The 54,594-nt window shown below is 70.9% G+C and carries 56 protein-coding genes and 1 pseudogene (2 of these 57 only partly in view); 26 read left to right on the forward strand and 31 right to left on the reverse strand.

All coding sequences use genetic code 11. The features are described from left to right. The 3 genes from ACFZDC_RS26205 to ACFZDC_RS26215 form a co-directional block, all read left to right on the forward strand. A protein-coding gene (locus ACFZDC_RS26205) for a 2-oxoglutarate and iron-dependent oxygenase domain-containing protein (protein ID WP_391327601.1) crosses the window boundary here: on the forward strand, window positions 1-170 show its final stretch. It extends 808 nt beyond the left edge of the window; 170 of the gene's 978 nt are visible here — the last part of the coding sequence; the start codon falls outside the window, past its left edge; it ends in the stop codon at window positions 168-170. Between the two features lie 81 nt (window positions 171-251). Next, window positions 252-746 carry a hypothetical protein gene (locus tag ACFZDC_RS26210; RefSeq protein ID WP_391327603.1) on the forward strand — a complete coding sequence of 165 codons (495 nt, stop codon included), beginning with the start codon at window positions 252-254 and terminating at the stop codon, window positions 744-746. Beyond that, window positions 686-916: a hypothetical protein gene (locus tag ACFZDC_RS26215; protein ID WP_391327605.1), complete on the forward strand. Its 231-nt coding sequence runs from the start codon at window positions 686-688 to the stop codon at window positions 914-916. Before ACFZDC_RS26210 ends, ACFZDC_RS26215 begins: the two co-directional genes overlap by 61 nt. Here ACFZDC_RS26215 and ACFZDC_RS26220 read toward each other — a convergent pair. The 8 genes from ACFZDC_RS26220 to hemL all read right to left on the reverse strand — a co-directional run bounded on the left by ACFZDC_RS26220 (window position 913) and on the right by hemL (window position 9,195). After that, window positions 913-1,413, reverse strand: a complete 501-nt coding sequence (locus tag ACFZDC_RS26220) for a hypothetical protein (RefSeq protein WP_391327606.1) — start codon at window positions 1,411-1,413, stop codon at window positions 913-915. The two genes, ACFZDC_RS26215 and ACFZDC_RS26220, sit on opposite strands and share 4 nt — an antisense overlap. Window positions 1,414-1,438: 25 nt before the next feature. Next, on the reverse strand, window positions 1,439-2,536 hold the full coding sequence (gene ccsB, locus ACFZDC_RS26225) for a c-type cytochrome biogenesis protein CcsB (RefSeq protein ID WP_391327608.1): 1,098 nt from the start codon (window positions 2,534-2,536) through the stop codon (window positions 1,439-1,441). Further along, window positions 2,533-4,251: a cytochrome c biogenesis protein ResB gene (locus ACFZDC_RS26230; protein WP_391327610.1), complete on the reverse strand. Its 1,719-nt coding sequence runs from the start codon at window positions 4,249-4,251 to the stop codon at window positions 2,533-2,535. The genes ccsB and ACFZDC_RS26230 overlap by 4 nt, the downstream gene beginning before the upstream one ends. A 3-nt stretch (window positions 4,252-4,254) precedes the next feature. Next, on the reverse strand, window positions 4,255-5,022 hold the full coding sequence (locus ACFZDC_RS26235) for a cytochrome c biogenesis protein CcdA (RefSeq protein WP_391327611.1): 768 nt from the start codon (window positions 5,020-5,022) through the stop codon (window positions 4,255-4,257). Between the two features lies 1 nt (window position 5,023). Next, window positions 5,024-5,614 carry a redoxin family protein gene (locus ACFZDC_RS26240; protein WP_391327613.1) on the reverse strand — a complete coding sequence of 197 codons (591 nt, stop codon included), beginning with the start codon at window positions 5,612-5,614 and terminating at the stop codon, window positions 5,024-5,026. A gap of 103 nt (window positions 5,615-5,717) precedes the next feature. Then, window positions 5,718-7,022, reverse strand: coding sequence for a hypothetical protein (locus tag ACFZDC_RS26245; RefSeq protein ID WP_391327615.1), 1,305 nt, complete (start codon window positions 7,020-7,022; stop codon window positions 5,718-5,720). A 146-nt stretch (window positions 7,023-7,168) separates the two neighbouring features. Beyond that, window positions 7,169-7,879 (reverse strand): histidine phosphatase family protein, encoded by a 711-nt coding sequence (locus tag ACFZDC_RS26250; protein ID WP_391327617.1) that lies wholly within the window; start codon window positions 7,877-7,879, stop codon window positions 7,169-7,171. Beyond that, on the reverse strand, window positions 7,876-9,195 hold the full coding sequence (gene hemL / locus ACFZDC_RS26255; RefSeq protein WP_391327742.1) for a glutamate-1-semialdehyde 2,1-aminomutase: 1,320 nt from the start codon (window positions 9,193-9,195) through the stop codon (window positions 7,876-7,878). The genes ACFZDC_RS26250 and hemL overlap by 4 nt, the downstream gene beginning before the upstream one ends. A gap of 298 nt (window positions 9,196-9,493) precedes the next feature. Between hemL and ACFZDC_RS26260 the strand changes: the two genes are divergently transcribed. The 5 genes from ACFZDC_RS26260 (at window position 9,494) to ACFZDC_RS26280 (ending at window position 14,624) form a co-directional block, all read left to right on the forward strand. Next, window positions 9,494-10,195 carry a hypothetical protein gene (locus ACFZDC_RS26260; RefSeq protein ID WP_391327619.1) on the forward strand — a complete coding sequence of 234 codons (702 nt, stop codon included), beginning with the start codon at window positions 9,494-9,496 and terminating at the stop codon, window positions 10,193-10,195. 422 nt (window positions 10,196-10,617) lie between these two features. After that, window positions 10,618-12,207 (forward strand): histidine kinase, encoded by a 1,590-nt coding sequence (locus tag ACFZDC_RS26265; protein ID WP_391327620.1) that lies wholly within the window; start codon window positions 10,618-10,620, stop codon window positions 12,205-12,207. Next, window positions 12,198-12,881: a LuxR C-terminal-related transcriptional regulator gene (locus ACFZDC_RS26270; RefSeq protein ID WP_391327622.1), complete on the forward strand. Its 684-nt coding sequence runs from the start codon at window positions 12,198-12,200 to the stop codon at window positions 12,879-12,881. Before ACFZDC_RS26265 ends, ACFZDC_RS26270 begins: the two co-directional genes overlap by 10 nt. 88 nt (window positions 12,882-12,969) lie before the next feature. Next, window positions 12,970-14,172 carry an alpha/beta hydrolase family protein gene (locus tag ACFZDC_RS26275; protein WP_391327623.1) on the forward strand — a complete coding sequence of 401 codons (1,203 nt, stop codon included), beginning with the start codon at window positions 12,970-12,972 and terminating at the stop codon, window positions 14,170-14,172. A gap of 179 nt (window positions 14,173-14,351) precedes the next feature. Beyond that, entirely contained in the window at window positions 14,352-14,624 is a 273-nt protein-coding gene (locus ACFZDC_RS26280) for an SHOCT domain-containing protein (protein WP_391327626.1), read from the forward strand. A gap of 52 nt (window positions 14,625-14,676) precedes the next feature. Here ACFZDC_RS26280 and ACFZDC_RS26285 read toward each other — a convergent pair whose 3' ends face one another. Genes ACFZDC_RS26285 through ACFZDC_RS26295 form a run of 3 tightly spaced genes read right to left on the reverse strand, consistent with a single transcriptional unit; the run spans window position 14,677 to window position 16,996 of the window. Beyond that, window positions 14,677-15,531, reverse strand: a complete 855-nt coding sequence (locus tag ACFZDC_RS26285) for a phosphatase PAP2 family protein (protein WP_391327628.1) — start codon at window positions 15,529-15,531, stop codon at window positions 14,677-14,679. Further along, window positions 15,528-16,346 carry a VTC domain-containing protein gene (locus tag ACFZDC_RS26290; RefSeq protein WP_391327630.1) on the reverse strand — a complete coding sequence of 273 codons (819 nt, stop codon included), beginning with the start codon at window positions 16,344-16,346 and terminating at the stop codon, window positions 15,528-15,530. The genes ACFZDC_RS26285 and ACFZDC_RS26290 overlap by 4 nt, the downstream gene beginning before the upstream one ends. Then, window positions 16,343-16,996 carry a DUF4956 domain-containing protein gene (locus tag ACFZDC_RS26295; protein ID WP_391327632.1) on the reverse strand — a complete coding sequence of 218 codons (654 nt, stop codon included), beginning with the start codon at window positions 16,994-16,996 and terminating at the stop codon, window positions 16,343-16,345. The genes ACFZDC_RS26290 and ACFZDC_RS26295 overlap by 4 nt, the downstream gene beginning before the upstream one ends. A gap of 152 nt (window positions 16,997-17,148) precedes the next feature. Between ACFZDC_RS26295 and ACFZDC_RS26300 the strand changes: the two genes are divergently transcribed. The 4 genes from ACFZDC_RS26300 (at window position 17,149) to ACFZDC_RS26315 (ending at window position 21,969) form a co-directional block, all read left to right on the forward strand. After that, window positions 17,149-17,820: a response regulator gene (locus tag ACFZDC_RS26300; RefSeq protein WP_391327634.1), complete on the forward strand. Its 672-nt coding sequence runs from the start codon at window positions 17,149-17,151 to the stop codon at window positions 17,818-17,820. Next, window positions 17,817-19,190 carry an ATP-binding protein gene (locus tag ACFZDC_RS26305; protein ID WP_391327636.1) on the forward strand — a complete coding sequence of 458 codons (1,374 nt, stop codon included), beginning with the start codon at window positions 17,817-17,819 and terminating at the stop codon, window positions 19,188-19,190. Before ACFZDC_RS26300 ends, ACFZDC_RS26305 begins: the two co-directional genes overlap by 4 nt. Before the next feature lie 146 nt (window positions 19,191-19,336). Further along, the gene (locus ACFZDC_RS26310; RefSeq protein WP_391327638.1) at window positions 19,337-19,762 is read left to right on the forward strand and encodes a copper-binding protein; all 426 of its coding nucleotides are present in this window, start codon (window positions 19,337-19,339) and stop codon (window positions 19,760-19,762) included. Between the two features lie 368 nt (window positions 19,763-20,130). Continuing rightward, the gene (locus ACFZDC_RS26315; RefSeq protein WP_391327640.1) at window positions 20,131-21,969 is read left to right on the forward strand and encodes a glycoside hydrolase family 15 protein; all 1,839 of its coding nucleotides are present in this window, start codon (window positions 20,131-20,133) and stop codon (window positions 21,967-21,969) included. Between the two features lie 45 nt (window positions 21,970-22,014). Here ACFZDC_RS26315 and ACFZDC_RS26320 read toward each other — a convergent pair whose 3' ends face one another. The 6 genes and pseudogenes from ACFZDC_RS26320 to ACFZDC_RS26345 form a co-directional block, all read right to left on the reverse strand. Continuing rightward, window positions 22,015-22,347 (reverse strand): hypothetical protein, encoded by a 333-nt coding sequence (locus ACFZDC_RS26320; protein WP_391327642.1) that lies wholly within the window; start codon window positions 22,345-22,347, stop codon window positions 22,015-22,017. 60 nt (window positions 22,348-22,407) lie between these two features. Next, window positions 22,408-23,019 carry a cytochrome d ubiquinol oxidase subunit II gene (locus ACFZDC_RS26325; RefSeq protein ID WP_391327644.1) on the reverse strand — a complete coding sequence of 204 codons (612 nt, stop codon included), beginning with the start codon at window positions 23,017-23,019 and terminating at the stop codon, window positions 22,408-22,410. A 38-nt stretch (window positions 23,020-23,057) separates the two neighbouring features. Then, window positions 23,058-23,366: pseudogene (locus tag ACFZDC_RS26330) on the reverse strand (cytochrome ubiquinol oxidase subunit I); the annotation flags it as partial. Between the two features lie 37 nt (window positions 23,367-23,403). Further along, window positions 23,404-24,243 carry a glucose 1-dehydrogenase gene (locus ACFZDC_RS26335; RefSeq protein ID WP_391327646.1) on the reverse strand — a complete coding sequence of 280 codons (840 nt, stop codon included), beginning with the start codon at window positions 24,241-24,243 and terminating at the stop codon, window positions 23,404-23,406. 156 nt (window positions 24,244-24,399) lie between these two features. Then, on the reverse strand, window positions 24,400-25,980 hold the full coding sequence (locus ACFZDC_RS26340) for a GMC oxidoreductase (protein ID WP_391327648.1): 1,581 nt from the start codon (window positions 25,978-25,980) through the stop codon (window positions 24,400-24,402). 118 nt (window positions 25,981-26,098) lie between these two features. After that, window positions 26,099-27,070: a cyclase family protein gene (locus tag ACFZDC_RS26345; protein WP_391327649.1), complete on the reverse strand. Its 972-nt coding sequence runs from the start codon at window positions 27,068-27,070 to the stop codon at window positions 26,099-26,101. A gap of 757 nt (window positions 27,071-27,827) precedes the next feature. Between ACFZDC_RS26345 and ACFZDC_RS26350 the strand changes: the two genes are divergently transcribed. After that, a complete protein-coding gene (locus tag ACFZDC_RS26350) occupies window positions 27,828-28,382 on the forward strand; it encodes a hypothetical protein (protein WP_391327651.1) in 555 nt (184 codons plus the stop codon). Window positions 28,383-28,515: 133 nt separating this feature from the next. Continuing rightward, the gene (locus ACFZDC_RS26355) at window positions 28,516-29,007 is read left to right on the forward strand and encodes a hypothetical protein (RefSeq protein WP_391327653.1); all 492 of its coding nucleotides are present in this window, start codon (window positions 28,516-28,518) and stop codon (window positions 29,005-29,007) included. Window positions 29,008-29,060: 53 nt separating this feature from the next. Here ACFZDC_RS26355 and ACFZDC_RS26360 read toward each other — a convergent pair whose 3' ends face one another. From ACFZDC_RS26360 to ACFZDC_RS26375, 4 genes are all read right to left on the reverse strand, one after another. Further along, the gene (locus tag ACFZDC_RS26360) at window positions 29,061-29,729 is read right to left on the reverse strand and encodes a response regulator (protein ID WP_391327655.1); all 669 of its coding nucleotides are present in this window, start codon (window positions 29,727-29,729) and stop codon (window positions 29,061-29,063) included. Further along, a complete protein-coding gene (locus ACFZDC_RS26365) occupies window positions 29,726-30,973 on the reverse strand; it encodes a histidine kinase (protein ID WP_391327744.1) in 1,248 nt (415 codons plus the stop codon). The genes ACFZDC_RS26360 and ACFZDC_RS26365 overlap by 4 nt, the downstream gene beginning before the upstream one ends. Window positions 30,974-31,056: 83 nt before the next feature. Continuing rightward, window positions 31,057-31,896 (reverse strand): ABC transporter permease, encoded by an 840-nt coding sequence (locus ACFZDC_RS26370; protein WP_391327656.1) that lies wholly within the window; start codon window positions 31,894-31,896, stop codon window positions 31,057-31,059. Further along, the gene (locus tag ACFZDC_RS26375) at window positions 31,893-32,840 is read right to left on the reverse strand and encodes an ATP-binding cassette domain-containing protein (RefSeq protein ID WP_391327658.1); all 948 of its coding nucleotides are present in this window, start codon (window positions 32,838-32,840) and stop codon (window positions 31,893-31,895) included. The genes ACFZDC_RS26370 and ACFZDC_RS26375 overlap by 4 nt, the downstream gene beginning before the upstream one ends. Before the next feature lie 422 nt (window positions 32,841-33,262). Here ACFZDC_RS26375 and ACFZDC_RS26380 point away from each other — a divergent pair, with 422 nt between their 5' ends. Both ACFZDC_RS26380 and ACFZDC_RS26385 read left to right on the forward strand, forming a co-directional pair. Then, complete coding sequence (locus tag ACFZDC_RS26380; RefSeq protein WP_391327660.1) at window positions 33,263-33,544, forward strand: hypothetical protein; 282 nt, start codon at window positions 33,263-33,265, stop codon at window positions 33,542-33,544. A 98-nt stretch (window positions 33,545-33,642) separates the two neighbouring features. Then, a complete protein-coding gene (locus ACFZDC_RS26385) occupies window positions 33,643-35,445 on the forward strand; it encodes a phosphatidylglycerol lysyltransferase domain-containing protein (protein WP_391327662.1) in 1,803 nt (600 codons plus the stop codon). Between the two features lie 383 nt (window positions 35,446-35,828). Here ACFZDC_RS26385 and ACFZDC_RS26390 read toward each other — a convergent pair whose 3' ends face one another. From ACFZDC_RS26390 to ACFZDC_RS26410, 5 genes are all read right to left on the reverse strand, one after another. Beyond that, complete coding sequence (locus ACFZDC_RS26390) at window positions 35,829-37,280, reverse strand: ATP-binding protein (RefSeq protein WP_391327663.1); 1,452 nt, start codon at window positions 37,278-37,280, stop codon at window positions 35,829-35,831. Further along, window positions 37,280-37,999, reverse strand: a complete 720-nt coding sequence (locus ACFZDC_RS26395; RefSeq protein ID WP_391327746.1) for a response regulator — start codon at window positions 37,997-37,999, stop codon at window positions 37,280-37,282. Before ACFZDC_RS26395 ends, ACFZDC_RS26390 begins: the two co-directional genes overlap by 1 nt. 271 nt (window positions 38,000-38,270) lie before the next feature. After that, window positions 38,271-38,843: a CE1759 family FMN reductase gene (locus ACFZDC_RS26400; protein WP_391327665.1), complete on the reverse strand. Its 573-nt coding sequence runs from the start codon at window positions 38,841-38,843 to the stop codon at window positions 38,271-38,273. Continuing rightward, window positions 38,840-39,931 (reverse strand): CE1758 family FMN-dependent luciferase-like monooxygenase, encoded by a 1,092-nt coding sequence (locus ACFZDC_RS26405; RefSeq protein WP_391327666.1) that lies wholly within the window; start codon window positions 39,929-39,931, stop codon window positions 38,840-38,842. The genes ACFZDC_RS26400 and ACFZDC_RS26405 overlap by 4 nt, the downstream gene beginning before the upstream one ends. A gap of 97 nt (window positions 39,932-40,028) precedes the next feature. Beyond that, complete coding sequence (locus ACFZDC_RS26410; RefSeq protein ID WP_391327668.1) at window positions 40,029-40,919, reverse strand: zinc-binding dehydrogenase; 891 nt, start codon at window positions 40,917-40,919, stop codon at window positions 40,029-40,031. Window positions 40,920-41,051: 132 nt separating this feature from the next. On the opposite strand from ACFZDC_RS26410, the gene ACFZDC_RS26415 reads away from it, so the two are divergent. After that, entirely contained in the window at window positions 41,052-41,456 is a 405-nt protein-coding gene (locus ACFZDC_RS26415) for a winged helix-turn-helix transcriptional regulator (protein ID WP_391327670.1), read from the forward strand. Here the strand turns inward: ACFZDC_RS26415 and ACFZDC_RS26420 are convergent. Beyond that, a complete protein-coding gene (locus tag ACFZDC_RS26420) occupies window positions 41,453-41,929 on the reverse strand; it encodes a MarR family transcriptional regulator (RefSeq protein ID WP_391327672.1) in 477 nt (158 codons plus the stop codon). The genes ACFZDC_RS26415 and ACFZDC_RS26420 overlap by 4 nt on opposite strands. Window positions 41,930-41,983: 54 nt before the next feature. After that, on the reverse strand, window positions 41,984-42,454 hold the full coding sequence (locus ACFZDC_RS26425; protein ID WP_391327674.1) for a hypothetical protein: 471 nt from the start codon (window positions 42,452-42,454) through the stop codon (window positions 41,984-41,986). Between the two features lie 111 nt (window positions 42,455-42,565). Here ACFZDC_RS26425 and ACFZDC_RS26430 point away from each other — a divergent pair, with 111 nt between their 5' ends. Genes ACFZDC_RS26430 through ACFZDC_RS26440 form a run of 3 tightly spaced genes read left to right on the forward strand, consistent with a single transcriptional unit; the run spans window position 42,566 to window position 43,885 of the window. Next, window positions 42,566-42,904 carry a YnfA family protein gene (locus ACFZDC_RS26430; RefSeq protein ID WP_391327676.1) on the forward strand — a complete coding sequence of 113 codons (339 nt, stop codon included), beginning with the start codon at window positions 42,566-42,568 and terminating at the stop codon, window positions 42,902-42,904. A gap of 58 nt (window positions 42,905-42,962) precedes the next feature. Beyond that, window positions 42,963-43,739, forward strand: coding sequence for an SDR family NAD(P)-dependent oxidoreductase (locus tag ACFZDC_RS26435; protein ID WP_391327678.1), 777 nt, complete (start codon window positions 42,963-42,965; stop codon window positions 43,737-43,739). After that, window positions 43,739-43,885, forward strand: a complete 147-nt coding sequence (locus ACFZDC_RS26440; protein ID WP_391327680.1) for a hypothetical protein — start codon at window positions 43,739-43,741, stop codon at window positions 43,883-43,885. The genes ACFZDC_RS26435 and ACFZDC_RS26440 overlap by 1 nt, the downstream gene beginning before the upstream one ends. Before the next feature lie 15 nt (window positions 43,886-43,900). Here ACFZDC_RS26440 and ACFZDC_RS26445 read toward each other — a convergent pair whose 3' ends face one another. Continuing rightward, complete coding sequence (locus ACFZDC_RS26445; RefSeq protein WP_391327682.1) at window positions 43,901-45,094, reverse strand: RtcB family protein; 1,194 nt, start codon at window positions 45,092-45,094, stop codon at window positions 43,901-43,903. Between the two features lie 214 nt (window positions 45,095-45,308). On the opposite strand from ACFZDC_RS26445, the gene ACFZDC_RS26450 reads away from it, so the two are divergent. From ACFZDC_RS26450 to ACFZDC_RS26460, 3 genes are all read left to right on the forward strand, one after another. Beyond that, on the forward strand, window positions 45,309-46,184 hold the full coding sequence (locus ACFZDC_RS26450) for a DUF3558 domain-containing protein (RefSeq protein WP_391327684.1): 876 nt from the start codon (window positions 45,309-45,311) through the stop codon (window positions 46,182-46,184). A 114-nt stretch (window positions 46,185-46,298) separates the two neighbouring features. Beyond that, on the forward strand, window positions 46,299-47,255 hold the full coding sequence (locus ACFZDC_RS26455) for a DUF3558 family protein (RefSeq protein WP_391327686.1): 957 nt from the start codon (window positions 46,299-46,301) through the stop codon (window positions 47,253-47,255). Between the two features lie 99 nt (window positions 47,256-47,354). Continuing rightward, the gene (locus tag ACFZDC_RS26460; RefSeq protein ID WP_391327688.1) at window positions 47,355-48,581 is read left to right on the forward strand and encodes a DUF2637 domain-containing protein; all 1,227 of its coding nucleotides are present in this window, start codon (window positions 47,355-47,357) and stop codon (window positions 48,579-48,581) included. A gap of 65 nt (window positions 48,582-48,646) precedes the next feature. On the opposite strand, the gene lysS is transcribed toward ACFZDC_RS26460, so the two are convergent. Continuing rightward, window positions 48,647-50,389 carry a lysine--tRNA ligase gene (lysS, locus tag ACFZDC_RS26465; RefSeq protein WP_391327690.1) on the reverse strand — a complete coding sequence of 581 codons (1,743 nt, stop codon included), beginning with the start codon at window positions 50,387-50,389 and terminating at the stop codon, window positions 48,647-48,649. A 127-nt stretch (window positions 50,390-50,516) separates the two neighbouring features. On the opposite strand from lysS, the gene argS reads away from it, so the two are divergent. Beyond that, window positions 50,517-52,280 carry an arginine--tRNA ligase gene (argS, locus tag ACFZDC_RS26470; RefSeq protein WP_391327692.1) on the forward strand — a complete coding sequence of 588 codons (1,764 nt, stop codon included), beginning with the start codon at window positions 50,517-50,519 and terminating at the stop codon, window positions 52,278-52,280. A gap of 73 nt (window positions 52,281-52,353) precedes the next feature. Here argS and ACFZDC_RS26475 read toward each other — a convergent pair whose 3' ends face one another. Then, entirely contained in the window at window positions 52,354-52,737 is a 384-nt protein-coding gene (locus ACFZDC_RS26475) for a peptidase inhibitor family I36 protein (RefSeq protein WP_391327694.1), read from the reverse strand. A gap of 312 nt (window positions 52,738-53,049) precedes the next feature. Between ACFZDC_RS26475 and ACFZDC_RS26480 the strand changes: the two genes are divergently transcribed. Together ACFZDC_RS26480 and ACFZDC_RS26485 are read left to right on the forward strand one after the other, a co-directional pair. After that, the gene (locus ACFZDC_RS26480; RefSeq protein ID WP_391327696.1) at window positions 53,050-53,859 is read left to right on the forward strand and encodes a peptidoglycan-binding protein; all 810 of its coding nucleotides are present in this window, start codon (window positions 53,050-53,052) and stop codon (window positions 53,857-53,859) included. Further along, on the forward strand, window positions 53,856-54,594 hold the 5' portion of the coding sequence (locus ACFZDC_RS26485; protein WP_391327698.1) for a helix-turn-helix domain-containing protein. The gene runs 95 nt beyond the window's last position; 739 of the gene's 834 nt are visible here — the first part of the coding sequence; it begins with the start codon at window positions 53,856-53,858; its stop codon lies off the right edge, out of view. Before ACFZDC_RS26480 ends, ACFZDC_RS26485 begins: the two co-directional genes overlap by 4 nt.

A 54,594-nucleotide genomic window follows, 5' to 3' on the forward strand; every position in this document is an offset into this window, starting at 1 on the left:
CGCCCGCCGACGCGCCCACCGAGGAGCTGATGTCCCTCGTGTACTTCGGCGAGTGCACCCCGGGCACGCTGGTGGAGTCCGTGCCGCCACCGGTGGGCCGGGTGGCGTACCCGCCGGTCGACTCGCACGTCTATCTGCGCGAGAAGCTGAACTCGATCACCGTCGGCTGAATCCCGTCCCGTCCGGGCCATCGGGCGGGAGAACGGCGGCCTGAAAAAGGGGAGTTACGTCACGGTGGCGCTGATGCTGCCGTGCACCTCAACCTCCGGACCAGCCCGAACGACATCCAGCACCAGCTGCAGGGCGCGTACCTGGCGCAGTACCGGGCCAACCACGACTCCCACGGGGAGGCGCCCGCGATCCGGCTGGTGCTCGCCAACCCCGGCGCGACCGGGGACCACTTTCAGCAGACCGTGGACCGGCTGACGCGGACGGCGAGGAGCGCGGACCGGCTGCGGGCCGTCGCGGGCATCGGGCAGAGAACCGACAACAGCAAGAAGGCCGTCCGGGAGCTGACCCGACGCGCGATCCCGGTGGTCGGCTCCTCCATCACCGCCGACGACCTGGCCAACGGGCAGGGCGGCAAGCACCCGTATCCGGGCCTCGCCCGGGTGTCGCCGACCAACACCGACGAGGCCCGCGCGCTGGCCTCCTTCACCAAGGTGAGCGCGGGCAGGCGCTGCTGGTGTACGACAAGCCCGGTGATCCGTACACGCGGACGCTGCGGGAGTCGTTCGCCGCGCTGATCAAGGGCTTGCCGTACGAGCCGCAGCCGTTCACGCCGCCCGCCGACCGCAGCCGGGAGGGCAAGGCCGTACCGATCGTGGAGCTGACCCCCGAGGGCGGCTCGCGGTTCGTGCGGATCGCCTGGCCGGAGGGGAAACCGCCGGCGGAGGAAGGCCTGCCGCCGTCCTAGGTGAACTGTCCGGGAAGGGGCTCCGACGGCTCCTGCCCGGGAAGGTCCTGCGCGGGCTCCTGCCCGGCCTGCGCGGACTCCTGCCCGGAAAGGTCCTGCGCGGGCTCCAGGACCGCGATCAGCTGTTCGAATCGGGCGCGCCAGCCGGACTCGGATTCCTCCTCGCCCTGGAACTCGTGGGTGAAGCGCAGCAGGCACCCCTTGTCCCCGTCCCGCTCCAGATGGAACCGGATCCGGCCGCCGCCCTCCACGGTGTACTCGGCGACGCGGTCTACGTCCCACGCCGTGATCCGCCCCGTGCCCAGGTCACGCAGTGTGACCAGGCCGTCGAGGCGGGGCTCCAGGACGTCCACGGCGGTGAACCATCCCCCGAGCCCTTCGGGGGTGGCCACCGCCGCCCAGACGTCCTCCATATGCCGGGGGATCCGCACCAGAAGGTGGAGTATGTGCGTGTTCCCGTGCGTCTGGCTGGTGCCTTGTTCGATGGAACCGCTCATGACACCAGTGTCACCGACCAGGCATTCACACGCCCGCGTAGGAGTGCTTGCCGCTCACGAAGATGTTGACGCCGTAGTAGTTGAACAGCCAGCAGCCGAAGGCGATCATCGCCAGGTAGGCGGCCTTGCGGCCCTTCCAGCCGGCCGTGGCGCGGGCGTGCAGGTAGCAGGCGTAGGCGACCCAGGTGATGAAGGACCAGGTCTCCTTGGGGTCCCAGTTCCAGTAGCGGCCCCAGGCGTCGCCGGCCCAGATGGCGCCCGCGATGATCGTGAACGTCCACAGCGGGAAGACGGCCGCGTTGACGCGGTAGGCGAACTTGTCCAGGGAGGCGGAGGCGGGCAGCCGCTCCAGCACCGAGGTCGCGAAGCTGCCGGGCTTGCCGCCGGTCTGCAGCTTGTTCTCGTACGAGTCCTTGAACAGGTAAAGGATCGTGGCGACCGCGCCGACGTAGAAGACCGCTCCGCAGAAGATCGCGGTGGAGACGTGGATGTACAGCCAGTACGAGTGCAGGGCGGGCACCAGCTGGTCGCTGGCGGTGTACAGGACGGTGACCGCGAGGCCGAGGTCCAGCAGGACCGTGGTGACCAGGAACAGCCCGAGCCAGCGCACGTTCTTCTTCAGCGCCAGCAGCCCGAGGTACACGCCGACGGCGACCGTGGAGAAGGTGATGTTGAACTCGTACATGTTGCCCCACGGCGCCCGCTCCACGGAGGCCGCGCGGGCGACGACCCCGACCAGCTCCACCAGGAACGCGAGCACGGTGAGGGAGATGGCGATCCGCCCGTAGAGGTCGCCCTGCTCGTCCCCGCCGTGGGCACCGGGTCCGTCCGGCACGTCCCGGGCACCGGACGCGGAGCGCACGACGACCTTGGGCCGCTCCAGTACGGCGGTGCCGCCGGCCTGCTGCACGGTGACGGCAGGCCCCGCCTTCCGCGTGCTCTCGGCGGTCAGCGCGGCGGCCGTGCGGGCCACCTTGCTGCGGCTGCCGAGGAGCCATTCGGCGATGTACGCGAAGAAGGCCAGGGTGTAGACGGCCATCGAGGAGTAGATCAGCGTGTTGCTGATGCTCGCCAGGTGCTCGTTGGTCGCGGCGGCGAGATCGGTTGCGGCGGCGAGAGTCACTTCTCAGCCCCTTCGGCAGGTACGGCTTGGCGGTCGGGGGATGCTTCCTTGGACGCTGAAGAGTCGTCGGGGTCGGGTGCCCCCGGCGCCTGGTCGTAGAGGATTCCGGCGAGGTCGCCCAGCTCCTCGGGCAGCTTGGCGGACTCGCTGCGGCCGAGGCCGGCCATCTCGACCACCGTGACGCCGTCGTCGCCGCGCACCGCCCGTACCCACACGCGGCGGCGCTGGATGAACAGGGAGGCGGCCAGACCGAAGATCGCGGCGAGGGCACCCCCGAGCGCCCAGCCGCTGCCCGGCTGCTGGACGATCTCGAAGCCGGCCCACTCCTTGACGTCCTTGTCGAAGGTGATGGACCCGGCGCCGTTCGGCAGCTGCAGGGTGTCGCCCGGCTTGAGCAGCTTCTTCAGCAGCTGGCCCTTGGAGTCCTTGAACGCCTTCATGTGCTTGGTGTCGAGCTGGTACACGTTCTGCGACAGGCCCGCGTCGACGCCCAGGTCGCCGTGGTAGGCGTTCACGGCGAGCAGCGGGCTCACCAGTGCCGGGAACTGGGAGAGCATCGTGCCGCTCCGGGGGTCGAAGGTCGGCACGAAGAAGGCCTGGAAGCCGAGCTGGTCCTTGCGGCCGTCGGCGTCGCGGTAGCCGTCCATCACCTTGATCACGCCGTTGGAGGTGACGTTGCCGTCGAGCGGCAGCAGCGGTACCGCGTCGTGGTAGACGACATCGCCCTTGCCGTCCCGGACGGTGACCACGGGCGCGTAGCCGTGGCTGACCAGGTAGACCTTCGAGTCGCCGATCTCCAGCGGCTTGTTGACCTTGATGGTGGCCGGCTTCTCCTTGCCGTACGCCCCCTCGCTGTACCTGATCCTCGCCTCGAAGGTGCGCGGGGTGCCCTTGTTGGGCCCACTGACCTCGTAGGTGCCCTTGAAGTCCAAGAGGTCGAAGCTGAACGGCACCAGGTCGTCGTTCCGGAACAGGCTGCCGGACTTGAAGTCGTCGTACATCGGCAGCGCGTTGGAGAACCCGTCGCCCTCGACCATCAGCTTGGTGCCGTCCGACTTGAACAGCTGCCCCGACGCGAAGGCGACCAGCAGGACGATCAGCGCGATGTGGAAGAGCAGGTTGCCCAGCTCGCGCACATAGCCCTTCTCGGCGGCGACCGCGTCACCGGCGATGTGGGCCCGGAAGCGGCGCTTGCCCAGCAGCGCGAGCGCGGCCTCGCGGACCTGCTCCGGCTCGGCCGTGGTGCGCCAGGTGGTGTAGGCGGGCAGCCGGGTCAGCCGCTTGGGGGCGCCCGGCGGGCGGCCACGCAGCTGGCCGACGAACTGCCAGGTGCGCGGGACGATGCAGCCGATCAGGGAGACGAACAGCAGGATGTAGATCGCGGAGAACCACACCGAGCTGTAGACGTGGAAGAGGCCGAGCTTGTCGTAGACCGGCGCGAGCGTCTTGTGCGCCTTGCGGAAGTCGTCGACCTTGTTCAGGTCGGCGCCGGTCTGCGGGATGAGCGAGCCCGGGATCGCGCCGAGGGAGAGCAGCAGGAGCAGCAGCAGCGCGACCCGCATGGAGGTCAGCTGTCGCCAGAACCAGCGGACCCAGCCCAGGACGCCGAGGCCCGGTACGGCGGCGATCTCCTCCTGCGGGGCGGTGGACAGCTGGGAGCCGGCCGCCCCCAGGTCCTCCTGGTCCTGGCTCTTGTCGGTTTCGGTCTTGCTCATCGATCAGATCCCCACATTGAAGCCGCCGGACCAGGTCTGCATCTGCTGCACCAGGCCGTTCCAGGCGCCGGTCAGCAGCAGCACACCGGTCACGATCATCATCGTGCCGCCGATGCGCATCACCCAGACATAGTGGCGCTTGACCCAGCCGAAGGCACCGAGCGCCCTGCGGAAGGCGACGGCGGTGAGGACGAAGGGGACGCCGAGGCCGATGCAGTAGACGATCATCAGCAGGGCGCCGCGTCCGGCGCTCGACTCGCGCATGGCGAGGAAGGTCACCGACGACAGCGTCGGGCCCAGGCAGGGGGTCCAGCCGATCCCGAAGAGGGCTCCGAGCAGCGGGGCGCCGACCAGGCCGAGCGTGGGCCGCCGGTGGAAGCGGAACTCGCGCTGGGTGAGTCCGGGCAGCAGTCCCATGAAGAACACGCCCATGAGGATCACGAGCACGCCGAGCACCTTGGCCAGCGTGTCCTGGTACTCGATGAGATGGGAGCCGAAGTAGCCGAACAGTGCTCCGCCGGAGATGAACACGGCACTGAAGCCGAGCACGAACAGGGCGGCTCCGGTGATCATCCGCCCGCGCTTGGCCTCGCCCAGGTCCGTGCCGGCGACCCCGGTGACATAGGAGAGGTAGCCGGGGACGAGCGGCAGGACACAGGGCGAGAAGAAGGAGACGAGCCCACCGAGCAGGGCGATCGGCGCGGCGACCAGCAGCGCGCCGTGGAGCACGGTCTGGTTCTGGCCCACCGCCAGCGTCACGAGAGCGCTCACGTCACTTCTCCGCGAGGACCGGCTTGAGCATCTTCAGCAGGGCCGTGTCGTCGAGCGCCTCCAGCGCCCGCGCGGCGACCTTCCCGTCCTTGTCGATGATGAGCGTGGAGGGGATCAGCTGCGGGTTGAGCGTGCCCCTCTTGAAGCGGAGCATCAGCTTGCCCGTCGGGTCGTACAGGCTCGGATAGCTGATCCCGTGCTCCTTCTCGAAGGCGAGCGCGGGGGTGGTGCTGGTGTCCCGGGTGTTGATGCCGACGAACCGCACGCCCTTGCTCTCGTACGCCTTGGAGACCTTGGCGAAGTACTGGGCCTCCTCGCGGCAGGGCCCGCACCACGAGCCCCAGACGTTGATGACGACGACCTTGCCCTTGTAGTCGGCGACGTCCAGGGTCTTGCCGTCGATGGTCTTGCCGGACAGGTCGGGCGCCGCGGCCCGCTTGCCCTGGGGCGCGGTGTCGATGCCGTTGTTGCCGGTGACGAAGTTGGTGTTGCCGCCCCCGCCGGAGGTGCCGCCGTTACCGCACGCGGACAGAGTCAGGGCCGCGACGGCGGCCACGGCGCTGAGCAGGACGGCGCGGCTACGGGTACTCATGTGAAAAGTTTCGCATGCCTGTTCCGAGGATCCCGCGCACCCCCCTGCCGGGCGGAAAACCGCATTTCAGGCGGCATTTACGCCGGACATTTCGGACATCTACTCACGCAGCGTCGGAGGAGGCCGACTTGGTGTCCCGCAGGAAGTCCTTCCAGCCCCCGGCTGGCCGCTGCCCGACCTCCAGCGTGCGCAGCCTGGCGAGCACCTCCGGCTTCTGGACGTCCATCCAGTCCACGAACTGCCGGAAGGAGACGAGACGTACGTCCGCGCCCTTCTCCTTCTCCCGCGCGATGTGCTTGAAGGCCTCCTCGACGGAGTCCATGTAGATGCCGCCGTTCCACTGCTCGAAGTGGTTGCCGATGAAGAAAGGCGCCCGATTTGTCTTGTACGCCCGCTCAAATCCCTGTATGTATGCCTGCGCGGACTGCTTCCGCCAGCCCGGATAGTTGTAGGCGGGCGCCTTGGTCGAGTTGACCGACTGGTTGGCGAGCATGTTGTAGTCCATGGAGAGGACCTCGAAGGAACGCCCGGGAAAAGGTATCTGCTGCAAGGGCAGGTCCCAGATCCCCATCCGCTTCACCGGCCACACCTGACGGCCGCCCGGCGAGGAGGCGTCGTAGCGCCAGCCCAGCTCACGGGCGGTGGGCAGCAGGTTGTTCTGGCCGAGCAGACAGGGCGTACGGCCGCCGACCAGCTCCTTGTCGTAGTCGAACGGCAGCGCGGGCAGGTCGGTCCAGCCGGTGTGGGTCCGCCACTGCTTCACGAAGGACTTGGCCTGCTGGATCTCGCTCCTCCACTGCTGCGGGGTCCAGTTGGCGACCGTGCCGCCGCCGGCGCAGAAGTGCCCGTTGAAGTGGGTGCCGATCTCGTGCCCCTCGAGCCAGGCGCGCCGGACGTTCGTCAGGGTCGCCTTGATGTGCTCGTCGGTGAGGTAGCCGATGTCGGATGCTCCACGCGGGTTGTTCGGCGGCTCGTACAGCCGCTTCTTCGACTCGGGCAGCAGATACAGACCCGAGAGGAAGAAGGTCATGCTCGCGCCGTGCTCCTTGGCCAGGTCCAGGAAGCGCGGGAAGAGACCGTTGCCGATCTCGCCCGCCCCGTCCCAGGAGAAGATCACGAACTGCGGCGGGGTCTGCCCCGGCTGCAGCGGCTCGGCCTTGGCCGGCTGGTGCGGCTGCCCGCCGGTGAAGGAGGTGGAGCCGTCCCCGATGGGCCGGGCGGGATGCGCGGTGCTCCCGCCGCCGTGCCCGGTCCGCCCCTTGGGGGAACCGTCCGGGTGCCCGCGATCGTCCGAGGGCTTGAGACTCCCGCAGCCGACGAGACCGGCGGCCGCCGCGCCCGCGCCCGCGCCGAGGCCGAGTATTCCCCTCCGGGAGAAGGTCCGGCCGGTCCGGGAGGAGGTGCGCATGGAGGATCCCCGATCGTCACGCCTGCTGGTGGTCACCCAGTCAGAGGGCGTGACGATCGGGGAGGTTCCGGTGATTCTTATGTTTTTCGCAATGGGCCCGGCAAAAGCGCCCTAAGGACTTTCAAACGGGCCGTCCGCCACGGCAGTTACGCGCCGAAGGCCTTGCTGTCCCCCTTGACCGGCTTGGCACCGGCGCGGAGATGGGCAGGAACGAGGTCGATGGCGGGCTCGCTGTAGCCCACGGACACGATCTTGTCCCCGAGATAGGTGAAAGTCGTCAGCGAGGCGAGCGTGCACTGCCGCTTGCGCGGGTCGTGCCACAGCCGCCGCTTCTCGACGTACGACCGCACGATCCAGATCGGCAGCTGATGGCTGACCAGCACCGCCTCGTGCCCGCGCGCCTGGTCCTTGGCCGCGTTCAGCGCGCCCATCATCCGTACGACCTGCTCGATGTACGGCTCGCCCCAGGACGGCCGGAACGGGTTGACGAGGTGCTTCCAGTTGTCGGGCTTGCGCAGGGCGCCGTCCCCCACCCCGAAGGTCTTGCCCTGGAAGACGTTGTCGGCCTCGATGAGCCGCTCGTCGGTGGCGAGGTCCAGCCCGTGCGCCTTGGCGATCGGGGTGGCGGTCTCCTGCGCGCGCTCCAGCGGCGAGGCGGCCACGTACGTCACGTCCCGCGCGGAGAGGTGCTCGGCGACCCGGTCGGCCATCTGCCGGCCCAGCTCGGAGAGGTGGTAGCCGGGCAGCCGCCCGTACAGGATCCCGTCCGGGTTGGCGACCTCACCGTGCCGCATGAGGTGGACGACGGTGACGTCCTTGTTGCCGGGGGTCTCGGGGGTCTCGGGGTTGCTGCTCATGCTGCCGTGGCCTCCGCGGCCGCTCGGGCCGCCGCCGGGAGGGCGTCGGCGATCTTCTGGATGGCCTGCTCGTCGTGGGCCGTGGACACGAACCAGGATTCGAAGGACGACGGCGGCAGATAGACGCCGTTCGACAGCAGCGAGTGGAAGAAGGCGGTGAAGCGGAAGGACTCCTGGCGCTTGGCGTCCTCGTAGTTCCGCACCTGCCGGTCGGTGAAGAACACCGAGAACATGTTGGAGGCCTTCTGCAGCCGGTGCGCGACGCCCTCCTTGCTCAGCGCCTCACTGACGAGCGTGCGGATCTGCTCGGACACGGCGTCGACCGTGTCGTACGCGGCGTCGTCGAGGAGCCGCAGCTGGGCGAGCCCGGCCGCGGTGGCGACCGGGTTCCCGGAGAGGGTGCCGGCCTGGTAGACGGGCCCGGCGGGAGCGAGGTGGGCCATCACATCGGCCCGCCCGCCGAAGGCGGCGGCGGGGAACCCGCCTCCCATGACCTTCCCGAAGGTCATGAGGTCGGGCTTGACTCCGTCGATCCCGAACCACCCGGCCCGGCTGGTCCGGAACCCGGTCATGACCTCGTCGGAGATGAAGAGGGCACCGTTCTTGGAGCAGGCGTCCTTCAGCCCCTGGTTGAACCCGGGGTCCGGCGGCACGACGCCCATGTTGCCGGGCGAGGCCTCGGTGATGACACAGGCGATCTCGCCCGGGTGCCGGTGGAAGGCCTCGTGCACGGCTTCGAGGTCGTTGTACGGCAGCACGATCGTGTCGCCCGCCTGGGCGCCGGTGACGCCGGGCGTGTCGGGCAGCGCGAAGGTCGCGACCCCGCTGCCCGCCGCCGCGAGCAGCGAATCCACGTGCCCGTGATAGCAACCGGCGAACTTGATCACCTTGGACCGCTGGGTGAACCCACGGGCGAGCCGGATGGCCGACATGGTCGCCTCGGTCCCGCTGCTGACCAGCCGCACCTGCTCGACGGGCGCCACCCGGGCGACGATCTCCTCGGCGAGTGCCACCTCGCCCTCACCGGGCGTGCCGAAGGAGGTACCGCGGGCCACGGCCTCCTGCACGGCGGCGATGACCTCGGGGTGCGCGTGCCCGAGGATCATCGGCCCCCAGGAACAGACGAGGTCGACGTACTCCCGCCCGTCGGCGTCGGTCAGGTACGGCCCCTTGCCAAAGACCATGAACCGGGGCGTGCCGCCGACGGCGCGGAAGGCGCGCACCGGTGAGTTCACGCCGCCCGGCGTGACGGCGGACGCACGGTCGAAGAGCGCCTGCGAGACGGGCGCTTCATAGGGATAGGGCAGTTCGCTCATGGCACTCATGACGTGCGACTTCTCCGACTTCTCGGACTCCGTTTGCGTGGTGACCTCCTCAGGGTAGGCCGCGGCTCGCCCGGCGAGCGGCCGACCTCAAGATCGCGGCCGCGCCATCTGCGAGACTGGGACTGATACACACAGCTCATACGGCACGTAGTGATCAGAGACCGGGAAGCTCCCGCGGACTGGTGTTTCACCGCACGTTTCGGCGAGCGGCCGTGGGGGAGGTCACTGACACGATGATCGGGTTGCGCGGCGGGGGCCACGCGTCCTAGAAAAGCAGTCGGGTGGAGATATGCATCGCGGTGGCGGACTGGGCGAGGGGACTGATGACCTGGGTCCTCGACGTGCCCGGCGGGGAAGGCACCGGCGCGACGTGGAGGAATCGACCGAAGCACGGCAGACTGACGCACGTCAGGCACAGGGTGGACCGAGTGAGCCCGAACGGTACGACCGGCAGATCGACCGGCAGCTGGAGAGCCAGCTGGACCGGCCGATCGAGCGTCGGCTCGACCACCGGGCCGACCGCCTCCGGGCGGGGAGCAGGAATGGTGGTCGGGTGGGGGTGACGTACAAATACTTCGGCGCGCCGGACGGCGCGACCGCGGCCCGCGTCCCCATCTCGATGCGCCCCGAGGAACTCGGCGGCGACGAGCTGGGCATGAACGGCATGTTCACCAAGATCAAGCCGGAGACGATGGCCGCGATGGTGCTGACCGGCATCCAGGGCGTGCCGCTGCACAAGGTGCCGCCCCTGGAGCTGGTCGTCCTGCACCCCGACTACGCGGTCGTCAAGCTCCCCACGACCGTCGTCGACCCCCTCCGCGGCATCGGCGAGGAATCGGTGGGCGCGGCGGCCTTCATCTGGTCGACGGTGCCCGACCGGGGCGGCCCGCGGGATGCGTTCAACGTGTACCAGTTGCTGCACGAGTGGCAGGACTTCTCGCATCGGCTGCATGAGGCGGGGCATCAGCCGTATTGCCTTGTGTGGCCCTGAGCTGGGGTTTTGTGGGGGTCGGGCGGGGCTTTCGGGCTCCGCTCTCGTGATGTGCGAAGGAGGGCCGTCAGGCCCCCGGGGCACATTGAGGGCACATCGGTTTCGACGGGCAGTGTTGGGCCCTGGGCCTCTCCGGCGTTCGGGGCTCCGTCTCCGCTTCCCGTGCAGGCGTCGTGGTCTTCGGTTCGCCGTGCGGCTCGGCCCAGGGCGGAGTGACCTCGACCGGTACGAAACGTCCGGCGGAGGCCTTCCGGCGGGGTAGGTGTTTGCCTACCCCAGAAGTAGGTTTCGGTCCATGGCGCTTGCCGGACCCCTCGCAGCAGCATGATCTCCAGGCCACAGCGCGTGGCCTGGAGAACGGGACGAGGGCGGATATGTGGCCATTTCCGGTGGATGGGGCACCCTGGCCGGGGGGTGTGCTCGTGGCGTTGACCGCGGTCTGCGCTGTGCTGGCCTTCAGGGCCGAGCAAGCGCGGGACCGGCCGGCGGGTACCGGGCGACCGGCCGGGCGGATCGGCTGGCCGGTCGTGGCGGGACTGGTGGGTACGGCCGTGTACGGCAGTGTGCCGACTCTGCTGCGCGCCCTGCACGGCTCCGCCGGTTCGCCCGGCTACATCGTCACCGTGCCGGATCTGGAACCCGACGGGCTGCTCCCGGCGGCGCTGCTGATGGCCGGCCTGCTGGCCACCGCACTGCTCACCTCGGCGCGCGCGCCGAGGCGGTGGGTACTGCCCGTGGTCGCGGCGGTGACCGGCGAACTGCTGGAATGGACGTACTGGCTCACGCATTCCTCTGCCTCCTCTGGCCGGACGCTGATGAACGTCCTGGTGGGCAGCGTGAGTGTCCCGGTGCTCGCCGCCTTCGCCGGGGCGGCCCTGCGCCGGCCGGCGAACGGCAGGCCCTCGCGTCTGGCCGCAGCCGATGCCTCGAGGTCCGCGCGCTGGGCCCTGCTGCTGCCCGCCGTCGTGGTGATGACCGGCGACCTGATCGGCCTCGATCTGTGGCAGTTCGCGTCACCGGACACCGGGATCGGACCGGCAGTGGTGGGTTACCTGGCGGGACTGGCGCTGCTGGCGGCCGTGGTGGCCGGGCTGGCGAGGTGGCCCGAGGCGGCGGCGAACCTGGCTGTGCTGGGGCTGGTGGGGATCGGGGCGTACGACGTCGCCCAGGGCGGGTTCGGGCAACACCTGGTGCTGGTGCGGACGTTCGGCTCCCCGAGCGGACCGGCGCCGTCCCTCCCCCTTGAGATCGCTCACCATGCGTCGGTTCTCGGCGGCATCCAGGGGGCGGTGCTGCTGGCCCTCGGGCTCTGGCTGCTACCGAGGACCGTGTTGGCGGATGCCGGCCGGCTGCTCGGGCGGGGGCCTGACCCGGCGCTGGCCCGGCGGGTGCGGGAGCTGACCGAGACGCGGGCCGAGGCGGTCGGCTCCGCGGCCGCGGAGCTGCGCAGGATCGAGCGAGACCTGCACGACGGCGCACAGGGACGGCTGGTCACCATCGGGATGAACCTCCGGGTCGCCGAGGAGATGATCCACAGCGATCCGCACGAGGCCGCCGCACTGGTCGTGGAGGCCCGCGTCGCCTCGGCGGCGGCACTGGAGGAACTGCGCGGCCTGATCAGGGGCATGCACCCGCCGATGCTGGCCGACCGGGGCCTGGGGGAGGCCGTTCGGGCGCTCGCGCTGGACCTGCCCCTGCCTTGTGAGACCGAGATCGGTCTGCCCGGGAGGCTCGACGCCCCGCTGGAGTCGGCCTGCTACTTCGCCATCGCCGAGGTGGTCACCAACGCCGTCCGGCACGCCTCGGCGCACGGCCTGCAGATCCGAATGGCCCGGACGGACGGGCTGCTGCGCATCGAGGTGATCGACGACGGGGTGGGCGGCGCGGATCCCGCCCGGGGCACCGGGCTGGCCGGGGTGGAGCGACGGCTGGCGGCCTTCGACGGCATCCTGGCGGTCAGCAGCCCGCCCGGGGGGCCGACGATCGTGGTCATGGAGGTGCCGTGCGCGTAGTCGTCGCGGAGGATCTCTTCCTGCTCCGGGAAGGGCTGGTCAGGCTCCTCAAGGCACGTGGGTTCGAGATCATGGCGGCCACCGACAGCGCGCCGGGCCTGCTCGGCGCGCTGCTGGAGTTCCGGCCGGACCTCGCGATCGTGGACATCAGACTGCCGCCCACCCACACCGACGACGGACTCCGTGCGGCGCTGTCCGCCCGGGAACGGATACCCGGGCTGCCGATCCTGCTGCTCTCGCAGTACGTCGAGCAGATCTACGCCCAAGAGCTGCTCGCCGACCAGGCCGGAGGGGTCGGCTACCTGCTCAAGGACCGGGTGTTCAGCGACGACCAGTTCGTCGACGTGATCCGTACGGTCGCGGCGGGTGGCACGGTCATGGACCCCGAAGTGGTCACCAAGCTGCTCAGCCGCCGCAGCCGCGGCGAAGGCGGGCCCCTCTCCAGGCTTACCGGGCGGGAACGTCAGGTGCTCGAGCTCATGGCCGAGGGACGCTCCAACAGCGCCATCGCGCACCGGCTCTTCATCAGCGAGAAGGCCGTGTCCAAGCACAGCACCAGCATCTTCACCAAACTGGAGCTCGCCCCCTCCGACGACGACAACCGCCGCGTGCTGGCCGTGCTCGCCCACCTCATGTCCGCGCCACGTGAAGGCCGCATTCCACCGAGCCACTGAGCTGATCAAGACCGAAACATCGCCGGCCCGGCCGGCGGCCCAAGCGCCGGGCGTAGCCCAGTGCTGCCCAGAGACCCAGGGAGCTTCCGTGACCACCACGTCGTTCAGCAGCCAAGAAGGAATGACACGCCGCCGCATGCTCGGAGCTGCGCTGGCAGTCGGGGGCACCGTGCCGATCGGCGCCGCACGCCGGGCGTGGGCGGCTTCGACCGGCCCGGGCCCGGTGCAGCTCACCCTGCCCGTGCCCACCGGACCGCACCCGGTGGGCACGGCGTCCCTGCACCTCGTCGACACTTCACGTCCGGATCCCGTGGCCGGCCCCGGGCATCACCGCGAGTTGATGGCCGCCGTCTGGTACCCCGCCCGTAGCGTCGAACGGCATCCACTGGCCCGCTGGACGGCCCCCGCCGTGACGCGGGCACTCCTCACGTCGGCGGGTTTTCCGGCCGATGTCGCGGTGGCGCCGCTCACGGCCGGCCACGCGGGCGCACCGGTGCTGCGAACGGGCCGACGACTGCCCGTCGTCGTCTTCTCGCACGGCGCGCACGATCACCGGGCGGACACCACCATCGTGGTCCAGGAGCTCGCCAGCCACGGATATGTGGTGGTCACGGTGGACCACACGTACGACGCGTTCAGCGTGTTCCCCGACGGGCGACTCACGGTTCCGCTCGATCAACCCGCCCTGACACCACGGGACTTCGCCACCGACATCCGGTTCGTGCTCGACCGGGTCGAGGATCTCGCCGCCGCGCGCAACCCCGACGCCGAGCACCGGCCGCTGCCGGCCGGCCTGCTCGGCGCCCTCGATCCGCGGCGCATCGGCATGTTCGGCTGGTCGAAAGGCGCGACGGCGACGGCCTTCGTGATGAGCGAGGACCGGCGGGTGCGGGCCGGGCTGAGCTTCGACGGGCCGATGCAGCCGACGGTCACCACCGACCTGGACCGGCCCTTCATGCTGATGACCGCCGAGAATCCCCGGGCCACGGAGCCGAGCGTCGCCGAGTTCTGGTCTCACCTGCGGGGATGGCGGCTCAACGTACAGGCGGAGGGCGCGGTTCACTCGTCGTACTGCGACGGCCAGTTCCTGATCCCGCAGCTGGCGCAGGCCGTCGGAATGAGCGACGCGGACCTTCGGAGCTGGATCGGCACCCTCGATCCCGCCCGGGCGGTACGCATCCAGCAGGCGTACCCGCTCGCCTTCTTCGACCTGCACCTGCGGAACCGGGGGCAGGGGCACCTGCTCGACGGCCCGTGCCCGGCCTTCCCGGAGGTGAGGTTCATCCCGTGAAGCGACGGACCGCGTCACGGCCAGTCGGCTCACCGCCATGACAACCCACACCGCCTGCACGAGGCGGGGCACCAGCCGTGTTGCCCAAAGGTGCCGACCGTCTCGGCACAGGGGCCGAAAAGCCCTGGCACCATTTCCGGGTCCGGAGAGATGGTGAGAGCGGGAAGCCTCCTCGGGAGGTGAGCACAGTGTGGTACTGGCACGGCGGTGGCTGGGCCTGGATGGCCTTCATGCCCCTGGTGTGGATCCTGCTGCTCGGCCTGTTCGTGTGGGTCGTGGTCCGTCTCACGCAGCACCCCACGGATCGCGACAGCAGGCAAGGCATGGGGCGGTCAGCACGAGAGACACCGGAGGAGATCCTCGACCGCCGCTTCGCCTCCGGTGAGATCGACGCGGACACCTACACCGAGGCGCGCGAACGCCTCGCCGCCCACAGACCGAAGCCCCGGTGACCGTGGCAAGGCCGCTCACCAGGGGCCCCGCCGGCCCGCTGATCGGCGTGAGTCAGTGGCCGCTGATCGCGAGCTCGTAGTCGCCGAGCAGGTCGCCGAGCAGGGTTCCGGCGGTGATGTCGCTGGAGACGTGGCCGGCCATGTAGAGGCGGGAATAGAGGACTTCGTCCTGCATCCACCGGTAGTCCCCGGCCCGGTGCGGGGAGAGGGCGCTGAGGAAGGTGACGGCGGCGGCGGACCGGGCGGCGTGACGTGAAGGGTAGGAGTACGGGCCCTTGGCACCGGGCTTGATGTGCTTCTCCGGGCGCAGGGTCGGGTCCAGGACGAAGGGTGCCGGCTGCTTGTCACGGGCGGCGAGCTGGTCGCAGACGGTCTTGGCCAGTTTGAGGGCCGCCTTGAGTTCGGCCTTCTCCGCCTTGCCCTGTGGGGCGGGGATCAGCTCGCGCTGGTCGTGGAGGTAGAGCTTCCAGATGTCCTTCTTGCCGTTGAGCTCCAGCCAGGTGGCCGCCTTCGTCCCGGCGGCCGTGCGGGTCTTGGCCAGCTGCTGGACCTGATGGAGTTCGGCGGTGCGTTCCTTCGCCGCAGGCGGTGCGGGGATCTGCCGGGCGGCCCACGCGGCGAACGCCTTGTCGTCGCGGGTGGTGCCGTGCGCCTTCTTCCACTGCGCGAAGAGGGCATCGGCCTTCTTGCGCTGGGCGGCGGCCTGCTTGCCGATCGGGGTGATCTCAGTGTCTGCGAACAGGGATGGGGGCGGGTTCTGCTTGATGCGGTCGGTCGCTGAGAGCTCTTGTTTCGCCGAGGAGGCCGTGGGCGCCCATTGCGGTCGCAACAGGCCGAAAGCGGCGGCCCCCACGGCGAGCAGGGCGATGACCGCGTACGGCCATGTGATGCGACGCAGGGCGTTCATGCGGCGGGGGTCCTTTCGAGGAGCGGTGCGGAATGTGCCTCGGCGGTGAAGTGCGTGCGGGCGAGACGGCGTACGTCGTTGTCGGGCAGGCCGGGCGTGAGCAGGGAACGACCGACGATGTACTTGCTCAGGGAGACGGGCCGGGCACCCATGCGCAGCAGGAGGCGGTCGGCGGGGGCGGGGCTGCTGCCGCCCTTGGTCTCTACGAGGACGTACCCCGGGTCGAGGGCGGCGGTGCGGTCCCCGTGATGGCAGGTGAGGCTGCCGTCGAGCGTGACGCGTGTTCCGTGTTCCAGGTCGGCGAGGGCCGCGCGGACGTAGCGGATCTCCGCGGCGGGGGACAGTGCCGCGGTGGTGACGGGGATGTCCGCCCGTCGCAGTACGTCGTCGATGAACTCGGCTGCGCGAGCGTCCAGCCGGCCGTAGGCGTGGGCGGGGGCCGTGAGGGCGTGTTTGACGGTGGCGCCGCGGCCGTCCTTGGTCTTCACTTCCACCCGGCACAACCCGTCCTCCGCGTACAGGCGAGTGCGAACCTTCCAGCGCCGGCGGCGTCCCTGGACGTGGGCCCGCCAGGCGCCGAGCCGCTCGGTGTCGAAGTAGGTGCTGAGGTAGCTCGTGGTACGGCGGCCGACCAGGTCGAGGACGTGGTGGCTGTCGGCGAGCCGGTCCACGAGGAGGCGTGCGCGGTCGAGGGAGATCAGGTACTTGCGGTCGGTGCGGTGCTGTAGCGCGGCGGCCGCGTCGACCTCGGCGAGCGTGGCGCCGCGCAGGGTGCACAGGTGGAGATCGGCCGCGAGGGGGGAAGCAGGCGTCATGCGACGGTCACCTGCTCGCGCGGCTCGATACCCTGGGCGGTTGCCTCCTCGCCCGGTACGACGGGGTAGCGGGCGGAGACCCGGGTGGTCTCGCGGACGTAGTCGACCTCGTCGACCACCACCGACAGCGGAGCCTGCCCGAAGCGCGACGCGACATCCTCGGCGATCAGGGACGGGGCCTGGTAGATGCGGTCCAGGGTCAGTTTCACCGTGCGGGTGGGCGGCTGGTACGCGCGGGGATCGTCGGCCAGCAGAACGGCCACCAGGACGAGAGCGTCCAGGGCGATGACGAGCCAGCTGTCACGCTGCGGGAGTCCGGTGCACAGGGCTGTGACCAACGTCGCGAAGGTGTAGGCGACGTCGCGGAGGGTGAAGGCGGCGCTGCGCAGGCGGACCAGGGAGAGGATGCCGAACAGGCCGAAACCGACCCCGGCGGGGAACTTGCCGGCGCTGATCGCGCTCATCGCCGCGAAGAGACCGATGTTCAGCGCGACCAGGACCAGCGGCATCGCCGGTGCGCTGGGACGACGCCGGTAGAGCCACCCGACCAGGATCAGCAGGGCGACGACGTCGAGGCCGCCGCGCGTGGTGAGGTCCGTGGGTGCGATGTGGGCGGTGATGCCCTTGGCGGCGAGCACCAGTGTGTCCATGGCTGTCCCTTCCGTCCCGGCACGTAGGACGGCGGACCGATCGCGGCCCGCGGTGCGCCGCGACGTGAAGGACGGTAGGGATGCCACATGAACAGACCATGAAGCTTTTCGCGCCTGCGGAGCCGGGGTCGCGGTCGATTAGCCTGACCGGCATGCACTACCTCGTCGTCGACGACGAGACCCGTCTCACGGACCTCGTCGTCCGCTACCTCACCGAGTCCGGGCACACCGCCGCAGGCCGATACGACGGCCCCTCCGGCCTCGCCGCCGCCCGTGACCCCCGCCTGGACGGGATCCTCCTGGACGTGATGCTGCCCGGCCTGAACGGGGTCGAGGTGTGCCGGACGCTGCGCGGGGAGGGCATCGACGTCCCCGTGATCCTGCTCACCGCGCGCGGTGCGATCAGCGAACGGGTCGCCGGACTGGATGCCGGCGCCGACGACTACATGGTCAAGCCGTTCGCCATGGAGGAGCTGCTGGCCCGGCTGCGCGCGATGTCCCGGCGCCGTCCCGACTGCTCCGGCCGCCTGCAGGTCGGCGACCTCGTGCTCGACCCCGAGCAGCAGCGGGCCTGGCGGGCGGACACCGAACTCGACCTGTCCCGGCGGGAGTTCGCCGTGCTGCGGGTGCTGATGGAGAACGCCGGCCGGGTGGTGACCCGGCTGCAGCTGCTCGACGAGGTCTGGGACGGCGAGACCGACCTGCGCAGCAACGCCATAGACGTCCATGTTTCCAAGGTGCGCGCCAAGGTCGACCGGGCCTTCGACCGTACGACGATCACGACCCTGCGCGGACGCGGCTACCGCCTGGAGACCGCCTCGTGACCTTGGCGGGCAGGCTGCCGGCCTGGTTCGGGCGGCTGCCCGTCGTCACGCGTCTCGTGCTGGCCGTCGCCGTCACCATGTCCCTCGTTCTGACCGGAGCGGCCGGGCTGGTCTACTGGCGGGTCCAGACCGCCCTCGACCGGCAGCTCGACGACGACCTGGCCGCCTACCAGCACGGCCTCGACCGGGCTCTGCGCGCCGGCTCCGCGCTGCCGCCGGGCCCCAGCGGCAGTCTCCACCAGGTCCTCGACACCCACGGCCGCATCCTCGGCTCCAGTGAGGCCGTGGAGCACCGGGCTCTGCTCACCCCCGCCGAACTCGGCGCGGCCGCACACGGTCACGCGGTACGACGTGATGTCGGCTCGCTGCTGCCGATCACTCCGGACACGCTGCGCCTGCAGGCCAAGCGCGTCAGGGTCGGCGAAGCAACCCGCGTCGTCGTCGCCGCCGTGCGCCGAGGACACCGCGACGAGGCCCTGCGCGAGCTCCTCGCCCAGCTCGCCCTCGCCTCCGGACTCACCCTGATCGCCGCCTCGTACGTCGGCTACCGCACCGCCCGTGCCGCCCTGCGCCCCGTCGAGCGCTACCGCAACGCAGCAGCCACCCTCGCCGACGGCGCCCAGAACCTGCGCCTGGACGTGCCCGCCGACCGCGACGACGAGATCACCCGCCTCGGCCACACCCTCAATCGCATGCTCGACCGCCTGGAGGCATCCGCCGAGCGCGAGCACCAGTTCATAGCGGACGCCAGCCATGAACTGCGCACCCCGCTGTCCCTGCTGCGGGCCGAAGTCGACGTCGCGCTGCACCGCCCCCGCTCGGCCGAGGAACTCACCGAGACACTGCGCTCCGTGGACGCCGAGGTCCAGCGCCTGATCGCCCTCTCCAACGCTCTGCTGGACCTGGAAGAACTCGGCAGCACCGACCACCTCACCCGGGCGCCCGTATGGCTCGCCGACCTCGTCGACACCGCCGTGGCCCCGCACCTGCGCACCGCCGAAAAGGCTGGGCGTGACCTGGCCGCCGACACGGACGACACCACCGTCGACGTCGACGCCCGCTGGCTGGTGCCGGCCATCGGCAACCTCGTCGACAACGCCCTCCGTCACGGCCGCGGGACCGTCCGCCTCACCGCCACCGTCCACGAAGGCAGGCTGCGGCTGCGCGTCACGGACCAGGGGCCGGGCTTCCCCGCCGAGTTCCTGCCCCGGGCGTTCGACCGCTTCGCCCGCGCCGAAGCGAGCCGCACCAGCGACGGATCCGGCCTGGGACTCGCCTTCGCGCAGGCCGTCGCCGCCGCGCACGGTGGCACCGCGCACGCCGAGAACTGTGGGGGCGAAGCCGCCGTCACCCTCGACCTGCCCTGCTGACCGGTGCGGGTGCAGCGGGCGGGGATGTCGGCCACGGCGGTGTGAACTTCGGGGCCCGTGTCTCCGTATCCGTCATAGAGGACACTTCGTAGCAGATGCGGACGATCCAGACCGCTCGCCGATGGTCCTCGAAGGAGATGAGCCCCATGGCGATCTCGGCACGTACGACCCGTACGGCACTTTCCACGACGGCGGTGGCCTTCTGCGCCACTCTCGTCCTGGCCGCCTGCTCGAACGGGGGCGGCGGTCACGCGAACAGCTCGGCGGGCTCGGGCACGGGGCAGACGATTTCCGGGACCCGGGTGACGGTCACCGAGACCGAGTACGGGCTGAAGCTCTCCCGGGCGTCGTTCGCACCGGGCACCTACACCTTCGTCTCCGACAACGCCGGCAGGATCACGCACGCCCTGTCCGTCGACGGCCCCGGGGTGGAGGACGCCCGGACCAAGGACATCCAACATGGCCAGCAGGCGACGCTGACGGTGACCCTCAAGAAGGGCACGTACGACTTGTACTGTCCGATCGACGGTCACAAGCAGCTCGGAATGGACCAGCACATCCACGTCGGATGAGACACCTCAGGCCCGTGCCCCGGCTCACCCGTCCGAGGCACCCGCCGAGGCGCCCGCGTGTGTCCGCGACGGCGGACGCCGGAGTGTGTGGCGCGCACGCGACGCGTTGCGCGAGCCGGGCGATGGTGGACGGGTACGGGTGTTCCACCGTCCCCTCAGGGAGGCCCGTCGACCTGCGTCTGTGGCGCTGTGCGGCGCGCCGTGCGGCGCGCCGTGCCGCCGCACGGCGCCGGCGCTGGAGCACCGCTCACCTTCGTGACCAGCACTGTCGCGCGCAGCTGACTCGACGGGCCGGAGCCGGACCCCCGGCCTACGCTGATCGGTGGGGGGAGCGTTCGGGTGATTCGCACACCGAGAGGGGCGTCCCTATGGACGACTACCCGCTGATCGAGAATCACGGTCTGATCGGCGATCTGCAGACCGCGGCGCTGGTGACCACCGACGGAGTGGTCGACTGGTTCTGCTCCCCGCGGTTCGACTCCCCGAGCGTGTTCGGGGCGCTTCTGGACAAGGACAAGGGGGGGCACTGCACGGTCCGGCCGGCGCACGTGACGTATGCGACCAAGCAGTTGTACCTCCCCGACACGGCGATCCTGGTGACCCGGTTCATGACCGAGGGCGGCGCCGGTGAGGTGCTCGACTTCATGCCCGTGACCGGTACGACGGTCACGTCCCGCCACCGGCTGGTCCGCCTGATCCGTTGTGTGCGCGGCAGCATGACCTTCCAGGTGGAGATCGCCCCACGGTTCGACTACGGACGCCGGGCACACCGGTTGCACATCACCCAGCACGGAGCGGTGTTCGCGGCGGAGGACGGCACGGAACTCACCGTGCACCCGATCCGGGAAGCGGATGACGAGCGTCTGATGGACGTTCTCACAGACCGGGATGCCGACCTGCACTTCTCGGTGACGATGCAGGCGGGCCAGCAGCGCGGGATGGTCCTCGAGATGGGCGCCGAGGGGCCGCCCGCGGAGGTCCGCCGCGCCGAACACCAGCAGCTCTTCGATGACAGCGTGGCGTTCTGGCGCTCCTGGCTGGCCCAGTCGCGCTACACCGGGCGTTGGCGGGAGGTGGTGGAGCGTTCCGCGATCACGCTGAAGCTCATGACCTTCGCCCCCAGCGGCGCCGTGGTGGCCGCCCCGACGGCGGCCCTCCCGGAGCAACTGGGCGGCGAACGCAACTGGGACTACCGCTTCACCTGGATCCGTGACGCCTCCTTCTCCGTGTACGCACTGCTGGGACTGGGCTTCACGGAGGAGGCCAGGGCGTTCATCATCTGGCTGGGCAGCCGGGTCCAGGAGCGGGCCGGCAGCGACGGGGAGTCCGGCCCGCTCAACATCATGTACAAGGTCGACGGCTCCTCCGACCTGGACGAGCAGATCCTCGACCACTGGGAGGGCTATGCGCGTTCCGCGCCGGTGCGGATCGGCAACGGTGCCGCCTCGCAGCTCCAGCTGGACATCTACGGCGAGGCGATGGACAGCATCTACTTCGCCCACCGGCACGGCTTCCAGGTCGGGCACAGGGGATGGAACTCACTGCGGACGGACCTGGACTGGCTGGCCGACCACTGGGATCAGGCGGAGGAGGGTATTTGGGAGACCCGCGGCGGTCGCCAGGACTTCACGTACGGCCGTGTCATGTCCTGGGTGGCGTTCGACCGTGCTCTGCGACTCGCCGAGGCGAAAGGGTGGCCGTCCGCGGCCGGACGCTGGCACGCCGAGCGGGACGCCGTCTACGAGCAGGTCATGGCCAAGGGGTGGAGCGACGAACGTCAGGCCTTCGTCCAGCACTATGGCAGTGGCGTACTGGACTCCTCGCTGCTGCGCATGGCGACGGTCGGCTTCCTCACCCCCGAAGATCCGATGTGGGCATCGACCCTGGACGCCATGGAGCAGGAACTGGTCAGCGACAGCCTGGTCTACCGCTACAACCCCGAGGCCTCGCCCGACGGCCTGCGCGGCTCGGAGGGAACCTTCTCACTGTGCACCTTCATGTACGTCGACGCCCTGGCGCGAGCGGGGCGCACCGACCGGGCGAGGCTCGTGTTCGAGAAGATGCTGGGGTACGCCAACCATCTGGGCCTGTTCTCGGAGGAGATCGACCCGACGGGTCGTCAGCTGGGCAATTTCCCGCAGGCCTTCACCCACCTCGCCCTCATCGACTCGGCCATCACCCTCGACGCGGCGCTGGACCGGCGTTAGGGCCCTTCTGATGGGTCTCCGTGGGGGAGATCCATCAGAAGGGCCCTAGCCGGCCGGGTCCGCGTCCGACGCCGGTGCGGGCCCGAGCAGCACCAACACGTCGCCGTCCGCCGCCGTGGCCGGCACAGCTTCGGTGGCGCAGGTCCGGTCCCAGCCCGGCGTCGTGGAGGATGAGCGCCACCGGCACCGAGACCAGGGGGAGAAGGCCGGCCCCAGGAGCTTTTCGGGATCGACGACGTCGGTCGGGGCTCCGGCGGCGAACCCGGCCGGCAGCAGGAGGATCAGGGGCGGGATCCGCCGCCGGCTCGCGAGGATCCGGCAGCCCACGGCGAGGGCCACGGTCAGGCCGATGCCGAGCAGGATGTCGTTCTCGGTCACCGGGCTCGCGCCCTTCACGCCCTTCGGTGTGCGCCGCGCCGGTGCGGGTCCGCCACGAGGTCAGCCCTCGTCGCCGACACCCGTGGCCCGCAGTTCGGCGTCGGTGAGACCCTCCAGCTCACCGTGGGTGTCCAGCCAGTACAGCAGGGCGACCGCGGGGACGACGAGGAGGACGGCGACGAGGGAGACGAGGCCCAGCCAGCGGAGCGTGGTGGGCGCGCCCGCCCCCTCGGACACGGTGAGCGAGGTCGGGATCAGATACGGGCGCTGGGCCGTCCCCCAGGCGATCACGGCCGAGGCGACCACGCCGACCGCCGTGACCCGCGACCAGGCCCCGGAGGACCGGATCAGCAGCGCCGCGGTGGCGCAGGTGGCCAGTGCCGCGAGGACGACGAGGGCGAGCCCCACGCCGTGGGTGAGGCCGTGCCACACATGAGGTGCGTCCCCGTGGGTGACGAACAGCGTGATGACGGCGAGCGCGGCGACGACGGCGAGGGCGCCCAGCGCCCGCCGCCGGAAGTACCGGTCGAGGTCCGGCGCGGTGAAGCGCCGGGCGTCCGCGGCGAGGAACACCGCCCCGAGCAGGGCCGTGGCCGCGATGGCGAGCAGGCCGAACAGGAGCGAGGTGGGGTTGGCCCACACGTCCGTCGACGCCGTCGCACCCGCCGTCACCCGGCCCGAGGCCACTCCCCCGGCCGCGGCGCCCAGGGGCCGAAGACATCGCCCCACCGGCCCATCCTGCCCGGCCACAGCAGACCGAACTCGAAGGAGAGCACGGTGCCGGTGACGACGCCGATCGCGAACTGGACCGCCATCACCGCCGACCACCGCCGGGCCAGCAGCAGGGCGGTCGCGTCGCCGCGGCGCAGACCGTAGCCGTGCATGATCAGCGTGATCAGCGGCAGCGCCACACCCAGCGGCACCAGGATGATGTGGGAGGCGAGGGTGAAGGCCATCAGCGATCTGGCCGGGAGCATCTGTGCCGGCGGGTCCGCCAGCGAGGTGATCAGGGTGTGCATACAGGTCTCCCCCGGGGGCCGACGCGAGTGAGGTGGGTCAGCCGCCGGTGGCGAAGCCCGGGAAGAGGGTCATCCCGCCGTCGACGTAGAGGGTGGTGCCCACGACGTAGTCCATGAGGTCGGAGGCGAGGCCGACGACGGCGTTGGCGATGTCATCGGGCTCGCCGACCCGCTCGTAGGGGATCAGCCGCATGAGATCCTGCTCCGCCTCGGGCGTCTCCCAGGCGTCACGGTTGATGGGGGTCTTGATGGCTCCGGGGGCGACCGCGTTCACGCGGATCTTCTTCGGGGCGAGCTCCTGCGCGAGCGTCGCCATCATCATCTGTACGCCGCCCTTGGACGAGGCGTAGTTGACGTGACCGGACCACGGGATGATCTGGTGCACCGAGCTCATGCAGATGATCTTCCCGGCCGCCCTCGACACCTCCGGGACCACTCCGCGGCGCAGGAACTCCCTGGCAGCCTCGCGGGCGCAGAGGAACTGCCCGGTGAGGTTGACGTCCAGGACCTTCTGCCACTGGGCGAGGGTCATCTCGGTGATCGGGGCGTCCCGCTGCAGTCCGGCATTGGCGACCAGGATGTCGATCGTGCCGAACTCCTGGACCATCCGGTTCGTCATGGCGACGACCTGGCCCTCGTCGGACACGTCCGCCTCGTAGGCGGCGGCCCGCACACCGAAGGCGGTGATCTCCTCGACCACCTTCTCCGCTTCCTCACGGCCGGCCACGTAGTTCACCACCACGTCGGCCCCGGCCCGGCCCAGAGCAACGGCCGTCGCCTTGCCGATCCCGGAGTTCGCGCCGGTGACCAGCGCCTTCTGGCCCCTCAGCAGGTGCGTGGGGATCACGCCCTGGGGTGCGCCCTCGGTGGAACTCACGATGCCTTGCTCCTCCACTGCGTGCCCGGTCCGGCCGGGGCCCGTGACCCGGCTGCTGAGGGCCTCAGACAAGCAGCGTGGAGGAGCGGCGGCATGTCGGGGCGGACCGGGTTGCGCTGCCCGGCTGAGATTGTTCGCCCGGCCGGTGGCGCAGGGTCAGCCCAGCCGCTCCAGCAGGTGGTCGCCGACGCGCAGGGCGTTCGCGATGGCCGTCAGGGACGGATTGACCGCGCCGATGCTCGGGAAGAAGCTCGTGTCGACGACGTAGAGGTTGTCCAGCTCGTGGGCCTTGCAGTTGACGTCCAGGGCCGAGGACGCCGGGTCGGTGCCGAAGCGGACCGTGCCGGCCTGGTGTGCGGTGGCGCCGATCGGCATGCCCTTGTGCAGATAGATGCTGCGCGACAGCAGGCGGTGCTCGTGCATGCCGAGCCGGCCGAGCATGTGCTGCAGTTTGTGCCGCAGCCGCTGGAGACCGGCGATGTTGTTGCCCTCGTCGAGGGTGAGCCGGATCCGGCCGTCGCCTTCCAGGGTCACCCGGTTGTCCGGCTGCGGCAGGTCCTCCCCGCACAGCCAGAAGTCGACGGCGTGATGGGCCATGACCTCGAAGGGCATGTCCGGTGCCACCGATCCGGCCCAGCGCGGGGCCTCGCCGTGGATCTGCTCGGCATCCGACTTGCCGAGCATCTGGATGCCTCCGAGGGGGTACTCCCAGTCGTCCGCGCCCAGGTACCAGTCGTGCAGGGCGAGGGTCTTCTGGAACTGCGTGTCGTTGGGCTCCTTCGAAAGGGCCATCAGCGCGAGGTTGTTGTGGCGCATGTAGTACCGGCCGACGACGTCCGAGCTGTTCGCCAGCCCGCGCGGATGCCGGTCGTTCGCCGAAGCGAGCAGCAGGGCCGCGGAGTTGACCGCCCCGCACGCCACGACCACGACGTCCGCCGAGAAGCGGGCCTCCTCCTCGTCCGGGAGCTGGGCGACGACGGTGGTGACGCTGCGCCCGGTGGCATCGGTCTCGAGCCGCGTCACCCGGGCGTTGGTGACCATGTCGACGTTGGGGTGCCGCAGTGCCGGCTCCACACAGATCACCTGCGCGTCGGACTTGGCGCGGAGCAGGCAGGGGAAGCCGTCGACCCGGTCGCAGCGGATGCAGGCGCTGGAGTTGGTGGCCCGGCCGAGCTCGTCCTGGGCGAGGTTGACCCCGATCGGCAGGTGGAAGGGGTGCAGGCCCTGCTTCTCCAGGTCGTGGCTCAACTGCGTGATGCGCGGCTCGTGTTCGACCGGCGGGTAGGCGTACTGTCCGCTGCAGGGCCCTTCCCAGGGGTCCTCGCCGTGCCGGCCGTGCACCAGGTAGAGGTGCTCCGCCTGCGTGTAGTACGGCTCCAGGTCGTCGTAACCGATGGGCCAGGCGGGAGAGATGCCGTCGTGGTGGCGCAGTTCGCCGAAGTCCTCCGGGCGCAGCCGGAACAGCGCGGCGCCGTAGAACTTGGTGTTGCCGCCGACGTAGTAGTTCACCTCGGGCGGGAACTCGTTGCCGTGGCCGTCGAGCCAGAACTCCGGGGCCCGGTACTTGGCCTTGACGAACACGGCCGTGGAGTCCCAGTTGTCGCGTTCGCGCCGCAGATGGTCACCGCGTTCGAGGACGAGCACCCGTTTGCCGGACGGCGCGAGGCGGTGGGCGAGCGTGCCGCCGCCGGCACCGGTGCCGATGACGACGACGTCGTAAGAGGGCAGGGCATCCACGGCATCCACCGTCCTTGCTCGTGCGGCCCGCGGCCGTTGTCGGCTTGCCTCTTCGAACTCTTCGAACGTACGCGCCCTCCTTCCGTGCGGCACCCGGAGCGGGCACGCACCGGCACGGTCACAGGACGGCGATCGGGTTCACCGGAGAGCCGGTGGCCGCCGGCAGCCGCAGCGGGGCGACCACGCACAGGAAGCGCCAGCGGCCCTGCTGCTCGCAGACCGGGACCAGTTGCTCGAAGTCCAGGTAGTCCATCAGATGCAGCCCCATGGCGTTGACGGCCAGCACATGCACGGGGAACGGGACCTCGGCCACCGCGCTGGGCGCCGTGTCGTTGTTGCCGTCCGATCCCAGCGCGGACACGCGCCGTTCGGCCAGGAAGCGCATCGCCGTCGGATGCAGGCCCGCCCGCGCCCCCGCCACGTCCCAGGCACCGAGGGTCCGGCGGCGCAGCCGGTGGCCCACGCGCACGAACAGCAGATCGCCCGGTCCGACCGTCGTCCGCTGGGCGGTCTCGGCCGCGACGAGGTCGTCGGCGGTCACGTCGTCGCCTGGGTCGAGCCACGGCACTGCCCGCAGGCGCGGGATGTCCAGGAGGACCCCACGGCCGACGATGCCGTCGCGCACCAGGTCGAGCGTGAGCGCGCCGGCACCGTCCGGTGTCACGGTGCTCGCCGGGACGCCGCCGTACAGCTCGCCGTCGAAGATCACATGGCACAACGCGTCCAGGTGGCTGTCGACGTCCCCGTGCACGTCCATGGCGAACCGGTCCCGGGCGAACCGCAGCCCGTGCCCGTCGGTCTCCCGGTGCGTCGGTGCGGTCATCCGGTGGGAGGCGGGCTCCGGGCTGTCCGGACCGGGCCGGGTCTCGATGGGCGCGGCCAGCGACACGGAGCGCCCGCAGCGGACCTCGGCGGCGGCCGCCACCATCCGCTCGGGCGTGAGCCGGTCCAGCGCGCCGCGCGGGTCGCCGGTGCCGTCCCGGGCCTGGTCCCGCAGTCGTCCGTACAGCTCGCGGAAGGCCGCTTCGGACAGGGCGGGCGATGCCGCGGAACGCGGGGGTGGGGGTGGGGGATGCGGGTGCGAATCCATCAAGAGCTCCTCCTCGTCCGCCTCGGACTCTCGTCCGGCGTTGGGGTCTTCGTCCCAGGTGGCGGTGGGCCGGGCGTGCGATGAGCCGGGCGTGCGATGAGCCGGGCGTGCGGTGGGCCGGCGGACCGCCAGGGCCTGCCGGCCGGCTCGCCCACCGGCCGCACGGCGCGCACGGGCGGCAGCGGTTCGACCGTCCCGAAGCCGACCGCGGCGGCGAGGATCCCACGGGAATCGTCACGGCACCGCCGAGCAGCGGGACGACCAGCACCACGCAGCCGACCGGGAGCCGCAGCGCGGCCGCCACCGCGGCCGCCATCCCGGCCGCCGACCCGGATACGACGCTCAGGCCGGGCACCGGGCAGCGGGGCGAGCAGCACCCCCACCGCGCCACCCGGAAAGCGAGGGCAGGACGGGGCCACCCCGCAGGCCGCGCAACAGTTCCCGCAGCCGGGTCGGCCTCTTCCGGCTGTGCACCGACGGCGGGGGCGGCGGATGGATCCGACCGCGTCACGGCACCGTTCCTCCCGTGTCAGCCGGGGATCGAACGCTTCTGTACGCCGAACACCTCGGTGCCCCCACCGTCATTGCAGCATTCGGCCGGGAGCCCCGCACGTCCGCACGGTGGCCGCGGACCGTGGAAAGCCGTTGATCGGTTAACCTGACCGCTGCCTCGGCGCGGACGGTGACGCTCCCGGGCCTGCGGCGATGCGAGCCCGAGGCCTTGCCCGGGTGCGTCCGGCAATCGCGAGGGGGAGACATGTTCGGCAGACGCCTGTTGGTGGCTGGGGTGACGGCGGTCCTGATGGCCGGGCTCGGCGCGTGCTCCGGTGGGAGCGGGGGTGGCGACGAGGGCACGAGCCAGGTGGTCGGAGCGGAGCGGAGCGGCACTGCCACCGGACAGACCCGGCCGGATCCGGCCGGCGAGCCGGACACCGTCTCCGGGCTCCGGGACACGGTCCGCCACCTCTCCGCGAAGACCGCCCGGGCCACCCGTGCGCACCTGGTCGGCAAGTGCGCCACCGGCACGCGGCGGGTCAGGCACACGTCGAGCTCGGGCACGGGCACCAGGCGGCGGACCCGCACCTGGTACACCACCGAGCGGTACCGGTCCTGCGGGAAGGTGCGCAGCGGCACCGAGACCTACCGACGGGTCGTGCGCCCGGAGAAGTGGTGCGTGCGCCTGGACGACGTGGACGGCGACAGGGCGAGGGACGACGTCTGGTACCAGGTCACCAGCGCGACCTATGCCGACGCGCTCGACACGGACGAGCACGCCCGCATGAAGTTCACCCCGTCCGGCACCGGCTGCTGAGCCCTCGCTCCAGGACACCGACGGGGCCGTTCGGGTGCCCCTGCGGCCCGGGCGTCCCACCCGGCGTGCGGGGCACGGCGGCCCCGCCTTCACTGAGAGGGACAGATCGTTCCGAGGTCACGGGAGGCGCGCTATGGCAGGGCACTGGACACGAGGTGCGGCGGGCGCGGTGCTGGCCATGGCGGTCGCGGCGACCGGGTGCTCCGGCAACTCCGGAAACCCCTCCGGCACCGCCAGCAAGGCGGCCTCGGCGGCCGCCTCCGCCGCCTCCTCCCTCGCCTCCCGGGGGGCCGACGCGCTGGCCTCGGCCTCGGCGGAGGCCAGGCGCAAGCTGGACCAGGCCAAGGGCGGGGTGAACGCCAAGGACGACGTGACCCTCGGCACCGTCGCCATCGGCGACGACGGCAAGGCCGCGGTGAAGGTGACCGCCAAGAACACCGCGGGCTCCGCCAAGTCCTTCGCCGTCCAGGTCAACTACACGGACAAGAGCGGCAATCTGCTGGACGTGGTCGTGGTGACGATCAAGGACGTGCCCGCCGGCGCCTCCGGGGAGGGCACCGCCCGCAGCAACCGCAAGCTGTCCGGCGAGGTACGCGCGGTCGTCGGCACGGCCCTGCGCTACTGACCACCGGTCGCCGTGTCCCCCGGCTCCCCGGTTCCCCGCCTCCCGGGCCGCCCTCAGCCACCGTGGGGCCGGGCGAGTCCCAGGTCGTACGCGAAGATCACCGCCTGTACCCGGTCCCGGGCGCCGATCTTGGCGAGGACCCGGCCCACATGGGTCTTGACCGTGGACTCGGACAGGACGAAGTGGCCGGCGATCTCGCCGTTGGTCCAGCCCCTGCCGATGGCGACGAGGATCTCGCGTTCGCGGTCCGTGAGCGAGTCGAGGCGCGTGTCCCCGGCCGGGTCGGCGGCGGGGCGCGGGAGGTGCTGGGCGAACTCGTCCAGAAGGCGGCGGGTGAGCGCGGGGGCGATCACCGCGTCGCCGAGGGCGACCGCGCGGATGCCGGCGAGGAGTTCCTCGGGACGGGCGTCCTTGAGGAGGAAGCCGCTGGCTCCGGCACGCAGCGCCGCGTGGACGTACTCGTCGAGGTCGAAGGTGGTCAGCACGAGGATGCGGGAGCGGCCGCCGGCCGCGACGATGCGGCGGGTGGCCTCGATGCCGTCCATGCCGGGCATCCGTACGTCCATCAGCACCACGTCGGGGCGCAGTTCGGCGGCCTTGCGGACGGCCTCGGCACCGTGCGCGGCCTCGCCGAGCACCTCGGTCTCGGGGACGGACTCCAGCAGGATGCGGAAGCCGTAGCGCTGCAACGGCTGGTCGTCCACGATCAGTACGGTCGTCACCCGGCACCGCCGAGGCCCAGGACGGCTTCCACCGTCCAGCCGCCGCCCGCGGCGGGGCCCGCGCTGACGGTTCCGCCGTACAGTGCCGCTCGTTCCCGCATGCCCACCAGGCCGTGTCCTTCCTCGCCGGTCGGTCCGGGCCGGGCGGCCGGGCCGGTGTCCTTGACCCGGATGGTCAGCCGGGCGTCCTCGACGGCGATCGCCAGCGTGGCCCGGGTGCCCGCGCCCGCGTGTTTCAGGGTGTTCGTCAGGGCTTCCTGGACTATGCGGTAGACCGTCAGCTGCACCCCGTCGTCCAGGGCGTCGATGTCACCCGCGGAGCGGTAGACGACGTCCAGACCGGCGGCGCGCACGTTCTCGCACAGCGCGTCGATGTCCGCGATGCCCGGCTGCGGGCTGAGTTCGGGCTCGCCCGGCGGACCGTCGGAGGCAGCGCGCAGCACGCCGAGGACGCGCCGGAGTTCCCCGAGGGCCTGTCGGCCGGTGTCGCCGATGAGGTGCAGGGCCTCCTTGCCGCGTTCCGGAGCGGTGTCGGTGGCGTAGGCACCGGCGTCGGCGAGCGTGATGATGACGGACAGGTTGTGGCCGACGATGTCGTGCATCTCGCGGGCCACCCGGGCCCGTTCGGTGGCCGCGGCCAGCCTGCTGCGCTGGTCGCGTTCGACCTCCAGCCGGGCCGCCTGGTCCCGCAGCCCCGCGAGCTGGGCCCGGCGGATCCGTACCATCAGACCGAGCGCGACGGCCGCCGTCGCCGTGCTCAGCAGGAAGAACAGGGCGTCCCAGACGGACACGACCGGCGAGAGGCGCACCGCGACCACGGCCATGCCGCCCGCCATGAGCCCGCAGGCCCAGGGCAGCTGCCGCAGCCGTCCGTGCAGAGCCAGGCTGTACAGGGCGATGAAGAGGGCGACGTCCGCGCGCAGCGCGGCGTTCAGGGACCACTGGAGCAGGAACACGGCCCAGATGGCGCCGAAGGCCGCCAGGGGCCGGCGCCGGCGCCACAGCAGCGGCAGCACCAGCCCCGCCTGCAGGGCCGCCATCCCGGCGGCCGGCAGCCGGGTGAGGGCGAGGCGCAGGCGGTGCGGTCCGTCGCCGTCCCCCGCGCCCGCGTGCAGCAGGTCGGGCAGACAGAACATGGCGAAGACCAGCACCACCACGGCGGTGTCCAGCACCCAGGGGCGGGCCCGGTCGGCCTGCCGCAGCCGCTGGCCGGCCCGGCCGAGCCGGGCGACCAGCGGCCCCATGCCGCTGATGTCGTAGGTGGTCACCGTGGTCACCGGCTCATGATGCACACGGTCGCCGGTCGCCGCGTCCCTGGTGCTCACGGTCAGGCGTCGCTGCGGACCAGCCGGTACGCCGCCCCCGCCAGCGCGAGTGCCGTCCAGCCGAGGAAGACCAGCAGCCCGGCCAGGGGGGAGAGGGCGGTGGAGTCGTGGGTCAGGGCGAACACCGCCTTGCCGGCGTTGCTCGGCAGGTAGGGGCTGATGTCGTTTTGCCAGGAGCTGGGCAGCAGGGAGACCAGTCCGGGGATGAGCATCAGGGTGGCGACCAGGACGGAGATGCCGCCGGCCACCGACCGCAGCAGTGCGCCCAGGGCGGTGCCGATCACGCCGACCAGGCCGAGGTAGAGCCCGGCACCCAGCAGGCTCCGTACGACTCCCGCGTGGCCCAGGCCCATCGCGGCGGGGGTGCCGGAGAGGATCCCGCTGCCCGCCAGGAAGGCGACGAAGGCGCCGAAGGTCCCGACGACCAGGGCGACCAGCCCGTACACGGCCGCCTTGGACCACAGGACGGGCAGCCGGCGCGGTACGGCGGCCAGGGTCGAGCGGATCATGCCGGTGGAGTACTCCCCCGCCATGACCAGCACGCCGAGGACACCCAGGGCCAGCTGGGCGAAGTTGGTGCCGAAGAGGGACAGGCTGACGGCCGTCGAGTGGGCGAAGTCGCGGTCCATGCGCGGGGAGCCGATCAAGGACTTGTAGCGGCTCGCGGCGATCAGCCCGAAGACGACGAGGAACAGCAGGCCGAGGCCGAGGGTGATCCAGGTCGAGCGCAGCGTCCAGAGTTTGGCCCACTCGGAGGCCAGTACGCGCCGTCCGGTCACGCGGTAGGCGGGGCGGGCGGATGCGGTGCGGGGCTTCTCGGCGGTCGCGGTGAGGGTGCTCATGCCGTCCTCCCGGCGGTCTCGGGGGTAGCGGTGCCGTTCGTGGAGCCGTGGTACTCAACGGCGTCCCGGGTCAGGTCCATGAAGGCCTCCTCCAGGGAGACGGTCTGCGCGGTCAGTTCGAACAACGGGATCCCGTGCTCGGCGGCCTTCAGCCCGATCTCGCGGGCGGTCAGGCCGGTCACCTGCAGTTCCTCGGAGCCGACGCGGCCGGTGATGTCGACGCCCGGCCCGGCCAGCACATCACGCAGCCGCGCGGGGTCCTGGGTGGCCACCCGCACCGTGTCGCCGCCCGCCTCCCGGACCAGGTCGGCCACGGTGGTGTCGGCCAGCAGCCGTCCCCGCCCCACGACGATCAGGTGGTCCGCCACCAGCGCCACCTCGCTCATCAGGTGGGAGGAGACGAACACGGTACGGTCCTCGGCCGCGAGCGAGGTCAGCAGGTTGCGGATCCAGAGCACGCCCTCCGGGTCCAGCCCGTTGACCGGCTCGTCCAGCATCACCGTCTGCGGATCGCCGAGCAGCGCCGCCGCGATGCCGAGCCGCTGGCCCATGCCGAGGGAGAAGGCACCGGCCCGCTTCCGCGCCACGCTGCCCAGACCGGCCAGCTCGATGACCTCGTCGACCCGGCGGCGCGGGATGCCGTGGGTGAGCGCGAGCGCCCGGAGGTGGTGGTAGGCCGAGCGGCCCGGGTGAACGGACTTCGCCTCCAGGAGCGTCCCGACCTCCTGGAGCGGTGCCCGGTGGTGGGCGTAGTGGTGGCCGTTCACGGTGACGGTGCCGCTCGTCGGCGCGTCGAGCCCGACGATCATCCGCATCGTCGTGGACTTGCCCGCGCCGTTGGGGCCCAGGAAGCCGGTCACGGTGCCCGGCTTCACGACGAAGTCCAGCCCGTCGACGGCCGTCTTCTCCCCGTACCTCTTGGTCAGCTGCCGTGCGTCGATCATGCGCCCTCTTTCTCTCGGACCCGGGCGTCCGTCGCCTTTGACGCCTCACCCGTAACGCTAGGGTCCGAATCGCCCATATTTCGTGGTACCGGGGGGTGACGCACGCCCAAGCGGGTGGTACCGCGGTACTACGGGGGTCTCAGTCGAGCCGGCGGCGCTTGGCCAGTCCCGCCGCCGTGAAGGCCGCCACCACGTGCTCCCGGTCTCCGTGAAGGGGGCCCAGCCGTCGCAGTGGGCGGGCACGATCCGGCGTCGCCCGCTCCCCGCGGCCACCAGCGTGCCGCACAGCGCCGTGTTCGCGCCCCCGGCCATCATGGAACGGCCTCGCCGATGCGGATCCGCACGGGACCGGCCCTGCCCCGACCCTACGTAATGTAGGTTTCCCAACCGGCAACGGCCACGTCTGTTCATCGGGGGACACCATGCAGGACACGCACCCGGAGTCGAGTCCACCGGCGCAGGTCGGTGTACGCGGCCTCGTCCCGACGCTGACCGTGCTGGTTGTCAGCCTCGTCATCGCCGCCGTCGGCGTGTACCAGCTGTGCGGCTTCGGACTGCACAGCCTCGACCGGCGCCCGCACCTGTTCAGCGACGGCCTCGCGACCGGCGGGGTGATCGTCGCCGTGGTGGCCGCCGGCGCGGCGGTGGGCAACCTGGCCTGGACACTGACGGCGGCCCGGCGCGGCACGGAGGGCTCGGGATGAGACCCTGTGCGCAGGATGTGTGCGCGCCCGTACGCGCGCTAACCTACAAGCTGTAGGGTCAGCGTTGCCCCGTCCCCTTCCCCAAGGTGCCCGTCACCATGCCCGCACGACAGTCGAGCCCGATCTCCCCACAGGTTCCCACTCAGCGCAAGCCCCGCCCCGGCATTCCCTTCCTGCCGACCGGCGGCGACCGGCTCAGGAAACGGGCGGCGGCGGCCACCGTCTGGTACCTGCGGCTGCAGGCCGTGCTCAACATCGCCGCGGTCCTCTCGCTGCCGTTCCGCGAGGAGGTGCACGAGCACAACGCGGGTGAGTTCTTCACGCCCTACCTGGCCACCGCCGGCCTGGTCTCGGCGGCACTCGCCCTCTTCCTCGCGGTGGTGATGCGCCGCCGCAAACGCGCCGCGTGGGTCTTCAACCTCCTCCTCGCCGGCCCCCTGTTCTGCCTCTACGCCGTCGCCCTCACCCGCGACCCCTACCGCGAGCACCTCTTCAACTGGCTCTCGGCCACCCTCACCGGCCTGTTCGTGGCCGCCCTGCTGCTCGGCCGGCGCGAGTTCGACGCCATCGGCGACCGCTCCAACCCACGCCTCGCACTCGCCGTCGGCACGGGCGGCGCCCTGGTCAGCGGCACACTCGGCATCCTGCTGGTGCGCGCGACCAACACGCTCCCGGGCGCCACCCTCAAGGACGAGATCGCCTACACCCTGCTGCGCGGCATCAGCGTCGGCCCGCTCGCCGACCGGGTCGACGCCGTGAACGCCCCCCGCTGGGCGGACGTGATCGTCAACGTGCTGATCGCCGCCACCTTCCTCCTGGTGCTGTACGCCTGCTTCCGCGCCCCGCGCGGCGCGTGCCTGCTCGCCGCGGAGGACGAGCGGAAGCTGCGGGCGTTGCTGGACCGGCACGGCGACCGCGACTCCCTCGGCTACTTCGCGCTGCGCCGCGACAAGGCCGTCATCTTCTCCCCCAGCGGCAAGGCGGCCGTCGCCTACCGCGTCGTCGGCGGTGTCAGCCTGGCCTCCGGCGACCCCATCGGCGACCCCGAGGCGTGGCCCGGTGCCATCGACGCCTGGCTCGCCGAGGCGCGGCGGCACGCCTGGACTCCGGCCGTGATGGGCGCGAGCGAGGAAGCCGGCACCATCTACGGCCGCCACGGCCTGGACGCCCTGGAACTGGGCGACGAGGCGCTCGTGGACCTCACCGACTTCACCCTCGAAGGCCGGGCCATGCGCGTCGTCCGCCAGGCCCACAACCGTGTCCGCCGAGCCGGTTACACGGTCCGCATCCGCCGCCACGAGGACATCCCCGACGAGGAGATGGCCCTCCTCGTCGACCGCGCCGACCACTGGCGCGACGGCGCCACCGAGCGCGGCTTCTCCATGGCCCTCGGCCGCCTCGGCGACCCGGCCGACGGCCGCTGCGTGATGCTGGAATGCCGGGACGCCGACGACGTTCCCCGGGCCCTGCTCAGCTTCGTGCCCTGGGGCGCACAGGGCCTCTCCCTGGACCTGATGCGCCGCGACCGCGCCTGCGAGAACGGCCTGATGGAGTACATGGTCGTGGAACTCCTCCTGCGCGCCGAGGAGTTGGGGGTGCGCCGGGTGTCGCTGAACTTCGCGATGTTCCGCTCGGTCTTCGAGCGAGGCTCCCGCCTGGGCGCGGGCCCGGTCCTGCGCCTGTGGCGCTCGGTCCTCACCTTCTTCTCCCGCTGGTGGCAGATCGAGTCCCTGTACCGCGCGAACGCCAAGTACCGCCCGGTCTGGGAACCCCGCTTCCTGCTCTTCGCCAAGAGCAGTGACATCCCGAGGATCGGCCTGGCCAGCGCCCGCGCAGAGGGCTTTCTGACCCCGCCCACCCTCCCGCCCTTCCCCCGCCGCAAACAACCGACCTGCCCGTGACCTCCAACTCCCGCAGCGCCACGACGACCACCTGACGGGGCCGGCGCGGGGGCCGGCCTTCACCACGGGAGCGAGGGCGGGGGCCCGGGCAGGGCTACGGCTTCGCCACGACAAGGGATACCGGACCGGGACCCCCGCCCCCGCCCACGCCCACGCCCCCCGGGGCGGGGACTACGCCGCGAGAGCGGGGGACCGGAACCGCCGAAGGCGTCTCGCGGCCGCGTCGCGCATCCCCGCCGCAAGCCGCGGGCCGCCAACGGCGGGCACCCGCCACCACATGGGCCACTCGCAGGCGCTACGAAAGTCGCACGGGTGGTGCGGATGGGAACAACCGCGCCGAAGGCGAAGCCGCGGCGGCCCGGAGCAGCGCGCCCCCACAGGGCTCAGCCCCCACCCCGCGCACTGCCACCTTCGCTCCCCACGATCCCTCCGCCCACCGTGAACCCGATGACCGCCCCGCCCCCTTCCCGCCGGGCGGCGAACGGGGCTCCGCCGTGCGCCATGGCGACCTCGCGGACGATGGACAGTCCGAGGCCCGAGCCCGGCAGGGACCGCGCGTCGGCGGCGCGGTAGAAGCGGTCGAATATGCGGATCAGGTCGCCCGCGGCGATGCCGGGGCCCCGGTCCAGCACCTCGACGCGCACCGTGCCCGGCCGGGCCGGCCCGGTGATGTTGATCTCGATGGGCGCCGTGCCGTCGCGGTCGAACTTCGCCGCGTTCTCGACCAGGTTGGAGATGGCCCGCTGCAGCATCCCGGGCCGCCCGTCGGTACGCGTGTCGCCGCTCGTGCGCAGCAGGACCTCCCGGCCGGTTCGGCGCTTGGCCAGCCCCACCACGTCCTCGGCGATGTCGGCGAGGTCCACCTGCTGCGGCGGCTCGCTGTCGGACTGCCCGGCCGCGAGGTCGACCAGCTCGTTGACCAGGTCGGTCAGCTCGCGGGCCTCCTGGGTGAGGTCGGCGACGAGTTCCTCCCGGGTCGCCGGGGGAAGCTCGTCGATCCTGCGCAGCAGCGAGATGTTCGTACGCAGTGACGTCAATGGTGTGCGCAGCTCGTGCCCGGCGTCCTGGACCAGCCGCCGCTGGTCCTCCTCCGACTGGGCGAGCCGGCCCAACATCCGGTCGAAGGCGCGGCCGAGCCGGCCCACCTCGTCCAGGCCGGCGACGGGCACCTCGATGCCCAGCCGGCGGGTGCGGGCCACGTCCTCGGCGGCGGAGGTGAGGATCACCAGGCGCCGGGTGATCCGGCGGGCCAGCCACCACCCGAACAGCCCCGCGGCGACCACGACCGCCGCCGTCAGGATCAGCGTCCGCTGCTGCAGGGCCCGCAGCAGATCCTCGGTGTCGCTGAACTCCTGCGCGACCTGCACCGCGCCCTTGCCGTCGCCGAGCGAGACGGTGGCGATGCGGAACAGGTCCTCGGCGACCCGGACGTCCTTGTGCTGGACCACTTTGCCGGCCGCCTGCGCGGTGGCCACGGCCCTGTCCCGGGCGGTGACGGGCAGCACCGGGCTGCCGTGGTCGACGATCTGCCCCTGCGCGCCGAGCACCTGCACATCGGTCCGGGCCGGCCGGACCACATCATGGCCCGGGCGGGAGGAGGAGAAGTCCTCGGGGACCATCTCGTGCTGCCGCACCTCGTCCTGCACGTCCTGCACGACCTGCGTGAACACCGACTGCTGGTCGACCCGGACCAGGCGCGCAGCGGAGCCGTACGACAGGGTGCCGACGAGGATCGTCACGGCGGCGGTGACGGCCGCGAAGGACACCGCGAAGGTGGTGCGCAGCGAGACCAGCTTGGGCCGGGGCCCGCCCGGCAGCCGCCGGCTGCGGCCCACTAGTCCTCCCGCAGCACGTAACCCACGCCCCGAACGGTGTGGATCAGTTGCGGTGCGCCGGGCTCGTCGAGTTTGCGGCGCAGGTAGCCGACGTACACGGCGAGGTTCTTCGAGCCGGGCCCGAAGTCGTAGCCCCAGATGCGGTCGTAGATCGTGGAGTGGTCGAGGACGATCCCGGCGTTGCGCACCAGCAGCTCGAGCAGCTCGAACTCGGTGCGGGTCAGTTCCAGCTCACGCCGTCCGCGCCAGGCCCGGCGCGCCTGCAGGTCCATCCGGATGCCCGCGGCCTCCACCTGCCGGTCGGAGACCTGCGCGTCCCGGCCGGCGTCGGCACCGGGGCCCGCGCCACCTCCGGCCGGCACCGGGCTCGTACGCCGCAGCAGCGCCCGCAGCCGCGCGAAGACCTCCTCGACGTCGAACGGCTTGACCACGTAGTCGTCGGCACCGGCGTCCAGGCCCGCGATACGGTCGGCGGTCTCCACCAGGGCGGTGAGCATGAGGATCGGCGTGCGGTCGCCCTCGGCCCGCAGCACCCGGCAGACCTGGAGCCCGTCGATGCCCGGCATCATCACATCGAGCACCAGCACGTCCGGCGGGGTCTTGTGGGCCTGTGCCAGCGCTTCCACGCCGTCGGCGACCGCCGTCACCTCATACCCCTCCAGGCTCAGGGCACGCTCCAGGGCATGACGGATGGCACGGTCGTCTTCGGCGAGCAGCACAGTCTGGGGCACGTCCCCAGTCTGCCAAGGGCTCCGGCGGTTCGGTCGGGACGAGCGGGCCTACGATCACCCTTTTTACCCGCCTCTCACCGTCACAGGGGCAACCCCGGGCAGGCACCCACCGTCTTCTCACCGCCACGCATCGACCCACCCGGGTGCCGGCACCCGGCCGAACCGACCCGGGCCGGCACCCGGCCGAAGCGACCCGAGCCGGCACCCGGCCGACCGACCCGGGTGGACGGGCGGAAAAACGGGGACCGAGGCACACCCCCTAGCGCCGCAACGCGGCGAGCTGCTCGGCGAAGGGCACGACACCGGCCTCGGTCGGCCGACTCGCCGAAGGCATGAGCGCGGCCAGTTCGCCCGCAGCCCGCTCGGCCCGCTCCGAGAGCCCCTCGGCGCCCCAGTCCTCCGAGGACGCGTAGACGGCCGTAGGGACCACCACGGCCCGCAGGTACGCGAACAACGGCCGCAGCGCATGCTCCAGCACCAGCGAGTGCCGGGCCGTACCCCCGGTGGCCGCGATCAGTACCGGCTTGCCCACCAGCGCGTCGCTGTCGAGCACGTCGAAGAAGGACTTGAACAGCCCGCTGTAGGAGGCGCTGAACACGGGCGTGACCACGATCAGCCCGTCGGCGTCCGCCACCGCCTCCTGCGCGGCGGCGAGCCCCTTGCCCGGAAACCCGTTGGTGAAGTGGTGCGCGATCTCGACCGCGAGCTCGCGCAGCTCGACCACCTGGATGTCGACGGGCGTCTGCCGGTCCACGGCCGCGGCCAGCCGGTCGCCCAGCAGCCGGGTGGAGGAGGGGACGCTCAGCCCCGCCGAGACGACGACGAGTTTCATTGGACGGTCACTCCTTCCGAAGAGGCGGCGAGCAGGGAAGCGTGGGTGGGCGCCTCCGGCACGTTCGCCGGACGGCCGTTCGCGAACTCCTCGCGCAGCACCGGTACGACCTCCTCGCCGAGCATGTCGAGCTGCTCCAGCACGGTCTTCAGCGGCAGCCCCGCGTGGTCCATCAGGAAGAGCTGGCGCTGGTAGTCACCGGCGTACTCCCGGAAGGACAGGGTCTTGTCGATCACCTGCTGCGGGGAGCCGACGGTCAGCGGGGTCTGCTCGGTGAAGTCCTCGAGCGAGGGCCCGTGTCCGTACACCGGCGCGTTGTCGAAGTACGGCCGGAACTCACGCACCGCGTCCTGCGAGTTCTTCCGCATGAACACCTGACCGCCCAGCCCGACGATCGCCTGCTCCGGCGTGCCGTGCCCGTAGTGGGCGTACCGGGCCCGGTACAGCTCGACCATCCGCTTGGTGTGGTCGGCGGGCCAGAAGATGTTGTTGTGGAAGAAGCCGTCACCGTAGTACGCGGCCTGCTCGGCGATCTCCGGGGACCGGATGGAGCCGTGCCAGACGAACGGCGGTACACCGTCCAGCGGACGCGGGGTCGAGGTGAATCCCTGCAGCGGCGTGCGGAATTTCCCTTCCCAGTCGACGACGTCCTCGCGCCACAGCCGGTGCAGCAGGGCGTAGTTCTCGACGGCGAGGCCGATGCCCTCCCGGATGTCCTTGCCGAACCAGGGGTAGACCGGCCCGGTGTTGCCGCGGCCCGTCATCAGGTCGACGCGCCCGTCGGCCAGGTGCTGGAGCATCGCGAAGTCCTCCGCGATCTTCACCGGGTCGTTGGTGGTGATCAGGGTGGTGGAGGTGGAGAGGATCAGCCGCTCCGTGCGTGCCGCTATGTAGCCGAGCATCGTGGTCGGCGAGGACGGCACGAACGGCGGGTTGTGGTGCTCACCGGTGGCGAACACGTCGAGCCCGACCTCCTCGGCCTTGAGCGCGATGGCGACCATGGCCTTGATCCGCTCGCGCTCGGTCGGCGTACGCCCCGTGGTGGGGTCCGGCGTGACGTCGCCGACCGTGAAGATCCCGAACTGCATGGCCGCTCACCCTCCAGGTTGTTGACTATTCAACTATACCCCTGAACGGCCATCCGACCCGGGCTATTCCCCCGCCCTCCGACCCCGCCGGACACCCCTACGGCACGAGCACCAGCCGCCCCCGCACCCCGCCCTCCGCCAGCCGGGCATGCGCCTTGGCGGCCTCGCCCAGGGGGAAGGTCCCGGCCACCCGAAGGCTCAGCACACCGTCGTCCACCAGCCGGACCAGCTCCGCCAGCCGTGCCCGGTCGGCGCTCACCGCCACGGCCGTGGTCCGCACCCCGCGCACCGCGCCGGGCTGCCGGCCGGGCTGGGCGCTGACGAAGACGCCTCCGTCCCGCACCCACTCCAGCGCCGGCTCACCGAGCATCGCCGCGTCCAGCACCGCGTCCACACTCCCCGGCGCGACCCCGTCGGCCGTGAAGTCCGTGGCCCCCAGCGACCGCACCAGCTCCTCGTCGGCCGCCCGGGCGTGCCCGGTCACCGCGATCCCCCGGTGCGCGGCCAGCTGCACCGCGAACCCGCCGACCGCACCCGCCGCACCGGTCACCAGCAGCGAGGCTCCCGGCGACAGCTCCAGCAGGTCCAGGGCCTGGACGGCGGTCAGCCCGTTCAGCGGCAGGGTGCCGGCGTGCACCGCGTCCACCGTGACCGGCGCCTTGGCGGCCGCGTCGGTGTCCACGACGACGTACTCGGCGTGCGCCCCCAGCGGATCGGCCACACCCGGCACCAGTGCGACCACCTCGTCGCCCACCTGCCAGGCGGCGGCCACGCCCACCGCGTCCACCGTCCCGGCGACGTCCCAGCCGAGCCCGATCACCTTGCCGGCCCCACCGAAGAAACCGGCCCGGACAGCCAGGTCCACCGGATTCAGCGCGCCGGCCGTCACCTTGATCCGCACCTGCCGAGCCCCCGGCTCCGGCACCGCCACCTCGGCGATCTCCACGGCCTCCGGACCGCCGAACGTCGTCACCACAGCAGCACGCATGTCAACTCTCCTCGAAAACCAAGGCACTTGATGGTTGCGGCGATGTCCCAGCCGCAGCGGCAACCCTAGGAGAGCTACTATCCATCGGTAAGTAGTTACCTGAGAGTGCGTAGGTGCCCCGAAGGAGAGCCCATGGCGACGATGACCGCGGCCCAGCGGCGCGAGCAGGCCCGTATCGACTACGACGCCTTCCTGCGCAGTTGCCCCACCAACCAGCTCCTCGGCCGGCTCAGCGACAAGTGGGTCAGCCTCGTCGTCGCCGCGCTGGTCCCCGCCCCCATGCGCTACAGCGACATCGGCCGCAAGGTCGCCGGCGTCAGCCCCAAGATGCTCACCCAGACCCTGCGCACCCTCGAACGCGACGGCCTCGTCTCCCGCACCGTCACCCCGTCCGTCCCGGTCCGGGTCGACTACGAACTCACCCCGCTCGGCCGCAGCCTCGCCGGCCTGCTCACCGCGGTGAAGGAGTGGGCGGAAACCCACTTCGAGGAGGTCCGGGCAGCCCGCGAGCAGTACGACGCGGAGAACCCCGGTTAGGGACGCTCCCGCAGCCGGGCGATCTGCTCCCCGCTGAACTCCACCGTCCGCTCCATGTGCCGGACGATCGCGGCCAGTTCGCGGTCGTCCAGCTCGTCGAAGATCCTCGACCAGTCACCGGCCAGCGAGTCCCACATCCGCCCGAACTCGGCGATCTTCTCCGGCACGGTCGCCACCAGCACCCGCCGCCGGTCCGCCTCGTCCCGCCGTCGTACGACGTACCCGGCCCGCTCCAGCCGGTCCACGAGCCGGGTCGCCGACCCCGTCGTCAGCCCGGTCAGCTCCGCGATCCGGCCCGTGGTGACCGGCTCCTCCTCCAGCGTGAGCAGGTTCAGGCACTGCAGATCGGTGGGGTGCAGCCCGATGCGGTCGGCGACGGCCTGGTTGAACAGGGCGTAGGACGCCATGTACCGCCGGGACACCACGGCCAGCTCCGCCAGCAGCCCGGACCTCCCGGTCCCCTTCCCGGCCATGCCGTACTCCCCTTCGTCTGCGTGGTGCAGAGATCGTACGACGCTCCCGGCCCCTCAGAAGGCGTACGCGTCCCCGGTGTCGAGGACCAGCACCTGCAGCCGGTCGTTCATCCGGTTCCTGTCCGCGACACCCCCGTTCCAGGCGGTGTCCACCTCCAGCGTCACCTCCGACGGCTTCGCCTTCAGCCGCGCCGGCACCCTGATCTGCTCCCCCGAGGCGTCCGCGGCCAGCGCCCCCGTCCCGCACACCACCGTCCGCTCGTCCGTGCGCACGCACCCGCCCGGCAGTTCCTGCCGCCCGGCCAGCGGCACCGACCAGCGCAGCAGCACGCTCGCGTCCGGCACGGCCGAGGGGCCATCGTTGCTCGGAGTCACCCGGACCTCCACCCGGTCCCCGTCCATGACGGCACTCCCGTGAAAGGCCACATCGGCCTCGGGCTCGGGAACGGCCCCAGCCGGCCAGGCAGTGCCCCAGGCCACCACCACGGCACCGCACGCACCCAGCATCCACGACCTCATCCGCATGCCACCTCACCTCGGGCTTCGTCCTGCGTGCCGTACCGATGTATGCCACGCGAACCGGCCGGCAGTCGCCCTCGAACAGGTGACACCACCCCCACGTGCGAAGCTGCCCATATGCCGATCGTCCGCTCCGCCGCCCTCTTCGTCCTGGCCGCGCTCTTCGAGATCGGCGGCGCCTGGCTGATCTGGCAGGGCGTGCGCGAACACCGCGGCTGGCTGTGGATCACCGGCGGGGTCCTCGCCCTCGGCGCGTACGGCTTCGTCGCCACCTTCCAGCCGGACGCCCACTTCGGCCGCATCCTCGCCGCCTACGGCGGGATCTTCGTGGCCGGCTCGCTCCTGTGGGGCGTCATCGCCGACGGCTACCGCCCCGACCGCTGGGACATCACCGGAGCGCTGATCTGCCTCGCCGGAATGGCCGTGATCATGTGGGCACCGAGGAACGGCGCCTGACCCTCGCCTACGCTGGACGGAACGCCGACAGCAGACCCGCCTCTCCCAGGAGCAGCCCATGGCCACCGCCGCCCCGTCCGCCGCCTCCCGCATCGCCGTCGTCACCGGTGCGAGCAGCGGCATCGGTGCCGCGACGGCCCGCCGGCTCGCCGAGGCCGGTTACCGCGTCGTTCTCACGGCCCGCCGCAAGGACCGCATCGAAGCCCTGGCCGAGGAACTCACCACGGCCGGCCACTCGGCGACGGCCTACCAGCTGGACGTGACGGACCGCACGGCGGTGGACGAGTTCGCGACCGCCTTCAGGACGATCGGCGTCCTCGTCAACAACGCCGGCGGAGCGCTGGGCGCGGACCCCGTGGCCACCGGTGACCCGGCCGACTGGCGCACGATGTACGAGACGAACGTCATCGGCACCCTGAACGTCACCCAGGCCCTGCTCCCGAAGCTGGAGGCGAGCGGCGACGGAGTCGTCGTGGTGGTGTCCTCCACGGCGGGCCACGGCACCTACGAGGGCGGCGCGGGCTACGTGGCCGCCAAGCACGGCGCCCACGTCCTCGCCGAGACCCTCCGCCTGGAGATCGTCGGCCGGCCGGTGCGGGTCATCGAGATCGCGCCCGGCATGGTCAAGACCGACGAGTTCGCCCTGACCCGCTTCGGCGGCGACACCGAGAAGGCCGAGAAGGTCTACGCGGGCGTGGCCGAGCCCCTCACCGCCGACGACGTCGCCGAGGCGGTCACCTGGGCGGTCACCCGCCCCAGCCACGTCAACGTGGACCTCCTGGTCCTGCGTCCGCGCGCCCAGGCCTCCAACACCAAGGTGCACAGGGAGCTGTGATGCCCGAGGAGGACTCCCTGGAAAAACGCCGCCTGGCCCAGGAGACGAAGGACGAACGCCAGGTCTGGTACTTCCTGGCGTACTTCCTGTTCGGCATCCACTTCGTGGCGTTCGTGATGATCTACGCGGTGAGGCACGCGAAGTAGCGCCTTGAGGAGGCGTCAGCCCTTCACGCAGACGACCTGCTTCAGCTTCGCCACGACCTCGACCAAGTCCCGCTGCTGGTCGATGACCTGGTCGATGGACTTGTAGGCGCCCGGGATCTCGTCCACGACGCCGGAGTCCTTGCGGCACTCCACGCCCCGCGTCTGGTCCTCCAGGTCCTTCGTCGAGAAGCGGCGCTTGGCCGCGTTGCGGCTCATGCGCCGACCGGCGCCGTGCGAGGCCGAGTTGAAGGCCATCTCGTTGCCGAGACCCCTCACGATGTACGAGCCCGTGCCCATCGAGCCCGGGATGATCCCGTACTCGCCGGAGCCGGCCCGGATCGCGCCCTTGCGGGTGACGAGCAGGTCCATGCCCTCGTACCGCTCCTCCGCCACGTAGTTGTGGTGACAGGAGATCTCCGCCTCGAAGGTCGGCTTCGCCTTCTTGAACTCCTTGCGGATCACGTCCTTCAGGAGCGCCATCATGAGCGTGCGGTTGTACTTGGCGTACTCCTGCGCCCAGAACAGGTCGTTGCGGTAGGCCGCCATCTGCGGGGTGTCCGAGACGAAGACGGCGAGGTCACGGTCGACCAGGCCCTGGTTGTGCGGAAGCTTCTGGGCCACGCCGATGTGGTGCTCGGCGAGTTCCTTGCCGATGTTGCGGGAGCCCGAGTGGAGCATCAGCCAGATCGAACCGTTGGTGTCGGTGCATACCTCGACAAAGTGGTTGCCACTCCCGAGCGTTCCCATCTGCTTCGTGGCACGCTCCTGACGGAACTTGACCGAATCGGCGATTCCGTCGAACCGTCCCCAGAAGTCGTCCCATCCCGAGGTGGCGAGGCCGTGCACACGGCCCGGGTCGACGGGATCCTCATGCATCCCCCGCCCCACCGGGATCGCCTGCTCGATCTTCGACCGCAGCCGGGACAGATCCCCCGGAAGATCGTTCGCCGTCAGCGACGTCTTCACCGCCGACATCCCGCAGCCGATGTCCACCCCGACCGCGGCAGGGCACACAGCCCCCCGCATCGCGATGACCGAGCCGACCGTCGCGCCCTTTCCGAAGTGCACGTCCGGCATCACGGCCAGGCCCTTGATCCAGGGCAGGGTGGCGACGTTCTGGAGCTGGCGCAGGGCCACGTCCTCGACCGTCGCGGGGTCGGTCCACAGACGGATCGGGACCTTCGCGCCCGGTATCTCCACGTACGACATGTCTTCCTCATTCCCCCGGAAACACCAACAAAAGGCTTAAGAACAGCAAAACGCAAAAGTGACGCCAAGCTCAATGAAAAGGGACAAGGGAACGGCGTCCACGGCGGAGCGTGCGATACACATTGTCCCCAGGGGGCGCCCCTCCGCGGCAAGCGAATAACCAGCGGGGACACTGGGCGCCAAGCGAGCGCAGACCGTCGAGAGGAGCCCGACCGTGCAGCGGAAGGCATACGTACCCGGCTTCGCCGCCCTCCTCGCGGTGTTGCTGGCCGGCTGCACGAGCGGTTCGGGAGGCGAGAGCCCGACGGACAACGCCAACCCGGGCGACGCAGGCACGGCGACGGTGGCGGCCCAGCCCGGCAAGTACCGCAGCCTGCCGGAGCCTTGCGGCGCGGTCGACCACGACACCCTCGACTCGCTGCTGCCCGGCATCAAGCAGCTCACCGACCCGGATCAGCGGGACAGGGCCTACCAGGGCGAGGCCACGCTCACCTACAACACCGATCGCAAGGTGGGCTGTCACTGGAAGGTGGAGTCCACCGACGCCACCGACCGCCTCTCGGTCGACTTCGAGCGTGTGGTGTCGTACGACAACGCGGTCAGCGACGACGACCAGGCGCAGAAGCTGTTCCAGGACATGGAGACGGCCGCCGACCTGCCCGAGCCGAGTTCGCCCACCTCCACCGCCTCGGCCGCCGGTTCCACGCCCACGCCCACCCCCACGGCCACTCCCACGGCCACCGCGAGCGGCGAGGCCTCGCCGTCCGCCTCGGAAGGCTCCGCCGGCTCCTCCACCGGCTCCTCCACCGACTCCTCCACCGGCTCCTCCTCCGGTACGACTCCGGCCGATCTCCAGCCCCGCGTGCTGACCGGTCTCGGTGACGAGGCGTATCTGGACGACGAGCCCAACACGTCCGGTTCGACGGCCGAACAGCGGACGGTGACTGTGGTGTTCCGCACGTCCAACGTCGTCGTCACCATCGAGTACGAGGAGCAGCCGACGGCCACCGGAACGGTCCCCGACAGCAAGGAAATGCAGGACAGGGCCCGTGAACTGGCCTCTCAACTGGCGGACGCGCTCAACGGATGACGGCCCCGTGGCGCCGCACCGCCCGCCCCCGCAAAGCGCGCGAACGGAAACCGCGCGGCTCCTTCACCGCGTACCGTGGCCCCGCAGGAACCCGCACGAAGAACACCGAGCGTCATGAGTGAAGGAACCATGCAGCGAGCAGCCCAGCGAGACGACCGTGCCCAGGGGGTACCTCCCACGCCGTTGTGGCAGTGGGGGAGTGACCAGCGAGCCAAGCGCCTTCGCCGTGTTCTTGTGTGCGCGGCAGCCGTTCCCGCGGTGCTGATCACCGCGGCCTGCTCCTCGGACTCCGGCGACTCCAAAGGCAAGGGCGGCGACAGCGCGCAGCAGACCGCGAGCAGCGGCTCGTCGCAGCAGCCGTCGGCGAGCGCGTCCCCGACCGTGCAGGCGGCCGCGTACCGCAAGCTTCCGGAGCCGTGCGCGGTGCTGTCGAGGAAGACCCTGACCGATCTGGTGCCGAAGGGTGCCAAGTCCGGCAAGGAGGGCAGCTCCGACGACACGGCGACCCGTTCCTCCTGCTCCTGGACCAGCCTGGACAACAACGGCGTCAAGGGCTCCCAGTTCCGCTGGCTGAACGTCTCGCTGCTGCGCTTCGACTCGGACGTGAACCGCGGCGCCGGTGACAAGCAGGCGCACGCGTACTTCGCCCAGCAGGTCGGGGACGCGCGCAGCGTGTCCGGCGCGAAGAACATCACGTCGCGGCCGGTCGCGGGGACCGGCGCGGAGGCGACGGCAGTGCGCTACGACCTGAAGAAGAAGGAGGGCGACTTCAAGCAGCAGACGGTGGTCGCCCGGGTCGAGAACGTGGTCGTCACGCTCGACTACAACGGCGCCGGTCTCGCGGGCGAGAAGACCCCGAGCGCCGACGATCTCACCAAGGCGGCTCAGAAGGCCATGAAGGAGGCGGTCGCGGCCGTCTCGGCGGCCAACGGTGAAGGTTCTGGGCAGAGTTCGTCCACGACGGCCACCGCGTCCCCCTCCAAGTCGGCGTCGAAGTCCCCGTCCGCGTCGGCGTCCAAGTCCCCCTCCTCCAGTGCGTCCCCGTCGAAGTCGGCCGCCAAGAAGGGCTGACCGGTATCACGTGCGCCGCACACGTGTGCCACTCTGTTGCGCGCACCAACACGCAAGGGGAGGGGAGTACGAGTGGCGGCGCCACTGAAGCTGACTCGGATGCACCGCGTTCTCATCGGCGTGGTCGTGAGCGGCGCGTTGATCATCGCCGGCATCGGCTTCGCCGGTTCCTACGCGGCCGTCCGCGAGCTGGCCATCAAGAAGGGCTTCGGGAACTTCTCCTACGTCTTCCCGATCGGTATCGACGCAGGCATCTGTGTCCTCCTCGCCCTGGACCTGCTCCTGACCTGGATCCGCATCCCGTTCCCGCTCCTGCGCCAGACGGCGTGGCTGCTGACGGTGGCGACGATCGCCTTCAACGGTGCCGCCGCCTGGCCGGACCCGCTGGGTGTGGGCATGCACGCGGTGATCCCGGTGCTGTTCGTGGTCGCCGTCGAGGCGGCCCGCCACGCCATCGGCCGCATCGCGGACATCACGGCCGACAAGCACATGGAAGGCGTCCGCCTCACCCGCTGGCTGCTCTCCCCGGTCCCCACGTTCCTGCTCTGGCGCCGGATGAAGCTGTGGGAGCTGCGCTCCTACGACCAGGTGATCAAGCTGGAGCAGGAACGCCTGGTCTACCGGGCCCGCCTCCGCTCGCGCTTCGGCCGGGCCTGGCGCAGGAAGGCTCCGGTGGAGTCCCTGATGCCCCTGAGGCTGGCGAAGTACGGTGTTCCGCTGGCGGAGACGGCTCCGGCGGGCTTGGCGGCGGCCGGCATTGAACCGGAGCTCATTCCGCAGGTGGCCGTGGGCAGTCGTGCCGCTGGGGCGTCGCCCGTCCCCCGGCAGACGGCACCTCACGGCGAGCAGCGCCCCCTGCTGCCCGGCCAGCGCACCGGGGAACCGGAAACGGCCGAGGACGAAGCGAGCCCGTGGTTCCAGGCCCCGCGTGAGATCGACTACCACGGCGGTTACGACCCCGCCTACGACCCGATACCCGACCCTCAGTACGTCCCCGAGGAACAGTACGAGGAGTGGTACGAGGAACAGCCCCCGGAGCAGTTCCAGCAGCCCTCCCCGGAGGAGACGGGCAGCTTTCCCATCCCGGTGAGCCCGGGCCGCACCCGCGAGCTGGGCGAGGGCGGCGGCACTCCGGAGCCGGACGAGGAGGCCTTCTACCAGGTCTTCCGCCAGTCGATCGACGGCAGTTACCCCACGGCCGGCCAGTTCCGCGGTGACGTGGAGGCGACGTACGGCATCTCCCTGCCACAGCGCGACGCCGAGCGCATGGTGAACCGCTTCACCAACCGCCACACCGCGCAGTTGCAGGACGACCACATCGCATAGCGGGAGCACACCGCGAGCACACGGGAAAGGGGCCCTCGACCGAGGGCCCCTTTCCGTTCCGCGGTCTACTCCCCGAGCAGGGCCCGCACCCGGTCCTGCCCGACCGCCAGCAGCAGCGTGGGCAGCCGCGGCCCGGTGTCCCGCCCGACCAGCAAGTGGTAGAGCAGGGCGAAGAAGGACCGCTGAGCCGTCTTGATCTCCGGCGGCAGCTCCTTCGGCGTGGCGTCGGCCGGGAACCCGGCCTGCACCTTGGGCACGCCGTACACGAGGTGGGTCAGCCCGTCGAGGGACCAGTGCTCGGCGAGCCCGTCGAGCAGCAGTCGCACGGACTGCTGGGACGCCTCGTCGAGGGACTTCAGCAGCTCGACGTCGGGCTCGTCGCGCACGATGGTCCGCTGGTCGGCGGGGACGTGCGTGTTGATCCACGCCTCGGCCTTGTCGTACCGCGGCCGGACCTCCTCGAGCGAGGCCAGCGGCTGCTCCGGATCCAGCTCGCCGAGGATGCGCAGCGCCTGGTCCTCGTGCCCGGCGGTGATGTCGGCGACGGACGCGAGCGTGCGGTACGGCAGCGGACGCGGGGTCTTCGGCAGCTCACCGGCGGCCGTACCCACCGCTCGGGTGTGGGCCGCCACGTCCGCCGGCAGGGCGGAGCCGTCTGCGACCTTGCCCGCCAGCTTGTCCCACTCGTCGTACAGCCGCTGGATCTCCTGGTCGAAGGCGATCTTGAACGACTGGTTGGGCCTGCGGCGGGCGTAGAGCCAGCGCAGGAGCTGCGGCTCCATGATCTTCAGCGCGTCGCCCGGAGTGGGCACGCCACCGCGCGACGACGACATCTTCGCCATGCCGGAGATGCCGACGAAGGCGTACATCGGCCCGATGGGCTGCTTACCGCCGAAGATGCCGACGATCTGCCCGCCGACCTGGAAGGAGGACCCCGGAGAGGAGTGGTCGACACCGGAGGGCTCGAAGATCACACCCTCGTAGGCCCACCGCATCGGCCAGTCGACCTTCCAGACCAGCTTGCCGCGGTTGAACTCGCTCAGCCGGACGGTCTCGGAGAAACCACAGGCGGTGCAGACGTACGCCAGCTCGGTGCTGTCGTCGTCGTAGGAGGTGACGGTCGTCAGGTCCTTCTCGCAGTTGCCGCAGTACGGCTTGTACGGGAAGTAGCCGGCGGCGCCGAAGCTGCCGTCGTCCTCGGACGCGGCGCCCGAGCCCTCCTCGGCCTCCAGTTCGGCCTCGTCCACGGCCTTCTGCTGCTGCTTCTTGGCCGCCTTGGGCTTGGTCCGGTACTGGGCGAGGATCGCGTCGATGTCGCCGCGGTGCTTCATGGCGTGCAGGATCTGCTCGCGGTAGGCGCCGGAGGTGTACTGCGCGGTCTGGCTGATGCCGTCGAACTCGACGCCGAGGTCGGCCAGCGAGGCGATCATCGCGGCCTTGAAGTGCTCGGCCCAGTTCGGGTACGACGAACCCTTCGGCGCCGGCACCGAGGTCAGCGGCTTGCCGATGTGCTCGGCCCAGGAGTCGTCGATGCCCGTGACCCCGGCCGGGACCTTCCGGTACCGGTCGTAGTCGTCCCAGGAGATCAGGTGCCGGACCTGGTACCCACGGCGGCGGATCTCGTCGGCGACCAGGTGCGGGGTCATGACCTCGCGCAGGTTGCCGAGGTGGATCGGGCCGGAGGGGGAGAGGCCGGACGCGACGACGACCGGTTTGCCCGGGGCACGGCGTTCCGACTCTTCGATGACCTCATCCGCGAAACGGGAGACCCAGTCGGTGGTCTCGGTGCTCTGAGCCACGATCGGCACGTCCTTCTTTCTGAACGGTTGACACCTCATTGTCACAGACGCACTTGCGACCGGGAAAATGGCTTTGCCCCCCATGGGATACTGGCCGTGTCTATCCATCCCCACGAGGAGAACGGCACCCATTCCTATGGCCTCGGTCACGTCCCTCAGCGATTTCGTCCAGCAGCGCCTCGCGTCCGCCCTCTCGGCCACCCTGCCGGAGGCCGCCGACGCCGACCCGCTGCTGCGACGAAGCGACCGGGCGGATTTCCAGGCCAACGGGATCCTCGCACTCGCCAAGAAGGCCAAGGCCAACCCGCGGGAGCTCGCGACCCAGGTCGTCGCTCGCATCGAGTCGGATGACGTGATCAAGGACATCGAGGTCTCCGGCCCCGGCTTCCTGAACATCACCATCGGCGACAGCGCGATCACGGCGAACCTCGCGGAGCGCTACGCGGACGACACGGGCCGCCTCGGCGTGCCGTACGCCGAGCACCCCGGCACCACGGTGATCGACTACGCGCAGCCGAACGTGGCGAAGGAGATGCACGTCGGTCACCTGCGTTCGGCGGTGATCGGTGACGCGGTGGTCCAGATTCTGGAGTTCACCGGCGAGAACGTGGTCCGGCGGCACCACATCGGCGACTGGGGCACCCAGTTCGGCATGCTCATCCAGTACCTGGACGAGCACCCGCACGAGCTGGACCACAAGGCGGCCCAGGTCACCGGCGAGGAGGCGATGTCGAACCTCGACCGCCTCTACAAGGCCGCGCGGAAGCTGTTCGACTCGGACGAGGAGTTCAAGACCAGGGCCCGGCGCCGGGTGGTCGACCTCCAGGCCGGGGACCCGCACACGCTCGCCACGTGGCAGAAGTTCGTCGACGAGTCGAAGATCTACTTCTTCTCCGTCTTCGAGAAGCTGGACATGGAGGTCCGGGACACCGACATCGTCGGCGAGTCCGGCTACAACGACATGCTCGCGGAGACCTGCCGCCTGCTGGAGGAGTCCGGGGTCGCGGTCCGCTCCGAGGGCGCCCTCTGCGTCTTCTTCGAGGACATCAAGGGCCCGGACGGCAACCCGGTCCCGCTGATCGTGCAGAAGTCGGACGGCGGTTACGGCTACGCGGCCACCGACCTGTCCGCTATCCGCGACCGCGTCTTCAACCTGAAGGCGAACTCGCTCCTGTACGTGGTCGACGCCCGCCAGTCCCTGCACTTCAAGATGGTCTTCGAGACCGCCCGCCGGGCCGGCTGGCTGGGTGACGACGTCAAGGCCTTCCAGCTCGCCTTCGGCACGGTCCTCGGCAAGGACGGCAAGCCGTTCAAGACGCGTGAGGGCGAGACGGTCCGCCTGGTCGACCTGCTGGACGAGGCGATCCAGCGCGCGTCGGCCGTGGTCCGGGAGAAGGCCCAGGACCTGTCCGAGGAGGAGATCGCCGAGCGGGGCGCCCAGGTGGGCATCGGCGCGGTGAAGTACGCGGACCTGTCCACGTCGGCGAACCGTGACTACAAGTTCGACCTGGACCAGATGGTCTCGCTGAACGGCGACACCAGCGTGTACCTGCAGTACGCCTACGCCCGTATCCGGTCCATCCTCCGCAAGGCGGGCGATACCCGTCCGGCGGCCCATCCGGAGCTGGCACTGGCGGACGCCGAGCGCGCCCTCGGCCTGCACGTCGACTCCTTCGCGGAGACGGTGGCGGAGGCGGCGGCGGAGTACGCCCCGCACAAGCTGGCCGCCTACCTGTACCACCTGGCGTCGCTGTACACGTCGTTCTACGACAAGTGCCCGGTCCTGAAGGCCGAGACGCCGGAGCAGGTGGAGAACCGCCTCTTCCTGTGCGACGTCACGGCCCGCACGCTGCACCAGGGCATGGCCCTGCTGGGCATCCGGACGCCAGAGAAGCTCTGAGCCGTACGGCGCTACGGCACGCGGCCCGTCCTCTCCCCGAGAGGACGGGCCGCGGTGTTCATGCGGGAGGGGGTCAGCGGCAGTTGACCCACTCGTTGGACTTCTGGAACCAGTGCGCGTCGCCGGTTCCCTTGACGCCCTTCGCAAGGACCCCGCTGTCGCCGTGGAAGTTCTTCTCCGTGTACCACTTGTAGTCACAGGACTTGCCGTGGTTGTACCAGGACTGGAAGTTCTGGAAGACCGAGAACCGGGTGAGGTCCGCGTTCTTCCCCTCGACCTTCTGCATGTGGCCGGTGTAGTTCTTCCCGGACCAGACACAGAACCAGCCCGACGGGCAGTCCGACGCCGCCTGCGGAGCAGCCTGAGCCGCACTGGCGGCACCCGCGCTTCCGGCCAGCAGACCGCCGGTCAGCGCGATGCCACTGGCGATGGCGGCGAACTTCCGGGTCATGCGCATGCTGTATCCCCCTCGACTGGACATGGGTGGGCCGACCGCACCGGCCGGCTCGCCAACGAGACTGCTGGGCGGGGAGCAGGAGGCGCCAGCATTGCCGCAGAAGTGACGCACTCATGGGACGTCCCACGCGCTGATCTGCTGGAACGCGGTCCCATGAGTCGGCACGGCGGGACGGCTGGGGCGGGCGAGTGGCCGATTCCGTATCGGTGGATAAACCACCATCCGGTGCAGTCTCATAGGTCCTGGTGCAGAATGCGACGGCACAGGGGCCGCTGACCACGGCCACTGATCATGTGCGCGAGTGGGGGGAACATGTCGCGTTGGAAAGCGCTGCCCGCTGAACTGGATCCACGAATGCGCCAGTTGGTGGTGGCCCTGCGCCGGCTGAAGGACCACAGCGGGCTGAGCGTGCGGCAGCTGGCCGCGAAGACGGGATACAGCGCGAAGTCCTGGGAACGGTACCTGGGCGGCACTTCGCTTCCACCGGCGCAGGCCGTGGAGGCGATGGCCCGGACCTGCGGCACCGATCCGACCCGGCTGCTCGCCCTGCACGAAGTCGCCGAGGAGGTCTGGAGAAGCGGGCGCGGGGGCGCGTCCGCGCCGGAGGCCGGCGCGGCGGGACCGGCGGAGGTGGACGCAGGGGAACCGGCGGAGTCGGTCGCGAGGCCGCCGCAGCGACTGCACGAGAGTCCGGCATTGCGCATCGCGCTCGTGGCGGGCTCGGTGGCCCTGGTGCTGGCCGTCTGTTCCGCGGCCCTCCTGGTCGTGCGGTTCTCGGACGGCGACGGCACAGCGGCGCCCCGCACCTCGTCCGCCGCCGCACCGGAAACGACGTCGAAGCCGGGGGCGGCGCCGTCGTACACCTGCCGCTTCCAGCGGATCGGCAGCCGCTGGTACGCGGGAAACAGCCGCACGCAGGACGCCGTTCTGGTGAACGGTCTGGCGGGATCCGAGGTGGCCGAGGCACAGTGCCTGCTGCGCAGGGCGGGCTCCTCGCCGGGCAGCATCGACGGCATCTACGGCCCGCTGACCGAAGCCGCCGTCAAGCGCCTGCAGAAGCGGGCCGGCCTGGTCGTGGACGGCATCGTGGGACCGCACACCTGGAAAGTCCTGCGGCGATGACGGCGCCGGAACCGTCTCCGGAACGCGCACGACTGGCCGCCGCACTGCAGGAGTTGAGGACTCGCACGGGCCTGAGCATGGCGGCTCTCGCGGAGCGGACCACGTTCAGCAAGTCGTCCTGGGAGCGTTATCTCAACGGCAAGTCGCTGCCGCCGCGCCGGGCGGTGCAGGAGCTGTGCCGGCTCGCGGGCGAGCCGGACGGCCGCTGTCTGGCGCTGTGGGAGATCGCGGAGTCGCAGTGGAGCGGGCGGGAGGTGGACCGGGCAGGGACGGATACGCAGCCGACGCCCCCGGCTCCTGCGCCTGCTCCTGCTCCTGCTCCTGCGGCTGAAGAGGACAAGCGCACGGGCGGCAGGAGCCCTGCGATCGTCGCCGTGATCGCGTCGGTGTGCGCCGCGGCCGTCGGGGGCGTGGCGGCGGGCCTCCTCCTGCTGCCACGCCCCGACGGCGGACCCCCTTCCTCCCCGCCCACGACCGGCCCCTACTGCCAGGGAGACGCGTGCGAGGGCAGGGATCCGATCCACATGGCCTGCGCCGCCCGGCCGGACACGCTCGCCTCGCATCACACGGCCAGCGGAGCCTGGCTGGAACTGCGCTACAGCAGGATCTGCGGGTCCAGTTGGGCCCGGATGTGGGGAACGCGCGTCGGAGACCGGATCGAGATGACGGCGGGAGGCCCCGCACGCGACGCGAGGGTCAGGGACGACGGCGAGACGAAAGGGTACGTCTACACCC

Source organism: Streptomyces sp. NPDC007905 (assembly GCF_042959345.1).
In the GTDB taxonomy this organism is placed as follows: Bacteria; Actinomycetota; Actinomycetes; order Streptomycetales; family Streptomycetaceae; genus Streptomyces.

What these genes read in the sequence shown, in the direction of transcription:
- ACFZDC_RS26220 (WP_391327606.1), bottom strand. Translation starts at nt 1,413, where the DNA reads ATGAGCGGTTCCATCGAACAAGGCACCAGCCAGACGCACGGGAACACG.
- ACFZDC_RS26230 (WP_391327610.1), bottom strand. Translation starts at nt 4,251, where the DNA reads ATGAGCAAGACCGAAACCGACAAGAGCCAGGACCAGGAGGACCTGGGG.
- ACFZDC_RS26240 (WP_391327613.1), bottom strand. Translation starts at nt 5,614, where the DNA reads ATGAGTACCCGTAGCCGCGCCGTCCTGCTCAGCGCCGTGGCCGCCGTC.
- ACFZDC_RS26245 (WP_391327615.1), bottom strand. Translation starts at nt 7,022, where the DNA reads ATGCGCACCTCCTCCCGGACCGGCCGGACCTTCTCCCGGAGGGGAATA.
- ACFZDC_RS26250 (WP_391327617.1), bottom strand. Translation starts at nt 7,879, where the DNA reads ATGAGCAGCAACCCCGAGACCCCCGAGACCCCCGGCAACAAGGACGTC.
- hemL (WP_391327742.1), bottom strand. Translation starts at nt 9,195, where the DNA reads ATGAGCGAACTGCCCTATCCCTATGAAGCGCCCGTCTCGCAGGCGCTC.
- ACFZDC_RS26260 (WP_391327619.1), top strand. Translation starts at nt 9,494, where the DNA reads ATGCATCGCGGTGGCGGACTGGGCGAGGGGACTGATGACCTGGGTCCT.
- ACFZDC_RS26285 (WP_391327628.1), bottom strand. Translation starts at nt 15,531, where the DNA reads ATGAACGCCCTGCGTCGCATCACATGGCCGTACGCGGTCATCGCCCTG.
- ACFZDC_RS26290 (WP_391327630.1), bottom strand. Translation starts at nt 16,346, where the DNA reads ATGACGCCTGCTTCCCCCCTCGCGGCCGATCTCCACCTGTGCACCCTG.
- ACFZDC_RS26295 (WP_391327632.1), bottom strand. Translation starts at nt 16,996, where the DNA reads ATGGACACACTGGTGCTCGCCGCCAAGGGCATCACCGCCCACATCGCA.
- ACFZDC_RS26300 (WP_391327634.1), top strand. Translation starts at nt 17,149, where the DNA reads ATGCACTACCTCGTCGTCGACGACGAGACCCGTCTCACGGACCTCGTC.
- ACFZDC_RS26310 (WP_391327638.1), top strand. Translation starts at nt 19,337, where the DNA reads ATGGCGATCTCGGCACGTACGACCCGTACGGCACTTTCCACGACGGCG.
- ACFZDC_RS26315 (WP_391327640.1), top strand. Translation starts at nt 20,131, where the DNA reads ATGGACGACTACCCGCTGATCGAGAATCACGGTCTGATCGGCGATCTG.
- ACFZDC_RS26345 (WP_391327649.1), bottom strand. Translation starts at nt 27,070, where the DNA reads ATGGATTCGCACCCGCATCCCCCACCCCCACCCCCGCGTTCCGCGGCA.
- ACFZDC_RS26350 (WP_391327651.1), top strand. Translation starts at nt 27,828, where the DNA reads ATGTTCGGCAGACGCCTGTTGGTGGCTGGGGTGACGGCGGTCCTGATG.
- ACFZDC_RS26355 (WP_391327653.1), top strand. Translation starts at nt 28,516, where the DNA reads ATGGCAGGGCACTGGACACGAGGTGCGGCGGGCGCGGTGCTGGCCATG.
- ACFZDC_RS26365 (WP_391327744.1), bottom strand. Translation starts at nt 30,973, where the DNA reads ATGGGGCCGCTGGTCGCCCGGCTCGGCCGGGCCGGCCAGCGGCTGCGG.
- ACFZDC_RS26370 (WP_391327656.1), bottom strand. Translation starts at nt 31,896, where the DNA reads ATGAGCACCCTCACCGCGACCGCCGAGAAGCCCCGCACCGCATCCGCC.
- ACFZDC_RS26375 (WP_391327658.1), bottom strand. Translation starts at nt 32,840, where the DNA reads ATGATCGACGCACGGCAGCTGACCAAGAGGTACGGGGAGAAGACGGCC.
- ACFZDC_RS26380 (WP_391327660.1), top strand. Translation starts at nt 33,263, where the DNA reads ATGCAGGACACGCACCCGGAGTCGAGTCCACCGGCGCAGGTCGGTGTA.
- ACFZDC_RS26385 (WP_391327662.1), top strand. Translation starts at nt 33,643, where the DNA reads ATGCCCGCACGACAGTCGAGCCCGATCTCCCCACAGGTTCCCACTCAG.
- ACFZDC_RS26400 (WP_391327665.1), bottom strand. Translation starts at nt 38,843, where the DNA reads ATGAAACTCGTCGTCGTCTCGGCGGGGCTGAGCGTCCCCTCCTCCACC.
- ACFZDC_RS26405 (WP_391327666.1), bottom strand. Translation starts at nt 39,931, where the DNA reads ATGCAGTTCGGGATCTTCACGGTCGGCGACGTCACGCCGGACCCCACC.
- ACFZDC_RS26410 (WP_391327668.1), bottom strand. Translation starts at nt 40,919, where the DNA reads ATGCGTGCTGCTGTGGTGACGACGTTCGGCGGTCCGGAGGCCGTGGAG.
- ACFZDC_RS26415 (WP_391327670.1), top strand. Translation starts at nt 41,052, where the DNA reads ATGGCGACGATGACCGCGGCCCAGCGGCGCGAGCAGGCCCGTATCGAC.
- ACFZDC_RS26420 (WP_391327672.1), bottom strand. Translation starts at nt 41,929, where the DNA reads ATGGCCGGGAAGGGGACCGGGAGGTCCGGGCTGCTGGCGGAGCTGGCC.
- ACFZDC_RS26425 (WP_391327674.1), bottom strand. Translation starts at nt 42,454, where the DNA reads ATGCGGATGAGGTCGTGGATGCTGGGTGCGTGCGGTGCCGTGGTGGTG.
- ACFZDC_RS26430 (WP_391327676.1), top strand. Translation starts at nt 42,566, where the DNA reads ATGCCGATCGTCCGCTCCGCCGCCCTCTTCGTCCTGGCCGCGCTCTTC.
- ACFZDC_RS26435 (WP_391327678.1), top strand. Translation starts at nt 42,963, where the DNA reads ATGGCCACCGCCGCCCCGTCCGCCGCCTCCCGCATCGCCGTCGTCACC.
- ACFZDC_RS26440 (WP_391327680.1), top strand. Translation starts at nt 43,739, where the DNA reads ATGCCCGAGGAGGACTCCCTGGAAAAACGCCGCCTGGCCCAGGAGACG.
- ACFZDC_RS26445 (WP_391327682.1), bottom strand. Translation starts at nt 45,094, where the DNA reads ATGTCGTACGTGGAGATACCGGGCGCGAAGGTCCCGATCCGTCTGTGG.
- ACFZDC_RS26455 (WP_391327686.1), top strand. Translation starts at nt 46,299, where the DNA reads ATGAGTGAAGGAACCATGCAGCGAGCAGCCCAGCGAGACGACCGTGCC.
- ACFZDC_RS26460 (WP_391327688.1), top strand. Translation starts at nt 47,355, where the DNA reads ATGCACCGCGTTCTCATCGGCGTGGTCGTGAGCGGCGCGTTGATCATC.
- argS (WP_391327692.1), top strand. Translation starts at nt 50,517, where the DNA reads ATGGCCTCGGTCACGTCCCTCAGCGATTTCGTCCAGCAGCGCCTCGCG.
- ACFZDC_RS26475 (WP_391327694.1), bottom strand. Translation starts at nt 52,737, where the DNA reads ATGCGCATGACCCGGAAGTTCGCCGCCATCGCCAGTGGCATCGCGCTG.
- ACFZDC_RS26480 (WP_391327696.1), top strand. Translation starts at nt 53,050, where the DNA reads ATGTCGCGTTGGAAAGCGCTGCCCGCTGAACTGGATCCACGAATGCGC.